We start from the raw sequence: 57,024 nt of genomic DNA, 5'->3' as shown, positions 1-57,024 counted from the left end.
CCTCGGGCTGTACGGGGAGGTCCTCGAGGGACTGCGGGCCGCCGAGGGCGTCGCCTCGATCGGCGTGGACTCCTGGGCCGTCGACTACGGACTGCTCGACCCGGCCGGCAGGCTCCTCGGCAACCCCGTCCACTACCGGGACGGCCGCACCGACGGCGTCATGGACAAGCTGATCGCCGAGGTGGGCGCGCAGACGCTGTACGACGTCGGCGGGCTGCAGTTCCTCCCGTTCAACACGGTGTACCAGCTGCTGTCGGCACCGGTTCCGGAGGCGGCGCGCACGCTGCTGATGATCCCGGACCTGCTGGCGTACTGGCTGACCGGCGAGGTCGGCGCGGAGCAGACCAACGCCTCGACGACCGGGCTGTACGACGTGCGGACGGGCGACTGGGCGTACGCCTTCATCGAGCGGCTCGGGCTGCCGGCGGGGATCTTCCCGCCGCTGCGCCGGCCGGGCGACGTCATCGGCACGCTGCGGCCGGACGTCGCGGCCGAGACCGGGCTGCCGGAGTCACTGCCGGTCACCGCGGTCGGCTCGCACGACACGGCCTCCGCCGTCCTGGCCGTGCCCGCCGAGCACGACCGGTTCGGCTACGTGTCCTGCGGCACCTGGTCCCTCGCCGGCGTCGAGCTCGACGCGCCGGTGCTGACCGAGGAGAGCCGGGTCGCCGGGTTCACCAACGAGGTCGGGGTCGGCGGCACCATCCGCTACCTGCGCAACGTCATGGGGTTGTGGCTGCTGCAGGAGTCGCTGCGGACCTGGCGGGCCGAGGAGTCGCTGCCCGAACTGCTGGCCGCCGCCGCGGACGCCCCACCGTTCGCCGCGCTCGTCGACCCGGGCGACCAGGCGTTCATCCCGCCGGGCGACATGCCCGCGCGGATCGCCGCGTACTGCGCGCGGACCGGCCAGCGGCCTCCGGAGGGACGGGCCGAGATCGTCCGTTGCATCCTGGAGAGCCTCGCCCTCGGGCACCGGGCCGCGATCCGGGACGCGGCGCGCCTGTCCGGGCGGTCCGTCGAGGTCGTGCACGTCGTCGGCGGCGGGGCGCGCAACACGCTGCTGTGCCAGCTGACCGCGGACGCCTGCGGCCTGCCGGTCGTCGCCGGCCCGGTGGAGGCGACCGCGATCGGCAACGCGCTGGCGCAGGCCCGCGCGCACGGGCTGACCGCCGACCCGCGCGAGCTCGTACGCCGGACGCAGGAGCTGACCGTCTACCGGCCGAGCGGTGACGACGCCGCCTGGGACCGCACCGCGCGCCGGATCGGCCTCTCGTAAGTGCGCGGATTTCCGGGTTCGCGACACCGCCGCGAGCCCGGTTCGCCTCACCGCTCCGGGCGGCACATTCCGATCTTCGATGTGATCACGAGGGCCCTTTCCGGCGAATTCCGATCACTTCCCTGATCACGTATCCGCAGGTAGATGCCTAGGTAGATCTTTGCCTGATCCTTTTGCGAAAGCGTGAGATATCCACTTAAAGTCTCCTTCATGCGTTTTGCCGCCCCCATCGCTATTTGCGCTGCTTTCGTGGTTAGCCTCGCTTCTCCCGCCCTCGCGATCACCAATGGATCTGCGGACGGCAACGAGCACCCGTCGGTCGGCGCTCTCCTCGCCGACAAGCCGTACCCCGACGGCACCTGGGCCTACTGCACCGGCACGCTCGTCTCCCCGACGGTCCTCGTGACCGCCGCGCACTGCGGTCACAAGAACCAGCGGACCGCGCGCGTCACCTTCGCCAGCCACTACCAGCAGGGGGAGACCGTCTACTCCGGCCGCTACATCCCGGACGAGCGGTACAACCCCAAGGGCGACCTCCACGACATCGCCGTCGTGGTGTTCGACAAGCCGATCGCCGGCATCAAGCCGGCCAAGCTGCCGCCCGCGGGCCTGCTGTCCCGGATGCGCGTCGACGGATCGCTTCAGGACGCCAAGTTCACCCCGGTCGGATACGGGTCGATCAACCAGAAGAAGGCGGCTTCGCGCAAGACGAAGCTGGTCTACACCGACACGCGCAGCCGGACGTCGATCTCCTTTGACGACCTCACCCGCGTGTGGCTGAAGCTCGACCTGGAGGAGGGCGACGGAGGCACCTGCTACGGCGACTCCGGCGGCCCCAACTTCCTCGGTGACTCCGACCTCCTGGTGGCCACGACCATCAGCGGGGACGACGACTCCTGCAAGGCGACCAACTACGACTACCGCCTGGACGCCGGCCCGGCCCGCGACTTCCTCGCCCGGTACGTCAAGCTGCCATAGATCGGGACAGAAGGTGTGGCCGCCGCCCCGGCGCCGGCCACACCTTCCGTGCTCCGCGGAGGGGAATCGCGCGGGTCACTCCGCGACGATGGCGCGCGTGACGTCTCAACGGTCACGTGGCCAGCAGGGTCGCGCGCTCGGCCGCGAAGAACTCGGCGATCGACGTGGGCCTGCGGCCAGTGAGCCGTTCGGCCGCGTGGGTCATGACGTCGAACCAGCCCTCCCGGCGCGCGATGCCCGCTTCCGTCCACGCCTCGGCGAGTGGTGCGGGCATCCCCAGCGCGGTGAGACGCGTCGGCATCTCCTCGTCCGTCACCGGCTCATGCCGTACGCGGCGTCCGGTCGCCTCGGTCAGCGCCTCCGCGATGTCCGCTTCTCTGACGGCCGCCGGTCCGGTGACCTCGAGGAGCTGCCCCTCACAGCCGCCGTCGGCCAGGACCGCGGCGGCCACGGCAGCGCTGTCGTCCCGGGTGATGTAGCCGACTCGCCCGTCACCGGCGTTGCCGGGCAGCCGCCCGGCCGCCACCGCCCGTTGCGCGATCCCGAGGTACGTCAGCATCTCGGGCCACACGTTGAAGCGCAGTGCGGTGAACGTGAGCCCGGACGAGGCCAGTAGACGTTCGGTGTCTCGATGATCTGGGACGACACCCACCGGGTTCCCCGGTTCGCCCGCGCGCGCCACCGAGGTGTAAATGACGTGTCCCACCCCGGCCTTCGCCGCCGCGTCGATCGCGTTGGCGTGCTTCGGCACCCGGCCCGTGATGGCGTCAAGGCTGATGATCAGCAGCCGTTCGACTCCGTCGAACGCCCGTACGAGCCCCTCGGGGTCGGAGAAGTCGGCGACGCGGGTCTCCGCCCCGACCTCGGGGACCCGGTCCGGCGTACGGGACAGGGCGACCACCCGGGAGGCGTCGACGCGCTCCACGAGGTGCCGCAGAGTGCGGCCGCCCAGGTTTCCGGAGGCTCCGCAGACGGCGAGCATGGCAAGGCTCCTTGGTTCCGATCGATTCCGTACGCTGATCTTGTGTCGGTCGGAACGGCCCCCGAAAGAAGGCACTTTCATGTCCACTGGTGATCTCGCCGTCGCCCTGCCCACACCCGTGACCGTCGAGGAGCACGAAGCGTGCCCGGCGACCGGGGTGCTACGCCGCGTCGGCGAGAAGTGGGGCGTCCTGGTGCTGTCGCTCCTGGCCGCGCGACCGTACGGCTTCAACGAGCTGGACCGGGCGATTCAGGGGCTCAGCCGCCGCGTGCTCACCCGCACCCTGCGCACGCTCGAACGCGACGGCCTGATCAGCCGGACCGTCCACCCGGGCAGGCCGCCGAGGGTGGAGTACGCCCTCACCGACCTCGGACGATCCCTGCGCGAGCCGCTGCTCATGCTGGGCCGGTGGGCCGTCGACCACGATGCCGACATCCGGGCCGCTCAAGCCCGCTTCGACGGTGTCTAGGGGGCGGTGAAGGTGCAGGGCAGGCGCTTGTAGCCGTTGATGAAGCCGGACAGCAGACGGTCGGGCTCGCCGTCGGCGCGGATGTCGGGCAGGCGGGTGAACAGCTCCCGGAGCATGACGGTGATCTCCCGGCGGGCCAGGTTCGCGCCGAGGCAGAAGTGGGGGCCTGGGCCGCCGAAGCCGACGTGCGGGTTGGGGGCCCGGGTGATGTCGAAGACGTCCGGGTGGTCGAACACCGTCTCGTCACGGTTGGCGGAGTTGTAGAACAGCAGCACCTTGTCGCCGGCCTTGTAGGTGTGGCCGTTCATCTCGTGGTCGCGGGTGAGGTTGCGCCGCATGAAGATCACCGGCGTGGAGTAGCGCACGATCTCCTCGACGGCGCCGCCGATCCGGCCCTCGAAGTCCTCCAGCAGCAGGGCCCGCTGGTCGGGGAAGTCGGTGAACAGCTTCAGCGCGTGGCTCAGGGCCGTCCGCGTCGTCTCGTTGCCCGCGACGACGAGCAGCAGGAAGAACGACCCGAGCTCGCGGGTCGTCAGGCGTTCGCCGTCGACGTTGGCGGTCACCAGGGCCGAGGTCAGGTCACCGGTCGGGTTCTTCATGCGCTCGCGCCCGAGGCGGGCTGCGAGCCGGTGCAGGTCGCGGGCAGCCCATATGATCTTGAGCAGCGCGCGGCCGGCGGCGACCCGGCTCATCTCTGGTCCCGGCGTGGCGCCGGTGTACTCCGGGTCGGAGTTGCCGAGGATCACGTTGGTCCGCCGGACCACCTGGGCGTGGTAGTTCTCGGGGATGCCGAGCATGTCGCAGATGACCTCGACCGGCAGGCGGACGGCGACCTTGGAGACGAAGTCGCCCGGACCGGTCTCGACCAGCTCGTCGACGATCCGCGCGGCGCGCCGCCGGATGTCGTCCTCGGTCTTGGCGAGCATCTTCGGCGTGAAGGCGCGGGACACGATGCGGCGGATCTTGGCGTGCCGCGGGTCGTCCAAGTTGATCAGCGAGCCGAAGAACCGCTCCATGTACGCGGGGAAGTCCGGGATGCTGGTCGCGCTCGGCTCACTGCTGAAGACGTCCGGGTGGCGGCTCGCCTCGCCGACGTCCGCGTGCCGGACCAGCGCGTAGAAGCCCTTGCCCGGCCGTACGAACGGGACCGCGACCTCGCTGAAGAACGCCGGATGCTCCCGCGCCCGCAGGGCCGCGAACGTCGCCTCCCGCTCCTCGACGGGCAACGCCCAGAACTCCAGCGCTGACAGAGGGAGCTCCGATGGGGCCGGACCGGACCGGATCGTCATCACGCCACCGCCTTCCGGATCGACCCCCATGCTCAGGTAAGTGAGCGGTTACGGTCAAGGGGTGAGCCGATCCCCCATCACGACGCCATGCTGCACCCGAGGTGCATGTCCAGCACACGCGGGGTGAAATGCCCTTCGATGAGCCGGCCGAACGCGTCGATGTCGCCGCCGCACTCATGCCGGCGTCCGGCACCGCGCGTGGCCACCGCGACCAGGGTGTGGGCCGGGATCACCTCGATCAGACGGGGAGAACGGCCGTGGCCGAACGAGAACCACTTCCGGGCCCCCGACCGCGTGTCGCGGACGAAAGCGGTGCCCGTGCGCAGACCGCCATCCAGGATCGCCGACTCCAGGACGCCGTCGGTCGGCCGGAACACCATCCGTCCGGCGAGCAACGACGTCTCCCCCGCCGTCGTGTCGAGGGACCGCACGGCCCCGGACGTCAGGGCGAAGCCCTCGGCCCGGTCCGGGACGCCCTCCCCGAGCGCGTAGCCGAGCGTACGGCCGTCGGAGCCCCACGTCAGGTCGCCGACGACGGAAGGGGCGCCGAGCGACCAAGTGCGCCGCTCCCGGGTGACGACGTTCAACACCGTCACGGAGGCCCGGGGTACGACCGTGTCGGCGCACGACGCCGTCGTGAAAGCGATCTTCGAGTCGTCCGGGCCGACCGCCAGGCCCGCCACGGCCGCGTGGATCGGGCCGCCGGGGATCGGCTGCGGAACCTCCGGGCGCCCCTGTTCGGTGAGGCGCAGGCGGTACAACCGCGAGACGCAAGACTTGGGGTCGAAGGCGACCAGGACGAACGTACGATCCGCGACGGCGGCCACGACCGCCGTCGCCCGGCCGACGCCCGGCGACGGGGCCGGCACCGCGTCGAACGCCCGGATGGTCTTTCCCTTGAGCACCTGGGCCCAGTCCTGGCCGCCCGTCGCCACCGACACGACGTACTTCGGAAGGGAGAGGCCGGAAGGCGTGGGCGCCGCGGCGTCGGAGGAGACCGTGGCCGCCATCGCCGCCACGACCGCGCCCGAGACGAGCCACACGCGCGCCATACGCCCGAATCGCCGTGCGGCCCGGCCCATCCGCCATCCCCCCTCAAGATCGCGAAGGGGGTCAGCCTACAGGCGGGACGTCAGTCGTGAATTGCGCCGTCAGGCCGGCCGCCTCCTGGGAGGTCAGCGGCGCCACCTCGACGCACGCCTCATCGTCGACGGCAGTGCTGACTGAGCTCTTGCGCCACTGCATCGCCATTCGGTGGCCTCCAATCGCCGTTCGATCAGGACGCGCGAGGCATCCTCGGAGGCTGCCTTCTGCCCGATTCGGTCGAAGTCCAGTTTGAACTGTTCGACCTCGCCGCACATCTCGATCAGCCGACCGCCTCGCCGTGCTCCAGCGTAGGCAATATCGCGAGATTCGACACTGATGATGCGGAACGGGCCATCTTTGCCGATATGCGCACCTGTCGAGCGCGGGATGATGCGGATGGAGATGTGCGGCCGTTGCATCAGGTCGAGCAGGTGGCGGAGCTGTGCCTGCATGACCTCGACGCCGCCGATGCAGTCGTCCAGGACGTTCTCGTCCAGCAGTGCCCAGACGTAGGGCGGATCCGGCCTTTCCAGGATCGCGGCCTGCCGTTCCATCCTGGCCCTGAGGGTCGCGTCGACGTCCTCGACATTGCTACTGGCCAGCAGCAGAGCTCGCGCGTAGTCCTCGGTCTGGAACGGCCCTGGAATGATCTGACCTTGGTAGATCCGGATTATCTGGGCGATGGTCTCGTACGCGGTGACCGATTGGGCCCAGTCGGGGTTGTGGCCATTTTGGGCATACCAGAGCAGCAGTTCGAAGAGGCCGCCGGTCCGGAAGTGGCGATCGATGATCTTTGCTTGCCTCTCGTCGATCTTTCTTCGTCCCGCTTCGACGTTGGAGACCGTCGACGGTGCGGCGCTGGCGATCTTTCCCCACTGCGTCAGCGAGAGGCCGTTCTTCTCGCGTTCCCACCTGAGCAGGTAGGCCAGCATGTGCCAGACAGAGGTCTTCGGGTTAAGCGGAGCTCGGGCGACCGGCATTGGCCCTCCCTACGTATCCGGCGCGAGCGGCTACTACGGAGGGTAGATACGTCGAATACTCAGTGCGGTCGATTCCCGAAAACTGCCCCATACAGGCATCGCTCTAGACGGCTCCAGACATCAGGAAGAGGCTCTGTCGCCTCGACCCTCCTCGCCTACGGCCCGACCCGCGCCCAGACCACCTTTCCGCAGGCCGTCGTCGACCGGTACCAGCCGAGCCGCTGGTCGGACAGCTCCCACGCGAGCGCGAGGCCGCGGCCGGACTCGCCGTACTCGGTCGGCGGCAGGATCCTGGGGAGGTTGTCGGGGTCGGGGTCCCAAACGGCCAACTCCAGAAGATGCCGGCCTGATTGGCTGGAGACCCACACGTGAATTTCCTTGCCCTCGTAGAGCCGTACCGCGTTGGTGACCAGCTCCGTGAGGACGAGCCGTCCGGTGAATCTGACGTTCTCGGAAAGGCGCCACGTGTCAACGGCTTGATCAACCAGATTACGGACGAGATAGACGTTCTCCGCGTAAGCGAACATCTTAAGATCGAACCTGCGGGGAATCTCGTACGCTCGGGAGAAGTCCATGCTGGTCACGCCCTTCGGATCGGCCTGCCGAAAGACTGATCCGATGCGCCGACTCTCACTACGATTCCGCGGGCTCTGAAAAGTACGGGCGTTCCTATGGCGAGTCGGACGAGATCGATGCGAGCGCGCCGTCGCCGAATAGACCGACCGGCGACCTGCGGCGCCGATGGACTAGTGACGATATGTCCCGGCAGCGGATCGGCCGGTCGTAGGACGATCCGCAGCGAGGCTTTCAACGACGGAGTCGACCGTGCCGGCCGGCGACGCAGGGTCGTTCCAAGATCGCCTTTGAGGTCCTGTGCCTGACCGGCCGTCGCATCACTGAAGCCATTCGCTGGGTCGCCCGCGCTATGTACCGACTGTTCCGAGTCCTCGACACCCAAGATGGTCAACAGTCCCGGAACTGCCCCGACGTGAGATTGCCGTGCACAGGTGGAAGTGTCAGACCGGCACGAGGGCGCGTAGCTGTGCGGCGTGTCCGGCGTGGCCGGGTGGCGGGGTGGCCGGGTGATAAGAATAGGTAGGTGTCGAAAGAGGTCCAGGTCAGCGCTCCGCGCACGCGCAACCGTTGGGGGGAAGGTGAGCGGCTGCGCGGGGAGATCCTCGCCGCGGCCAGCCGGTTGCTGTCCGAGCTCGACGGGGAGGACGGGCTGACCATCCGTGGCGTCGCCCGCGCCGCCGGTATCGCGCCGGCCAGCATCTACCAGCACTTCACCGATCGTGCCGCGCTCGTCGCGGGCCTCACCGACCACGAGTTCGCCCGGCTGCACACCGCGATGGAGGCAGCCGAGGATCGCGTGGACTCTGGCGACGTGGTGGGCCGCGTGCGGGCGATGCTCCATGCCTCCTGCCGGTTCGCGATGGACAACCCAGGGCACTACCGGCTGATGACGGCCAACGGGCCTCCCCGGACCGCACCCGGCGTTCGGCAGGCCGGGCCACTGGTCGACGTGATCGACCTGCTCGTCGCCGGCTTCACGCGCTGCGCCGAGGCTGGGGTCGCGCTCCGGGTGCCCGCGGAGCGAGCTGCCGTGATCGCGTTCGTCGGCGCGCACGGTCGTGTGGCCCTCTTCCAGAACTCCGCCAAGCACACCAATGCAGACTCGGTGCTGTCGTTCGTCGACGAGTTCGTTTCGCTCGTCTTCGCCTGAACCACGGCGCCTGCTCCCGATCGGGAGGGTGGACAAGTTGTCCCAAGATTACTAACGTTTGTTCGGTAAGTTTCTGAACAACTGTTCGGCGACTTTCTGTAGTCGGCCTGCGATGCCGGAGGTTCAGCCCGACGTGCCCCAGTACCCGATGGTCCGAGGCCGTTGCCCGTTCGACCCGCCACCCGAGCTCGATCGCAGGCTGCGAGAGGAGCCGGTGTCCAAGGTGCGGATCTGGGACGGCGCCGAGCCGTGGCTGTTCACACGGTATGCGGACGTCCGCGCGCTGCTGGCCGATCCGCGCGTCAGCTCCGACTCGACCCGGGACGGGTATCCGGCGCAGTCGCCGGGGATCAAGGCCCATCCCAGCCGGGCGAAGTCGTTCATCACCATGGACAACCCGACCGACGCTGCGGCTCGCGGTTCCGCTGAACGGGATCAAGTTCAAGCAAGACATGACCGTCTACCGGTGCACGAACTCCCCGTGACGTGGTGAACCCGGAAAGGATCGACATGTTTCATCTTGATCACCTCTGCCTGGGCGTCCGCGAGTTGGGCGACGGCGTCCACCGGGTGCAGGAGGAAACCGGACTCGCCCACTACGACGGTGGCGTCTTCGCCGGCGGCATCGCGAACACGATCTTCCCGCTCGGCGGGGACGTCTACCTGGAGGTCGAGGCGGTGACGGCCCCCGCAGCCGAGCAGGATGCGAGGCTCGCCTGGTTCGACCGGGCCGTCGCGGACGGCGACCGGTGGATGTTCTGGAGCCTGCGCGCCGACACCCTTGAGGAGCTGGCCGCGGTCGCGCAGCGGCTCGGCGGCGAGGTGGCGCGGCTTCCGGGGCGTGTCCAGCCCGACGGCACCCAGCGCATCATCACCACCGCGCCCGGCCCCGGCCGCGCGCTCGACACGTGCTGGCGCCGGGGGCTACCGAACTGGTTCTACCGGGAGGACCCGGCCACCAACCCGGATCGTGGGGCGGCGGAGCACGGTGAGCGCGGGGTGGCCGTGACCCGGCTGGAGATCGGCGCTGACGCCGGGGAACTGCGGGAGCACATCGGTGCCGAGACCTTCGACCGGCTGCCGCTGGCGATCGTGCCCGGTCGGCCGGGCGTGCGCGCGGTCACCGTGCGCACCGCGTCCGGGCGCGAGGTGACGCTGCGCAGGGACCCGGCCGACCTGTAGACCCGTCGGGGACCACCCCACCGAGGGCTTCTGGCGCTTCCAGCAACCTCAACGGCGCCCGTCGAGCAGGAAACCAGCGCCGGAATAGCCTCGCCCGTTCGCCTCAACGGGTGGCTGTGACCCCTAGGCTGCTGTGTCGTGCAGGAGACGCGCCTCGACACCGCCCGGATCCGGGCGGCTCGCCAGATGATCGACCCGGTTTTTCTCGACACTCCGCTGTACCGCTGTGAGGCGCTGGAGCCCGAACTCGGGTGCGCGGTGAGCATCAAACTCGAAACGGCGAACCCGGTCCGCAGCTTCAAGGCCCGCGGAACCGAGCTGGTCGCGAGCCTGCTCGCCGACAACGGCTCGCGAGCCGTGGTGTGCGCCAGCGCAGGCAACCTCGGCCAAGCCCTCGCCTGGTCCGGTCGCGGCCGTGGGCTGGACGTCACCGTCGTGGCATCCCGCTTCGCGCCCGCGGCCAAGCTCGATCGCATCCGCGCGTTGGACGCCAGGTTGGAGCTGGTGGACGGCGACTTCGACATGGCTCGCGAGCGGGCGGCGGCCATCGCGCGCCGCGATGGCATCCGGCTGGTCGAAGACAGCCTGGACATCGAGACCTGCGAGGGCGCGGCGACCATCGGCCTGGAACTGGTGGACACCGAGCCGTCGTTCGACGCCGTCCTGATCGCTCTGGGCGGCGGGGCGCTGGCCACCGGTGTGGGTCACGTGGTCAAGGCCTTGGCGCCCGACGTCGATGTGATCGGCGTCCAGCCGCTGGGCGCACCGGCGATGACACACTCCTGGCACCAGCGGCGCGTCGTCACCACCGACTCGACCAACACGATCGCCGACGGCGTCGCCGGCCGGCGTCCCATCCCGGCCGTCCTGGACGACCTCCTCCTGGTCGCCGACGACGCCGTCCTGGTCCAAGAGGCGTCGATCATCGCCGGTATGCGGATGCTCCTCGACCACGCCGGCCTCGTCGTCGAACCGTCGGCCGCGCTCGGCATCGCGGCGATCCTCGAAGACCCCGACCGCTTCGCCGGCCGACACGTGGTCACCATCGTGTGCGGCAGCAACGTCGACATGGACGCCTATCACCGCTGGGTCGGCGCGGCTCCCAGCAGGGGTGCTGCACGCAGCAGTTCTACCGATAGCGACTGACAGCGCGCATCGCCGGTACGGTCCTGCGCGCAGGAGTGCTCTGGTCGTCAGGTGTCGAAGCGGCGGCGAGCGGTCTCGATGTGGCCAAGGTATCGGTGGGTCCAGACGCACATTCCATCGACCGTCGCCCGGAGGGCTCGCCCGGGCTCGGTGAGGGTGTACTCGACCCGCGGCGGCACGGTGGGGTGCACCGTCCGCTCGACCAGCCCGTTGCGCTCCAGCATGCGCAGGTTCTGGGTGAGCATCTTGTGGCTGATTCCCTCGACCTCGTTCCGCAACTCGCTGAAGCGCAGGGTGCCTTCACCGAGCATCTCGATGATCAGGAACGCCCACTTGTTGGCGACGTCCGAGAAGATCTCCCGCGCTAGGGAGTCAGCGCGCCTCAGGTCGGCGTCGTCGGCCGAGGCGCCCTTGAGCTGTGTGGTCACCATCAGGTTCCCCAGTCACTGAAAAGTGCGTTCTTCCATGTCAGCGTCCACTCTCCTACGGTTCCTGAGTAACCACAAGAGACCACCGATGTCTTGATCGGATGGACGCGGGCCCACGGGCCCTCATGACAGGAGGCAGGCAGCATGGCCATCACTCTGGTGAACCCCGACGGATTGCCCAAGATCGATGTCTACCGGCAGGTGTCGATCGCATCCGGCTCCAGGTTGGTCTTCATCGCCGGACAGGTCGCCTGGGACGCCGAGGGGGTCACGGTCGGCGAAGGCGACCTCACCTCCCAGGTCGAGCAGTGCTACCTCAACATCGCCACCGCCCTCGCCGAGGTCGGCGGATCCTTCGACGACGTTGCGAAACTGACCTTCTATGTCGTCGACTGGACCCCCGACAAGATGCCCGCCCTCCTGGAGGGGATCTCCCGGGCGGCCGCGCGGCTGGAGGTCACCCCGGTGCCGCCGGCCACACTTCTGGGTGTTGCGGCACTCGACGCTCCCGACCATCTCGTCGAGATCGAAGCCACCGCGATCCTCGACTGAACTGGCGCCTCTCGCCCACTGAGCGCTCGCACTTCATTCACCGGGGCGCGGTCACAGCGTGACCACGATCTTGCCGTGGACGTGACGTCCGGACTGCAGCGTGACGGCGTCGCGGATCTGCTCGATCGGAAAGGTCGCGGCGATGGGCACGGTGAGCTTGCCGGCGAGGATCGCATCGGTGATCCGTTCCATGGCGTCCGGCCCTGCGTCGATGCCGCCGGTGGCGCGCACGCCGCCGGGAGGGTTGGGGCCCACGGCGATCGTGGAGATCCGCTCGGGCGGTACTCCGAGCGCCAGCGCGGTCTCGGCCGTCTCCGCGCCGAACAGGTCCGTCGCCGCGGTCACTCCGTCGGAAGCCAGTGGCCGTACCCGGTCCGCCAGCCCGGGGCCGTACGCCACGGGCTCGGCACCGAGCTGCCGCAGGAACTCGAAGGTGCCCTCCGAGGCTGTGCCGATCACGGTGGCGCCGGCGAGCTTCGCCAGCTGTACGGCGAACACGCCTACGCCGCCGGCGGCGCCGCCGATCAGGACGGTGTCGCCGGACCGCAGGTCGATCGCTGCCAGAGCGGCGGCGGCGGTGAGGCCAGCCACCGGTAGCGTGCTCGCCACCTCGTCGCTGATGCCATCCGGCGTATGGAAGAGCGCCTCGGACGCCTCGGCGGGCGTCTTGACCACCACGAAGTCGGCGACGGCTCTCCCCAGCGCGCCGCCGTGGACGCGGTCGCCCACGGCGAAACCCGTGGCGCCGTCGCCGACCTCGTCGACAACGCCGGCGAAGTCGTATCCGAAGCCGGACGGCACGGTGATGCCGAACTGCGCCGCCGCCTCGGGCCGCGAGGAGATGATCCAGTCCATCGGATTCAGCCCGGCGGCCGTCACGCGGACGCGAACCTCACCCGGGCCGGCGTGCGGCTCCGGAACCTCTCGCAACTCGAGTACGTCGGGGCCTCCGAACGTCTCATAGATGACGGCTCGGCTCATGGGGGACCTCCAGCAGGCAAGGTGATGGGACTTGGTGCCATCACCATAACAGAGTGACGGGACCAAGTGCCGTACACTCTTCCCATGGCTCGCTGGCAACCGAACGCATCAGAGCGGCTGGCCCTGGCCGCCCTCGAACTGTTCGCGGAGCGGGGCTACGAGAACACGACGGTGATCGACATCGCGCAGCGCGCGGGGCTGACGAAGAGCACCTTCTTCCGGCACTTCCAGGACAAGCGGGAAGTGCTCTTCGGCCACGACGCGATGAACAGACTGCTCGTCGAGGCGATCGCCGCAGCGCCGGCGACCGCCACCCCGCTCGAAGCGGTGGCTCACGCCATGGACGCGGTCGGGAGGGAGGCCTTCACGCCCGCTCGCCGCGAATTCAGCGCTCTCAGGCATGCAGTGATCGCCGCCAGCCCGGAGCTGCGAGAGCGCGAAGCGCTGAAGGGCCTCGCGCTCACCGCGGCAATGACCGACGCGCTCAAGCGGCGCGGCGTTCCCGACCTGGCGTCGTGCGTGGCCGCGGAGCTGGGCGCGCTCGCCATGAAGATCGCCTATGAGCGCTGGAGCGACCCGGCCGGCGGCGACGACTTCAGCGAAGTCGCACGGCGAGCACTCGGCGAAGTGCGAGCAGCCAGCACCTTGTGCTGACGCGAACGCGAGCGGCGACCGGGGCGGGACCTGACATAACGCCTGAATGTCGCGGGGCACCCGGGGGCGGCGCTCGGAAGCGGCCACGCCCTCCTCGACGCCTGGGGTGCGTGAGGAGGGCGGGCCGTCACCTGGAGAGCTCTGCTCGGGCCGCTCAGCCGACGGGCTGTGGCTGCGGCACCGCGACGGTGTCGATCAGCGGTGCCGCGCCGTCGTCGTTCGAGAAGCGCAGGACGTTGCCGCCGCTCCCCGGCTTGAGACGCACGCGGGCGACCGCGATGTTGGTCGTGTTGGTCCCGGTGGTGGGGAAGGCCAGCTTGATGGGCGCGTCGTCGTTAACCGTCAGGTACGCGTACCGGTTGCCCGGGTCGGGGTCCACGTAGGCGATCTTGATCGTGTAGTCCCCGTACCTGGGCGCGACGACGTGGTCGATCCGCAGCACGCCCGCGGGAGGCGGAGCGTTCCCGCTCGGCAGGTCGATGGCGTCGACGACCACCGTCGCGGCGGTGGAGGCCGCGTTCTTCTGGCCGGTGACCACGATCTTCAGGGTGTGATCGCCGTCGGCGAGCCCGGACTTGGCGTACAGGGCCTGCTGGAAGCTCTTGCCGCCGGCGACGTAGGTGTCCACCGTGGCGACCTTCGCGTCGTCGAGGTAGACGTCGGCGATGCCGCCGTTGGTGTTCTTCGGGCCGATCCAACGCACCGCCGTGCCCTTGAACCCGACCGTGACGCTGTCGCCGGCCTGGACGCTGAAGGACTCGTTGTTGCCGTAGTCGCCGTCGGTCCACCCCTGGTTGGCGGCGTGGGTCCACGCGCCGCTGTAGTGCAGCGCCGGATCGACGTCGTCGTAGGTGTAGGAGGTCTGGCCGCCGCCGACGCCGATTCCGCCCACCGCCGTACCGCCCGTGCAGGCCGAGCAGGTGACCACCTGGGCTCCGTTGGAGACGGTGCCGTCGGCGGCGGCGTCATAGACGGTGTCCGTACGCTGGGGCTCCCAGGTGCCGTCGGCGACGTCGAGGCGCCAGGAGGACTGCCAGTTCAGCGACGCCTTCCCGCCGCCGATCGACATCGGCAGCCAGATCGGCGCCGAGTCGTGCAGATGGCTGGCGTACCAGCGGTCGCCCATGAAGACGTAACTGGTGCCGTGCCGCCCCTTGACCGGCAGGACGAAGCTGGTCTGCGAGTTGAAGGTCTTGCTGCCGGCCGGCGCGAACGGCTTCCAGTCGGACCACGGGCCGCTCGGCGAGGCGGCCGTGGCGTAGTCGTTGTCGTTGGTGTTCCACCCGGTCAGCTTCGACCCGAACAGGTAGTAGGTGCCGTCGACCTTCACCATGGCCGGCGACTCCCGGTCGGGCAGCACGGCCGCCGGTGACTCCACCGACAGGTAGTCGGCGGACAGCTTGTCGACGCGCAGGCCGTTGTTGCGGTCCTCCGACAGCAGGTAGGCGGTGCCGTCGTCGTCCTGGAACAGGCCGAGGTCCCGGCTGAGCTGGCCGAGCGGGCGGGAACTCCCCCGATAGTCGTACGGCCCGCACGGCGTGGCGCTCGTCGCGACCCCGGCCCGGGCGTCGCCGTAGTTGGGCGAGTCGATGTGCATGTACATCACGTACTGATGCGTGGTCGCGTTGTAGATGACCTTCGGCCGCTCGACCACGCGGTTCGGGCCCAGATCGCCGCTCGCCTGCCGGGACAGCGCGTCGGCGTGCCGGGTCCAGGACACCAGGTCGGTGGAGGAGTAACAGGCCACGGCGGTGAACGCGCTGCCCGCCACCTTGTCCTCGCCGAACGCGTAGTAGGTGTGGCCGACCTTGAGGATGCCGGCGCCGTGCAGCTGCGCCAGTTCGCCGTTCTGGTCGTTCCAGGCGGCGCCCGGCACGATGGCGACCGTGCCCGGCGCCGCCGGCCGGCCGGGCGGGTCGTCGCCGTTCTCGGCGGACGCGCCGGCCGCGCCGGCCAGCGTGGTCGTCATGGCGAGCAGCACCGCCACGACGCGGGGGATGAGTCCGCGCACGTTGAACTCCTTCGAGATGGGACGGGATGGCGGTCCGGGCCTGGGGCGCCCGGACCGGTGTCGCCTACGGCGAGGGGGCGGTCAGCGGCGTTCGAAGCGGATGGCCTGCCCGCCCGATGGCGCGAGGTCGAGCCGCAGCGTGTCGCCGGCTCGGACGGTGCGCTCCGACAGCACCACCGGCGTGCCGTGGGGAGCGCTCCCAGGCGCGCCGTCGGCGTACACGTGCGCCTGCCATTCGCCGTGCTCCAGGAAGTCGGTGCCGACCTCGATGGTGCGGGCCTGTTCGTTCGTCATGGCGCCCAGGAACCAGGTGCCGCCGTTCCGGCGGGCGACGACGACGTGCTCGCCGATCTCACCGCTGAGGGCCCGGCTCTCCTGCCAGGTGGTGGGGACCGCGTCGAACCACGACAGCTCCGGATACCCGGTGGCGAACTGGCTCGGCTTGGCGTACCAGTAGATCCACTCCAGCGCGCTGTAGTAGACGGCCGCCATGGCCAGCTGGTGGGCGTTGGTCGTCTGGTCGCGCGACTGGGCGTAGCAGATCGTGTAGTCCATCGGGCCGGCCACGTTCCGGGTGAACGGCAGCGTCACGTTGTGGGTGGCGGTCGGGAAGTGCTCGTTGCCGCGGACGCCTTCCATCGTGATGTAGTTGGGCAGCGTGCGCTCCAGGCCGGCCGGCCGCAGGTCGTCGTGGGTGTTGACCAGCAGCTTGTGCTCGCCGAACGTCCGGATGGAGTTGAGGATCCAGTCGTTCTGCTCCTGCGTGCCCTCGAGGAGGAACCCGAACTTCACGCCGGCCACGCCCCACTGTTGGTAGAGCGGCGCGATCTGGTCGAGTTGGCGCTCGGCCGCGATGCGGTTGACGTAGAGGATCACGCCGATGCCGTGGCTGCGGCCGTACTCGATGATCTGCCCGAGGTCCAGTGCGGGTATGGGCTTGGTCGCGTCCGAGCTCGGGCTGTTCTCCGGGCCGTACCAGCCGGCGTCGAACTCGACGTACTGCAGGCCTCGTGCCGCGGCGAAGTCCACGCCGGCCAGCCCTTCGGCCGTGGTGAGGTTGCAGCGGAACGCCTTGCCGGGTTTGATCCAGGACGTGTCGGCCAGCACGCTGGGCCGCGCGAGGGTGGTCACCAGGTCGCCGCGGTCGACCAGGTCGGCGGCGCTGCCGCCCACGATGAGGGTCCGCCACGGGGTGGCGAACGGCGTGGCGACCGAGAACGACGACTGGATCGGCCCGCCGCCGCGCTGCGCGGAGGTGGCCAGGTACGACACGACGGTGTCGGCGTCGTCCGGCACCGAGGCGAGCAGCAGCCGCGGGTAGTGTTCGCGCGCCGACTCGGCGATGCACGCGGTGCCGCCGTCGGCCAGTCGCACGGTGACGGGGATGTCGGCGAGGGAACCGTTGTCACCGGCTCCGTTGCTCGAGACCGGGATCGCGCCCGGGGACACCGCGCTGTAGTCCGACTCGTCGCGGCTCGCCCACAGCACGGCTCCGGTGGGGAAGCGGAAGCGGGTCTGTTCGGCGGCGATGGTGACGGCGTCTCCAGGAGCGTTCCGCAGGAGGTAGCGCAGCGCGACGCCGTCGTCGTAGGCGCGCAGGATGACGCTGAACGCCGTGTTCGTCGCCGGATCGACCAGGTCGACCTGGAGTTCGGCGCATTCCTCGGTGAGCCGTTCCCGCCGCCCGTACGCCGGCGTCCAGTGCCCGTGGATCCGGTCGCGGCGGAATCCGGTGAGCGTCGCGCCGGGCCCGAGCACGGCGCCCGAGTCCAGCCGCAGCCCGAGCGTCGACGGCAGCAGCACGGGCCGCCTGTGCAGGTTCACCGCCCAGGTCAGGCCGGCCGGTCCCCACGCCAGCCGGGCGTGTAGTCGCCCACCCGGTGAGATCACGGACCACGACCGTCCGGGGGGATCCGTTTCCTCGGCCGTGGCCGTCCTCGCCGTCGCGATCCCGGCGGCGCCGGCTCCCGTGGCGATCGCGCCGGCCAGCAGCGCGCGTCTCGTGAGTCCGACGCCGGGCATGGTCGAGCCCGTATCTGAGTCCGCCCTCATGACGCCAACTCCCTGGTCACGCCTGCCGCTCCCGGAGGCACCCGGTTCAGATGGCGATAATTAATGCCCAAATACACGCAAACTGTCAATAAGGAAGGCGTATGAACATATTTCGCACATTTTCCAACATAGAAAACGTTTGCTGTCTCAACGATCGGCTTCCTGGATCGCTCGGCCGGCCTCTCGCTCGAGTTCCGCGAGCACGGCGCCGTCGGCCCGCCGCCCGGCGACACCGAGCGCGGCGAAGCCGGTCAGGCCGGCGGTGATGAGGACCACGAGCCAGGCGCGGTGGAAACCGGCCATGCCGGTCGTCCGGTCCGCGCCGAGCACAGCGACGAGCACGGCCACGCCAAGGGCGGAGCCCAGCTGGCGCGCCATGGACAGCACCGCGGATCCCGACGCCAGATCGGCACGCGGGACCGTGTCGGCGCAGGCGAACAACGACGGCTGGATGAGCGCGTTCGCCAGACCCCAGAGCAGCATGCCGGGCAGGACCACACCCCGGTAGGCGGGGGCCGCCTCGGCGGTGAGCAGCGGCCAGGCCCCGGCCATCGCGAACAGGAGCGCGCCCGCCAGGATGGTGTTCCGCTTCCCGAAACGCGCCGACAGCCGGCCGGAGAAGGGCGACACGACGCCGGCCGCGAGCGGTCCGGGTGCGATGCCGAGCGCGGCCCGGACGACCGAGAAGTGCCACTGCTCGGTCAGCAGCAGAGTGGTGCCGAGGAGCATCGCGGCGAAGCCCACGTAGTACGTGACCAGTCCGGCGGCGCCGGCGCTGAACGCCCGTACGGAGAACAGCCGTGGCTTCACCACGGGATCGGGATGGCGAAGGATGTGCGCGACGAACGCCGCTGCCAGAACGAGCCCCGTCGTCAGCATCGTCCAGGTCCACGCCGCGGGCCAATCCTGGATCTCGGTCAGCGCCGTGCAGACGAGGCCGATGGCCCCGAGGGCCAGGAGCATTCCCCACGGGTCGACGTGCCGGCCGGTTCCCCGACCGCCGCTACGGGGCAGGACGACGACGCCTGCCGCCAGGGTGGCGAGGACGAGGGGAACGTTGATGAGGAAGATCCAGCGCCAGTCCCACTCGACGAGCAGCCCGCCGAGCACCGGACCGCCGCCGGCCGCCGCCGCTCCCACGGCGGCCCATATCCCCACCGCCGTGCCCCGCCGGTGCTCGGGGAACGCCGACAGCGCGAGCCCGAGCGAGGTGGGCATGAGCACGGCGGCACCGGTCGCCTGCAGCGCCCGGAAGGCGATCAGGGTCGGCAGTGTCGGGGCCAGCGCGCAGCCGAGCGACGCGATGCCGAAGAGGATCAGACCGGCCAGGAAACCCGCGCGGCGGCCGACGATGTCGGCCGCGCGCCCGGCCGGGACGAGCAGAGCCGTGACCACGATGGCGTAGGCGTCCAGGATCCAGGAGACCTCCGGCAGCGTCGCCGGGGAGAAGTCGCACCGCAGTACCGGAAGCGCGATGTTCGCCACCCACAGGTCCAGGATCGTGAGGAACTGGGCCGCGCACACGACCGCCAGTACGGCGCCCGCCCGCCGCCGGATGTTCGCGGATTCGGTCATACATCACAGGCTCCCGATGACCGGGCCGTCAGGGCCAGTGGCAAGAATGACGATAACCGCTAAAATAGTGACATGGCCGCTAGAACCGTGGCGTTGGCCGTCACCGAGGATGTGCCGATCTTCGAGGCCGCCATCCCGTGTGAGGTGTTCGGGCGCGCCCGCCCCGATCTGGCCGACCCCTGGCTCTACGACTTCCGGATATGCGCCGCCGAGCCGGGCCGCACCACGCTCGGGGCCGGCTTCGTGGCGGGCACGACGCACGGCCTGGATCGGCTGGCCGACGCCGATACCGTGATCGTGCCGGCCTGCGCCGACGTCCATGACGCCCAGCCTCCCGACCTGGTGGAGGCGGTCCGTGCGGCCCACCGGTCCGGAGCGCGTGTCGTGTCGCTCTGCTCGGGCGCGTTCGTTCTCGCCGCCGCCGGGCTGCTCGACGGCCGGCGCGCCACCGTCCACTGGATGTACGCCGACCTTCTGGCGAAGCGATTCCCGAAGGTCACCGTCGATCCCGGCGTCCTCTACGTCGACGACGGCGACGTGCTGACCAGCGCCGGCACCGCCGCGGGCATCGACCTCTGCCTGCACCTGGTCCGTCTGGACTTCGGCGCCCGGATCGCCAACCTGCTCGCCCGGCGGCTCGTGGTGCCCCCGCATCGCGCGGGCGGCCAGGCCCAATATGTGGAGACCCCCCTGGCCCGGCAGGACGACGACGGCCTGGCCCCGTTGCTCCACTGGGCCGCCGAGCACCTCGACAAGCCCCTCACCATCGCCGACCTGGCACGCCGGCAGCACGTCACCCCCCGTACGCTCATCCGCCGCTTCCACGCGGCGACGGGGACATCACCGCTGCGGTGGCTGCTGGCCCAGCGTGTGCAGAGGGCACGTGAACTGCTCGAGTCCACGTCCGAGCCCTTGAGCCGCGTCGCCGAGCGCAGCGGCCTGGGCGCGGAGGCGAATCTGCGCCACCACTTCACCCGCCTGGTCGGAGTGTCCCCAGGCCAGTACCGGCGCACGTTCAACCGGAGGTCTCCCTCTCCGCGCGCCGGTGACTGACGGGTGTCCGTACCCGGGCGGACGGCCCCGGTTCGAATCGACCGCGCAGAGAGGCTCAGGTCCCGTTCGGCAGCTTGACCACGGTGAGGAGGACGGCCGAGTCCTCGAGCGCCTCGAGGCTGTGCCGGGCGTCGGGCACGGCGATCAGGTCACCCGTCCGGCCCTCCCAGTGGTCGCCCCCGGCGACGAGCCGTACCCGGCCGCGCAGCACGTGCACCGTCGCCTCCCCCGGGCTCGCGTGCTCGTCCATCGTCGAACCGGCCGTGAGCGCGACGACGGTCTGCCTCAGCGCGTGCTCATGGCCTCCGTACACGGTCGTGGCGCTCCGGCCGGCCGCCCCTGCGCCGGCACGTTCGAGCTGTTCCCGGCTCACCGCGTCCAATGAGAGTTTCCGCATGTCCTCCATCTACCGCGGTGGCGGCGAAAGATTCATCGGCTTTCGGACACGCCGCTCCCGGTCCGCAGCCCGTCGAGGAAGAGGCCCACGTAGTAGTCGCCCAGGGCCACGGCGTCGAGCGGCCCGTCGGGGTGCCACCACGTGCTGATCTGGTGGACCGCGCCGAAGAAGAAGTTGACGGCCAGGTCCGCCGGGACCCCGGCCTGGAACGTCCCCTCCCGCTGGCCTTCCTCGACCAGCGCGCGGACGCATTCGTGGTAGCGGCGCCGCTCCGCGCGCACCGCCTTCTGCTTCTCGGCCGGCAGCAGGTGCATGGAGCGGAAGAAGACGGTCACCTCGTCCAGGTGGGCGAGGCTCGTCTCGATCACGTCGACGGCGGCGGCGCGCAGCCGCTCCTCGGCCGGCCCCCGAGTGCTCGCGAACCGCTGCAACCGCTCCGTCTGCAGCGCCAGCAGCCGGTGGTAGATCTCGTACAGGAGGTCGTCCTTGGCGGCGAAATAGTGGTACATCGCCCCCTTGGTCACCCCGGCGGCCGCGACGATCTCCTGCACGGAGGTGCCTTCGTAGCCGTTCTCGGCGAACAGCCGGGTGGCCACCGCCAGCAGCCGCTCCGGCAGCGGGCGGTCGTCGCCGGAGGCCATCATCTCCCCCGGTAGGGGGCCAGCTCGCGGCGGGCGATCGACCGCTTGTGAACCTCGTCGGGACCGTCCGCCAGGTGCAGGGTGCGCACTCCGGCCCACAGGTCCGCGAGCGGGTAGTCCTGCGAGACGCCGGCGCCGCCGTGCGCCTGGATCGCCCGGTCGATCACCCAGCTCGCCATCTCCGGCACCGTCGCCTTGATCGCCGAGATCTCCACGCGGGCACCCTTGTTGCCGACGGTGTCCATCAGCCAGGCGGTCTTGAGGACCAGCAGGCGGGCCTGCTCGATCCGGATGCGCGCCTCGGCGATCCAGTCCTGCACGACGCCCTGGTCGGCGATCGGACCGCCGAAGGCGGTCCGGGACACGACCCGCTCGCACATGAGCTCCAGCGCCCGCTCGGCCATGCCGATGGCGCGCATGCAGTGGTGGATCCGCCCAGGGCCCAGTCGCTCCTGCGCGATGCGGAATCCCTCGCCCTCGCCTAGCAGGACGCCGGCCACGGGGACGCGGACGTCCTCGAAGTCGATCTCGGCGTGGCCGCCGTGGGTGCCGTCGTCGTACCCGAAGACGGTCAGGCCGCGCTTGATCGTGACGCCGGGCGTGTCCTTCGGCACGAGCACCATGCTCTGCCGGCGGTACGGCGGGGCGTCCGGGTCGGTCACGCCCATCACGATGAGGATCTCGCAGGCCGGGCTCATGGCGCCCGACGACCACCACTTGCGGCCGTTCAGGACGTACGTGTCGCCGTCCCGCTCGATGCGCAGGGAGATGTTGGTGGCGTCGGAGGACGCGACGGCCGGCTCGGTCATGCAGAACGCCGAGCGGATCGCGCCGTCCAGCAGCGGCTCCAGCCAGCGTTCCTTCTGCTCCGGCGTGCCGAACAGGGAGAGGATCTCCATGTTCCCGGTGTCGGGGGCCGCGCAGTTGAGGGCGACCGGGGCGATGTGCGGGGACCGGCCGGTGATCTCGGCGAGCGGGGCGTACTGCAGGTTGGTCAGCCCGGCGCCGTGCTCCTTGTGCGGCAGGAAGAGGTTCCACAGGCCGCGTTCGCGCGCCTCGGCCTTGAGGCCCTCGATGACCGGCGGCGTGGTCCAGGTGCCGGCGCGCTCGGCGGCCTGCGCGGCGAAGACGGGCTCGGCGGGATGGACGTGGGAGTCCATGAAGTCGAGCAGCCGATCACGGTACTCGATGGTCGTCTGGTCGAATCCGAAGTCCATGTGCCGTCCCTTCGCGAGCCTGTCGCCGCGCCCGGCCGCCGTACGGGCAGGGCCATACCGACTGGTCGGTATGACGACCGTAAGCAGTACGGCCGGGCCGCGTCAACGCTCGTTCCGCCCTGCCGTGCGTTCATGCCCGTTCGCGGAGCGAACTCTCACGGATCTTCAGCTCCGCGGACAGCACGATGTGGCGGACGGGGAAGGTCTCGCCGACGATCCGGCGCAACAGCAGCTCGGTGGCCTGCCGCCCGATCTCGTACGTCGGCTGGCTGACGACGGTGAGCCGGGAGCGCATGTCGAGCGCCGGGGTCATGTCGTCGAAGCCCACGAGCGCGATGTCGTCGGGGCAGCGCACCCCGGCCTGGTCGAGCGCGTTGACCGCGCCGATGGTCATGAGGTTGTTGGCGACGAACAGGCCGTCCGGGGCGTCCTTCAGCGCCAGCAGGCGCTCGGTGGCCTCCCGGCCACCGTCGATGCGGAAGTCACCGCCGACGATGAGCTCCCGCTCGACCGGGAGCCCCGCCTCCTTGAGCGCCGTCTTGTACCCGGCGAGCCGGCCCTCTCCGGTCGTCGTCCCGGGCCGGCCGGCGACGAAGCCGATCCGGCGGCAGCCCTGCTCGATCAGATGCCGGGTCGCCTCGATGGCCGCTCGCCGGTTGTCGACCACGACCCGGTCGACGGCGGCCGTCCGGAGCCGGCGGTCGATCGTCACCACGGGGATGCCGCGCTCGACGAGTACGTCGATCCGAGTGTCGGTCACCGAGGCCGGCGAGAGGAGGACGCCGGCCATCCGCTCGGCGGCGGCCACCTCGAGGTAGCGCTGCTCCTTGCGCAGATCCTCGTCGGCGTTGGCCAGCACGACCGAGTAGCCGGCCTCGTTGGCCCGGTCCTCGACCGCTCGGACCATCCCGGTGAAGAACGGGTTCGTGATGTCGGAGATGATCAGCCCGAGCACCGTGGTCGCCCGGGTGCGGAGGCTGCGCGCCTGGCTGTTCGGCCGGTAGTCCAGCGCCTTCACCGCCGCCAGCACGCGGTCCTTCAGCTCCGGCGCGACGGTCTCCGATGTATTCAGTACACGCGACACGGTCGCAGGTGAGACCTTCGCCGCCCGAGCGACGTCGCGAATCGTCACGTGACCCATTGATCAGCCCCTACTCCGTGTCCCGGTTCATTGTCCACGACCGCTCGGCGGGGGGTTGACAGACCCAGCACGAGGTTCTACGTTCCGAGAAATCGATTTCAGAAATCGATTTCTCGCACTCTACAGCACCCGGTCGTGAACCGACCCCCCACACGGTCAGAACGATTTTCGGAGGTCAAGACGTGGCGCGAATCGGTCTACTCAGCATGTCCGACGGGCGTGACTTCGTCGCCCGCGACATCGCCGACCATGTCGGCGAGTCCACACGTGTCCTCGCCGAGGTCCTGCGCGCGGAGGGTCACGAGGTCGTCGTCGCGCGGGAGACGATCTGGACCAACGAGCTCGCCACGGCCGAGGCGCGGTGGGTCGCCGCCCACCAGCCCGATCTGACGATCTTCAACTACTCGGTCTGGGCGTTCCCGCACTTCACGATGCTCGCCGCGGACGCCACCCCGGGCCCGCTGCTGCTCGTCGGCAACATCGACCCGCAGTACCCCGGCATGGTCGGCATGCTGGCCGGCGGCGGCGCCCTCGACCAGGTCGGCCGCGTGCACGCCCGGGTGTGGGGCGACCCCGCCGACATCAAGGACCGCATCCTCACGCAGGTCCGCGCCGCCACCGCCGTGCGCCGGCTGCGGGGCTCGACGTTCGGCCGGATCGGCGGCCGCCCGATGGGCATGTACACGGCGGTCGGCAACACCGACCAGTGGATGCGGCAGTTCGGCGTGGACGTCGAGGAGATCGACCAGTGGGAGATCGTCCGGCGCGCCGAGAAGGCCGACGCCGCCCGGGTCGCCGCCGGCCGGGCCTGGCTGGAGAAGCACGGCAACGTCCACTACGACGGTGACCGGCTGACCCCCGAGCTCCTCGAACGCCAGATCCGCTCCTACTACGCGATGCGCGAGCTGATCGAGGAGTGGAACCTCGACTTCTCCGGCATCAAGGGCCAGCCGGAGCTGACCACCCACTTCACGACCATGGACGTCACCGAGGCGTTCCTCAACGACCCGTACGACTGGGAGGGCGCGAAGGAGACGCACGTCACCGCCACCGAGGCCGACATGGACGGCGCGCTGACGATGCAGATCCTGAAGCTGCTCTCCGGCGATCCGGTGCTGTTCGCCGACGTCCGGCACTACCACGCCGCCAAGGACGTCTGGGACCTGTGCAACTCCGGCCAGCACGCGACCTGGTACGCCGCGCGTTCCGCCGACCCGGCGGAGAACCTGGCGCGCACCCACTTCCACCCCGAGGTCTTCTACTTCCCGGCCGGCGGCGCGTCCGTGCACCACCTCGCCGCGCCCGGTGAGGCGACCTTCGCGCGGCTGACCCGCCACGACGGGCGGTACCGGATGCACGTCATGCGCGGCGCGTTCGAGCAGTACGACGAGGCGACGAACGAGGCGATGATGCGGCAGTCGACCTACGAGTGGCCGCACGCGTTCGCCCGGCTGCGCGTCGGCGCCGACGAGTTCCTGTCCCGTTTCGGGGCCAACCACATCCACGCCGTGCCCGGTGAGTACGTCGCCGAGCTGCGTGCGGTGTGCGAGCTCCTCGACGTCGACTTCGACGGCTTCGGAGACGTGTCATGAGACGGCCCTCGATCCTCCTGCCGGCCACCGGCGCGCTGGTCGCCGGCCTGCTGGTCGGCGTCACCGGCCCCGCCGGCGCCGCCCCGTCGCCGGCCTCGGCCGACGCCAAGGGGCCGGTCGGCTGGGACGTCTACCGGCACCTGGACCGGCTCCCCGAACTCACCAGCGGGGTGCGTACCCAGCAGTTCTCCAGCTTCGACCGGACCGGCGGCAACGACGACGGCTTCGACGGCCGGTACTCCTGCCTGCGCACCGCCGCCGACGGCTGCGTGATCGCCGAGCACTCCGGGCCCGGTGAGGTGGACGCGATCTGGTTCACCCGCGACAACGGCGACGTGCGGGCCACCGGTGACATCACCATCACGCTGGACGGGCGCGACGTCGTGCACGCGCCCCTGCAGGACCTGGTGGACGGCAAACTCGGCGCGCCGTTCGTCCACCCGCTGGTCGCCAACGCCGACCAGAGTTCGGGCGGCGTCTACGTCGAGGTGCCGATGGCGTTCCGCCGGTCGATGCGGATCACCACCCAGCACAACCCGATCTTCTACCACGTCACGTACCGCACGTTCGCCGACGACCGCGGAGTGAGCACCTTCGACCCGTCCGACAAGGCGGCGGACGTGATCGCGACCCTGCGGGCCGCCGGGACCCGGGATCCGAAGCCGGCGTCGCCCCATGCCGTCACGGAGCGCACGCCACTGAACCTCGCCCCCGGGGCCACGGCGCGCCTGGCGCGCACGACCGGTTCGGGTGAGCTGACCGGGCTGCGGCTGACACTTCCGCAGGCCGAGCAGGTGATCCCCAAGATGGTGCGGGACGACGGCCGTGCCTTCGGCCGGAACGGCTCCAGCACCTTCACGGTCGCCGTGGACCCGGCCAACGACGGTGTCCGGCTCACCCGCCGCTACGACCCGGAGATCGGGCATCAGGTCGCCACGGTGTCGGTCGACGGACAGGAGGTCGGCCGGTGGGGCCCGACCGAGCCTCGTGGTGCCGGGCAGTGGGCCGAGGAGTCGGTCGAGCTGCCGGCGAGCGTCACCGCCGGAAAGTCCCGGCTCACCATCACCAACACGTTCGTCTCCTCCGACCTGGACTACAACGAGTTCACCTACTGGGCCGACGGCCACGTCAGCGGCGGCCTGAAGCGCACCGACACCGTCGACGTCGGCAACGCCTCCGACGAGGCCGCGCACCACTACGCCATCGCCGGTCAGACCTGGCACGGCGACCGCACATTCGCCTACCCGTTCGACGCCGATCAGGCGGCCAAAGCGCGCACCGCCCGGCAGCTGCTGCAGGGCCTGCGGCTGCGGATCACCTTCGACGGCCGGCGGACGGTCGACTCTCCTCTCGGGGAGTTCTTCGGCTCCGGCTTCGCGGTCGCACCGGTTCGCTCCCTGTTCACCGGCATCGATCCGGCCGGGCACGCCTACGCCGCCTGGTGGCCGATGCCCTACCGGAAGGGCGCGACCGTCGAGTTGTACAACGGCTCGCCGCTCGCCGTCACCGCGGGTGAGGCCAGCGTGAGCTCGGCCCATCGGGCCGTGACCGGGGACGGCTACTTCGGCGCCCAGTCGCGCTCGGGCGCCACCGAGCAGGGCGCGGACTGGCCGTACCTTCAGGCGACCGGGCAGGGCAGGTTCGTCGGGGTCAGCGCGAGCATGCAGGGCCCGGCGAACCGCGGCTTCCTCGAAGGCGACGAGCGCGTCTACACCGACGGCGCGCGCAGCCCGCAGATCCACGGCACCGGAACGGAGGATTTCTACCAGAGCGGCTGGTACTTCAACCGCGACACCTACACCGAGCCGTTCAACGGCGACCCGGCCCACCTGACCGCCACGACCGGCTGCGCGGCGGATTCCGACTGCACCGGCGCGTACCGGCTGATGATCGGGGACGCGGTGCCGTTCGGTTCCGCGATCACCTTCGGCATCGAGCACGGGCCGGTCGACGACGTCGCGGCGAACTACTCCACCACCGCGTTCTGGTACGGCGCCACGACGCCGTCGACCCGGAACACCGACACGCTCACCCTGGGCGATCCGGCCAGTGAGAAGGCGCACGGTTACACCTCCGCCGACCCCGGCCCGGTGGCGAACCTGAGTTCGACGTTCGAGGGGACCGGTACGGCGCTCACCGCGGCCACCCGGGCCACGACGGCACCCGTGACCTTCCGGCTCGCGGTCGACCCGGCGAACCGGGGCGTCGTCCTGCGGCGCACCGGTGATCAGAGCACCGCGTACCAGCGTGCCCGGGTCAGCGTCGACGGCCACCCGCTCCAGGACTGGCTGCAGCCGCTCGGCAACACCACTCACCGCTGGCTCGACGACGCCTACCAGCTGCCGGCGAGCGTCACCGCCGGAAGGCGTGTCATCACGGTGACCCTCACCCCGGCCGGCACGGCGTGGTCCGCGGCCTCCTACGGCGCCTGGAGCATCCGATGAGCGACGACGTCGTGCTGCGGATGCGCGGCATCGCCAAGAGCTTTCCCGGCGTGCGGGCGCTGTCCGGCGTCGACCTGTCGGTGCGCGCCGGCGAGGTGGCGGCGCTGCTCGGCGAGAACGGCGCCGGCAAGTCGACGCTGATGAACATCCTCGCCGGCGTGCACGCCGACTACGAAGGCGTCATCGAGGTGGGCGGCGAGCCGGTGACGATCCACTCCCCCAAGGACGCGCAGCGGCACGGCATCGGGATGATCCATCAGGAGCTGAACCTGGTCCCGGAGCTGTCCATCGCGGACAACATCTTCCTCGGCCGCGAACCCCGCACGCCCTGGGGCACCCGTGACCGCAAGGCCCTCCACGCCCGGACCGCCGAGTTGCTCGAGGGACTGGGCCTGCGGCTGAGCCCGCGGCGGCCGGTCGGCCGGTGCCGCATCGCCGAGCAGCAGCTCATCGAGGTGGCCAAGGCCCTCAGCCTGAACGTGCGGATCCTCGTCATGGACGAACCCACCTCCGCGCTGGCGGACGCCGAGGTACACCGGCTGTTCCAGGTGATCCGCGACCTCACCGGCCGAGGCGTCGGCGTCATCTATATCTCGCACCGGCTCGAGGAACTGGAGGAGATCGCCGACTCGGTGACCGTGCTGCGCGACGGCACGTACGTCGGGCGCCGTGCCATGGCGGAGACGACCCGGCCCGAACTGATCCAGATGATGGTGGGCCGCCCGCTCGGTGACCTGTTCCCGCGCGACCCCGCCGAACCTCATGACGGCGACTCGGCGAGCGACCCCGGTCCTGGCGGGCGCCACGACGGCGTCCGGCTCAGGGTCGAGGGGCTCGGCCTCTCCCCCGACGGCGGCCGTACGGCCCTGCACGACGTCGGCCTGGCCGTACGCCCGGGAGAGATCGTCGGGCTGGCGGGGCTGATGGGGGCGGGCCGTAGCGAGATCCTCGAGGCGCTGTTCGGCGCGTACGGAAGGGTCCGGGGACGGATCGAGCTGGACGGCCGGCCCTACCGGCCCCGCTCGCCCCAGTACGCCATCCGGCGCGGCCTGGCGCTGATCGCCGAGGACCGCAAGGCGCAGAGCCTCGTCCTGACCAACACGGTGGCGTTCAACACGAGCCTCGCGGCGCTCGGCAGGTTCTCCCGGCTGTTCGTGAACCGGCGGCGCGAACGCGCGGCCGTGGCCGAGAAGATCCGCGAGCTCCGGGTCAAGACGCCGGGCCCGAACGCGATCGTGAACAACCTCTCCGGCGGCAACCAGCAGAAGGTGGTGCTCGCCAAGTGCCTCCTGACCGAGCCGAAGGTGCTGCTGCTGGACGAGCCGACGCGCGGCATCGACGTCGGGGCGAAGGCGGAGATCCATGCCCTGATGAGCCGGCTCGCCGCCACGGGGACCGCGCTCCTGGTGGTCTCCTCCGAGCTCCCGGAGCTGCTCGCCATGTGCGACCGGATCCTCGTGCTCTGCGAGGGACGGATCACCGGGGAATTCCACCGCGACCCGGCCGACGGGCCGAAGGCGACGCAGGAGGACATCCTCGCCGCCGCCATGGCGCGTCAGGCCGTGCTCGCCGGAGTGACCAATGACTGAGACGACGGACAAGGGGGCTCGCGCGATGAGCGAGGACGGCGCGGCCGGGACCGCGCTCGGAGGAGCCCGGCCGGACCTGAGGACACGACTCGGCCGGCTCCTGCCGATGCTCGGCTCGCTGCAGGGCTACATCGGGCTCGTGCTGGTGATCGCACTCGGGCTCGCCACGAAGGGCGAGGTCTTCTGGAACCAGACGAACCTCACCAACTCGGTCGGGGCGTTCGCCTCACGGGGCATCCTCGCGGTCGGGGTGACCCTCGTGATCCTGACCGGCGGCATCGACCTGTCGGTGGGCTCGATCCTCGGCATGGGCTCGATGGTCTCGGCGATGATGCTCGTCCATCACAACCTGACGCCGTGGGAGATCGTGCCCATCTGCATGCTGGTGGGCGCGTTCTTCGGGCTGTGCAACGGCATCGGCTCGACGTGGTTCCGCATTCAGTCGTTCGTGATGACCCTCGCGATGCTGTCGGTGGTCCGCGGCCTCGACCGCCAGTACAGCGACAACGTCAGCGTCGGCACCCAGGTGGTGAACGACCAGGGCCACCTCACCCCGCACGCGGCGGCGTTCCAGGGCCTCGGCACACCGGGGCACAACGTGCTGACCGGCGTCCTCGGGCAGGGGATCTACTATCCGGTGCTCGCGCTGGTCGTCGTCTGCGTCATCTTCCAGCTGATCCTCTCCAGGACGCGCTTCGGGCGTCACGTGTACGCGGTTGGCGGCAACGCGACCGCCGCCCGCCTGTCGGGCGTCAACGTCACGGCCGTGACGATCACGGTGTTCGTGCTGTCCGGCATGCTGGCCGGCTTCGCGGGCCCGATCGACGCCGCGTACAGCGCCTCGGCCGACCCCCTGGCCGGCCAGTCCTATGAGCTGGACGCCATCGCGGCGGCCGTCATCGGCGGCACGAGCCTGGCGGGCGGCAGGGGCACGATCGCCGGCACGTTCGTGGGCGCCCTGATCCTCACGCTGCTGGACAACGTCCTGGGGCTCAACGCGGTCAGCGACAACTGGCAGCTCGTGATCAAGGGCCTGATCGTCGTCGTGGCGGTCGTGCTGCAGCGGCCCGGCTTCTTCACCGCTCTCATCACCCCGATCAGGCGCCTGGTCGGTTCCTCATCCCGAGGTTCCTCGCCCCAAGGTTCCTCATCCCGAGAAGGAGACGAACAGTGAGATCAGTTCTTCGTTACGCCGCCGCGGCCGCGGCGCTGGCGGTGATCGGCGCGGGCTGCGCGTCGAAGGCCCCGTCGAGCGGCGGCACCGCCTCCGGCGGGAAGAAGGAATTCGTCATCGGCTACGCGCAGTCCAACAACGCCGAGCCGTACCGCGCCCAGCTGAACCTGCAGCTGAAGTACTTCGTGAAGCAGCACCCCGGGCTGAAGCTGCTGCCGATCTCCGACGCCCACCAGTCGAGCGCGACGCAGGTCAGCCAGGTGCAGAGCTTCATCCAGCAGAAGGTGGACGTGCTCATCGTCTCGCCGAACGAGCCCGCGCCGCTGACCGCGGCCGTGCAGCAGGCGTGCCAGGCGAAGATCCCCGTCATCATCCTGGACCGCAGCGTCAACACCGACTGCTACACGTCCTTCATCGGCGGCGACAACTACGAGATCGGCAAGAAGGCCGGCGAGGAGGCGGCCAGGGAACTGCCGAACGGCGGCAACGTCGTGGAGCTTCGCGGCATCCTGTCCGACCAGCCGCAGATCGACCGTGACAAGGGCTTCCGCGACGCCATCGCGGCGAACCCCAAGATCAAGATCATCGCGGGCCGTGAGGCCAAGTGGCTCAAGGACGACGCCGTGCCGGTCATGCAGCAGTGGCTCTCGAGGTACCCCAAGATCGACCTGGTGTACGGGCACAACGACCCGATGGCGCTCGGCGCGTACCTCGCCGCCAAGGCCCAGCACCGCGAGGGCCAGATCAAGTTCATCGGCATCGACGGCCTGGCGATCCCGGACGGCGGAATCCGGGCCGTCCAGCTGGGCGAGCTGTCCAGCACGTTCGTCTACCCGACCGCCGCGAAGGAGGCCGCTGAGACCGCCGACGCCATCGCCCACGGCAGGCCGGTCCCCAAGAAGCAGGTCCTGCACACGACGCAGGTGACGAAGGACAACGCGGCGGATCTGTACAAGCAGTACGACATGTCCGGCAAGGCCGGCGGCTGACGGAGGACGGCACGGACGACGCGGCCGGTCGTACGGCCGGCCGCACCAGGGCTCGCCGGTTCAGGGAACCGACGGGCCCCGCCGATTCACGTGAAGGGGAACGGGATGGAGCTTCTGCTCGGAGTGGACGTCGGCACGTCGAGCACCAAAGGGGTGCTCACCACTCCCGACGGGACGGTCGTCGCGACCGCGGTCCGCGAGCACACCGTGTCGAGCCCGCAGCCAGGCTGGGCCGAGCACGACGCCCACGACGTGTGGTGGTCCGGGTTCCGGGAGGTCACCCGGGAGCTCCTCGCCTCACACGACGCGGCGCGGGTGGAGGCGGTGGGCGTCAGCGGGATCGGGCCGTGCGCGCTGCCGGCCTCCGCTGCAGGCGGCCCGCTACGGCCCGCGATCCTGTACGGCGTCGACACGCGCGCCGTCGCCGAGATCGACGAGCTCACCCGCCGGTACGGCGCCGAGGCGATCGTCGAACGCGGCGGATCCCCGCTGACAACCCAGGCCGTCGGCCCGAAACTGGCCTGGCTCCGGCGGCACGAGCCCGACGTGTGGGAGCGGACGCGCCGGCTTTTCATGGCGAGCTCCTTTCTCGTACACGAGCTCACCGGCGAGTACGTCCTCGACCACCACTCCGCGAGCCAGTGCACACCGCTGTACGACAGCCGGGAGCACGCCTGGATCGACGGCTGGGCGGCGGAGATCGCGCCCGGCCTGGAGCTGCCGCCGCTCCGCTGGCCCGGGGAGATCGCGGGCACCGTCACCGCGTCGGCGGCGGAGCGGACCGGCCTGCGGCCGGGCACGCCGGTCGTCACGGGGACCATCGACGCCTGGGCCGAAGCGGTCAGCGTCGGAGTGACCGACCCCGGCGATGTCATGGTGATGTACGGCACGACGATGTTCCTCATCGAGGTCCTGGCGCAGCGGCGCGCCTGGCCGGCGCTGTGGGGAACGGTCGGCGTCACACCGGGCACCTATGACCTGGCGGCCGGGATGGCCACGTCCGGAGCGGTCACCGGCTGGCTGCGGGACCTGACCGGAGGTTCGTACGCCGAGCTGACGGAGGAGGCGCGCGCGGCCGGCGCCGGAGCGGGCGGCCTGCTGATGCTGCCGTACTTCGCCGGCGAGCGGACGCCGCTGTTCGATCCGGACGCGCGCGGGCTCATCCTGGGCCTGACCCTGCGTCATCAGCGCGGGCACCTGTACCGCGCGGCCCTGGAGGCCACGGCCTTCGGCGTGCGTCACAACCTGGAGACGATGCGGTCGGCCGGCGGCGCGGCCAAGCGCCTGGTGGCGGTGGGCGGCGGCACTCAGGGCGGACTGTGGACGCAGATCGTCTCGGACGTGCTCGGCCGGCCGCAGATCCTGCCGTCCGTGACGATCGGCGCGTGCTACGGCGACGCCCTGCTGGCCGGGCGGGCCGTGGGCCTGTCCGCCGGCGAGTGGAACCCACCCGCCGGCGTCGTCACCCCCGACCCGGCGGCCGGGGAGACGTACGACGAGTTGTACGGCCTGTACCGCGACCTCTACCCGGCGACGCGCGGCGCGGCCCACGTCCTGGCCGCGCTGTCGCGCCGCATGGCGTGAGCGGCGTGCTCACCGGTGGAGGCCGTGCCCGCTAGTAAACGGCCGTGCTCACTGGTGGAGGCCGTGCCCGGTCTCCTCGTCGCCGCGGTCCACGTCGAGCCCGACGATCGAGGCGCACCGGCAGCAGACCCATTCGGCGACGACCGACTCGGAGTCCATGTCACGCGTACGGTAGGGCTTAGCGATCTTTCTGCGGCGCATTCCGTGGCCACACGTCGAATGCACCAAAAGACCACAATTCGGACAGGGCCACACATCGTCGCCTGGACGTTCGCAACCGGGACAAACGGGGCCATCATGATCGACATGAACGGCGATCGACGCAAGTTCGGAACGCCAGTCACGTTCGAGATCAAGGTATTCGTCGGCAGGCCAAGAATGATCAGCCAGCCAGGCGAGGTATTCCTCGTCGCCGGGGGGCAGGACAGCGGTCATCGACTCGGGGTACCCGTCCTCCGGCTCAGGGGCGGGCGCCACGGACCGGCGACGACCCCGGACGGCGAGTATCAGGGACACGAGGGCGAGCAGGGTGATCCATAGGAAGATGTTCACATTCCCACATCCGCGGAGGCACTCAAGGCAGCGATCACGCGGCAGGGCGGCAATGCGAGGGGAAGCACTGCGGTACCCAAGGGTGGCGTCCTTTCATGAGTCGCTGTCGGGGGGGCGCAAGCGATCATGCATGCGGGCCATAAAACGGTAGAACAGTACCGAATCCAGCTCGGCCATGGAAATCGATCAAACAATTTCTGATCGTTACCGAGACGATGTTCAAATAATGAATCTTCCGTCTCGTTCCCTGGTCCCTGCGGCGTCGGTGCGGCGCGCCGTCACCTCGCCGGGGCTCGCCGGCCGGCGAGCCGCAGCGCGTGCTCGACGATCGAGACCAGCACCAGCTTGGCCGACTCGCGGCGCCGTACGTCGCACAGGATGATCGGCACCTCGGAGTCGACGTCGAGGGCCGCGCGGACCCGGTGCACGTCGTACCGTGGCGCGCTGTCGAAGCAGTTGACGGCCACGACGAACGGCGTCCCGCGCTGCTCGAAGTAGTCGATCGCCGCGAAGCTGTCGGCGAGCCGCCGGGTGTCGGCGACGACCACCGCGCCGGCCGCGCCCTTGGCGAGCTCGTCCCACATGAACCAGAAGCGCTGCTGCCCGGGGGTGCCGAACAGGTACAGCGCCACGTTGTTCCGGAACGTGATGCGCCCGAAGTCCATGGCGACCGTCGTGGTCTCCTTGCCGGCGACCCCGAAGGTGTCGTCGACGCCGACCCCCGCGCTCGTGAGGACCTCTTCGGTGCGCAGCGGCCGGATCTCGCTGACCGTGCCGACCAGTGTCGTCTTGCCCGCTCCGAACCCTCCGGCGATGAGGAGCTTGATAGCCACCGGTGACTCCGGCGTGCCGACGGCCGGTTCAAAGTGTGTATAGCTCATTGAGCACTGCCCTGAGTATCCGTTCGTCGTGCGCGTACACGTGCGCCTGCGGAGGCCGCACGCTGATCAAGCCCCAGTAGTGAAGATCTCCCAGCAGGACACGGACGACGCCGAGGGGCAGTCCGAGGTCGGAGGCGAGATCGGCGACCGTCACCGGCCGCCGACACAGGCCGAGCAGCCGCAGGTGCTCCGGATCCAGCCACCGCCGGTCCTCCCGCGCCGGCGCCCGGCCGACGATGACGGCGAGCATGTCCAGCGTCTCCCCGTACTCCCGGGTCCGGCCCCGGCTCACCGCATAGGGTCGGACGATCGGGCCCGCCGCGTCGTCGAACCACCGGCGCTTGGGCGCGGTCAACGGGGATCACGCTCCCCCCGGCATTCCGTCCGGTCTACCGGCCGTCGACCGCGCGCCGGTGGCCAGGTGACGCCGCACCCGCTTGACCAGCCGCGCCATCTCGTACGCGATCAGTCCGATGTTCGCGTCGCCTTCGCTGACGACCGCCAGGCACGTGCCGTCTCCCGCCGTGACCACGAACAGGAACGCCTTCTCCAGCTCGATGACCGTCTGGCGGATGCCTCCGCCCTCGACGCGCTCGCTGACCGTACGCGCGAGCCCGTGGAGTCCGGCCGCCAGCGCGGCGAACCGCTCGGCCTCCGCCGAGTCCATCCCGCGGGACATTCCCATGGGCAGCCCGTCCCCGGTGAGGATCATCGCCTGCCGCACGCGCGCGACGCGTCCCACCAGATCGTCGAGCAGCCAGTTCAGCTCACCCGTCGTATCCAGCATTCGCCCACTCCCCACTCGCCGGTCATTCGTCCAGGTCCGGAGCCTCCCGGCCGCGCTGCCATCCCTGCTGCAGGGATGACATCAGCGACCGGGTCTCCTCCGGCGGACGGGTCGTGGCGGCGCCGCCGGCCGGCGGCGCGGACCAGGTCGACTCGTCGCGCAGCTGGGGCGCCAGGTTGGTCTGGCGGACGCGCTTCGGCAGTTCGGGCGCGTCGTCATCGGTCCAGCCCTCGTGCGGCGGCTGGACGTCCTCACCCGCCCAGCCGGACGCGGCGAAGTCCGGGGACTCCCAGGCGCCCCCACCGGACCACACGGGGCCGTCGGCCCAGTGGTCGATCGCCGGGGCGGCGAGCTCAAGCGGCGCGGTCAGCGAGGGCGGCGGTTCGACGGGCGGCTCGACCTGCACGACGGAATGCCAGGCCGCGTCGATGGGCGACTCGTCGGCCCAGGTCTGCTCGTAGTCGCCGCCGTCGTCACCGGCCACCAGCTCCGGCGGGATCAGCACGACCGCCCGGACGCCCTGGTAAGGGGACCGGCCGAGGGTGACGCGGATCCCGTGCCGCTCGGCGAGCCGGCCGATGATGAACAGGCCGAGCCGGTCGCTGTCGAGCAGGTCGAACTCCGGAGGGTTCGACAGGCGCCCGTTGGCCTCGGCGAGCTCCTCGTCGTTCAGGCCGATGCCCCGGTCCTCGATCTCGACGGCGTAGCCGTGGGCGACGAGCTCACCCCGGACCTGCACCTGCGTGGTGGGCGGGGAGAACGCCGTGGCGTTCTCCAGCAGCTCGGCCAGCAGGTGCGTCACGTCGGCGACGATGGCGCCGTCGAGCGCGGCCGGCGTGGCGGCCTCGACGTCGACCCGGGTGTAGTCCTCGACCTCGGCGACCGCCGCCCGCAGGATGTCGCGGATCCCCACGGGGTTGTGCCAGCCGCGGGCGGGCGCTGCTCCCGACAGGATCGCCAGGCCCTCGGCGTGGCGCCGCATCCGGGTGGTGAGGTGGTCGAGGGCGAACAGGTCGTCGAGGACGTCCGGGTCGCGCGCCTGCTTCTCCATCGTGTCGAGCATGGCGAGCTGGCGGTGGAGCAGCGACTGGTTCCGCCACGCGAGGTTGAGGAAGACCTGGTTGATTCCCTTCCGCAGGCGCGCCTCGCCGACGGCCGCCTCGACGGCGGTCCGCTGCAGGGTGCTCAGGGCGTCCGCGACCCGGGAGACCTCCTTGCTGCTGCCGACCTCCACCGGCGGGCTCTCCGCGGCGACGTCCACCTCCTCGCCGCCGCGCAGCCGCTTGATGACCTGCGGCATGCGTTCCTCGGCGAGGTTCAGGGCCGCGCGCTGCAGGCCGGACATCTCCCGCGTGAGCGCGCGGCCGAACAGCACGGACACCAGGATCGAGATCGCCATGGCGAAGAGACCGATGCCCGCGGCGAGGTAGAGCAAGAGGACGATCCGGTCACCGATCGGCTTGGCCTCGTTGGTCAGCGCGGTACCGGCGTCGATGGTCGCCTTCGCCCACGAGGTCATCAGCGGAGTCACCGTTGGCTGCCAACCCGCCGCCGTCTGCGCCGGCAGCCGCCCGCCGCGCGAGTCGATGATCGCCTGCTCCAGCGCGCGGAACGTCGTGAAGGACGAGGAGTCGGCGACCTCGTCCCACGGCGTGCGCAGCGAGGGCTTCAGCTCCGCACGCGCCGCGTCGAAGAGGTAGCGCTCGTTGTACGCGCTCTGCGTGAACATGGCGTACGCGGGAGCGGTGAGCTTGTGCCTGCCGACGAGCGCCGAGGTCACGATGGCGTCCTCGCGCATCACCAGCTCGCGCGCCATGGTCGAGGAGACCAGCGCCGTGCCCTGCTGGTAGATCTCGGAGTCGTTGATGACGATCATGGTGCTGAACACCCGGATCACGGACTCGATCAGGGTGTCGTAGTCACCGATCATCCGCAGGCTGTCCAGCGACCCGGAGTCGACCTGACCGCGCAGGCCGGACAGCCCGTCGAGCTGCGTCCACAGGTCGCTCAGCCGCTGTTCGGTCGTGGGGCTGATGGAGCGCCGGGCGCTGTCCGACAGCACCGACTTGCGGAGGGCCGCCTGCGCGGCGTCGGCGGCGGCCCGGCCCTCGGTGACCTCGTTCCGTCCCTGCCGGCCATGGGTGCTCAGCAGGACGGCGGAGGCCACGCGCTCACGCTGCAGCATCGCCGACAGGGCGGCGCCGGGCAGCGCGACCTTGTTGTACGCGGTCGACGCCTCGTACTTGTTCAGGGCGTCACGCGACGTGAGGAACGCGGCGAACGCCCACAGCCCGGCCAGACAGACGAGGGGCACGAGGACCATCACCAGCAGCCTCGTCCGCAGGGACCACCTGCCGGAACGCTTAGGGGAACGCATGAAGGGCCTCACCGGTCTCCGCGGGCATTACATGAATCAGATTCAAGATCCCTAACCGGCTCAAATGGCACCACAGATGCCGCGTTCGTGGCAATAGCCCCCCTGGGCCATCCCGGTACCCACTCATTCGTCACGGTGCGTGATTAATGAGACGAATGACCGTTTCTGTGACGCAAGGAAAATTCGCGGCAACCTTCTCAGACCCCCAGGCGACTGGAAGGGCGGAGCGTGGCCGCCATGGTCGCCGCCCGGCCCGGCGACCACGCTCCGTCGCCGCTCGCCCCCTCGGGGCGGGCGGTCTTTTGGGCGATATTCCGGAATCCGGCCGACACGGCCGCTAGGGTCCCTCAAGATCAAAAACGCTGCCTCGGGGGCATCCGCTGAGGAGGAAACGCATGAAACGCGCGTTGCGCCGCGACGGCATCGTCGCGCTCGCGGCCCTGGCCGCACTCGCGACGTCCTGTTCGCCCGGTCATCCGGCCGGCGCGACCGCCGGGCACGAACGGGCCGCCGACGCGGCCGGAGGGGTCGCGGCCGCCGGGAGCCCGCTCACGTCGACCAAGGGCTTCTACGTCGACCCGGGTTCCAACCCCGCCACCTGGGTCAAGAACCACCGCGGAGACTCACGGGCGAAGCGCATCAACGCCTCCATCGCCACCAAGCCGATGGCTCGCTGGTTCGGTAACTGGAGCGGCGACATCACCAAGGCAGTCTCCGGCTACACGGCGGCGGCCAAGGCCAAGAAGAAGCTGCCGATCCTCGTCGCCTACAACATCCCGGGCCGGGACTGTGGCGGGGCGTCCTCGGGCGGCGCCGGGAGCGCCGCGGCGTACCGGACGTGGATCGCGAAGTTCGCCGCGGGCATCGGCGGCCGGCCCGCCGTCGTCGTCATCGAACCGGACGCCGTGGCACAGGTGGACTGCCTGCCGAACGACGGCGAGCGCAAGACGCGCCTGTCGCTGCTGAGCTACGCGGCCGCCCAGTTCAAGGCCAAGGCACCCAACACCTGGGCCTATCTCGACGCCGGAAACGCCAAGTGGATCCCCGCCGCCACGATGGCGCAGCGGCTGCGGTCCGCGGGTGTCGGCAGCGTCCGCGGCTTCGCCGTCAACGTCTCCAACTACTACACGACCGCCCAGTCGGCCTCGTACGCGAAGGCCGTCAACGCGGCGCTCAAGTCGAAGTACGGCTACACGCGCCACTTCGTCGTCGACACCAGCCGGAACGGCAAGGGTTCCAAGAACGGCGAGTGGTGCAACCCGGCGGGCCGCAAGCTCGGTACGCCGTCCCGCACCGGCGGCGGCGCGGAGATGCTGTTGTGGGTCAAGGTCCCCGGCGACTCCGACGGGCCCTGCGGGGTCGGCAAGGGCATCCCTGCCGGCCAGTTCAGCCCGGACCTCGCCATGCACCTCATCAACGGCGGCTGACCGACTGTTAGGGCTCCGGCGACCGGCCGCGGCGCGTGCCCGCCACCGGTCGCCGGCCCGCGCCGGGCCCGTCGGTCGCCCGCCCCGCGCCCGCCCCGCGCCCGCCCCGCGCCCGGCCCGTGCCAGGTCCGCGCCCGGCCCGGTCGGTCGCCGCCCCACGCCCGCCCCACGCCCGCCGCGCGCCCGCCCCGCGCCAGGTCCGATCGGTCCACTGGCCCGTTCCCGGCCCGCTCGTGGCCGGGTGTCCGCGCAGCGGCCCGGTACGGACCCGATCGGAAGCGAGGACGCTGACGCGATCCCGGAAAGTGGCGACACCGGCCCGATCGGAGGCGAGGACGCCGACGCGGTCCCGGGGAGTGGCGATACCGGCCCGATCGCGGCCGGGAGCGGCCAGCGCGGGAAGAGGGCATCAGCCCGATCACGGGACATGACGGCAATCCGTGAGGAAGACTTCACGCAGAGCCGAACCGACCGGGTCATCCCGGTCGCGTCCGCTCTCTCGTCGATGTCATCAGCCCGCGCCGGTCGCGGGCGCGAGCCTGTCAGGAGACCGTCCATGACCACCCGCCCCCCGCAGCCGTCCGGCCGGAGCCTCATCGGGCGTGGCTCCGTCCTCGTCGCCGTCACCGTCTTAGGTGTCGTGCTGCCGGGGTCGTCCTCCGCTCTCGCCGCCCCGGGCGACGGCTACCTCCGGCTCGCGCACCTGTCGCCGGACACACCCGCCGTCGATGTCTACCTGTACGCCGCGGGACGGACCACGCCGCGGCTGGTCCTGAAACACGTGGGCTACGGCGATCTCTCGCCGTACCAGCGGCTCAGCGGCGGCGCCTACACCGTCGCGATGCGGCCCGCCGACGCGGCGGCGTCCAGCCCGCCGGTCCTGTCGGCCCGCGTCCGCGTCCGCGCGCGGGAGGCCTACACCGTCGCCGGCCTCGGCCCGTACAAGGGAATCACGCTCAGGGTCCTGGACGACGCGCTCGCCGTACCGCCCGGACGTTCGGCGCTGCGCGTCATCGAGGCGTCGCTCAAGCGGCCGACGGTGACCGTCACCGCCGATGACCGGCCGCTCGCCGACGGCCTCCGGTTCCCCACCGTCACCGGGTACCGCCCGATGCGGGCGGGCACGACGACCGTTCGCGTCGCGAGCGCGTCCGGGGCTCCGCTGACGGCACGGCTGTCGCTGCGCCCCGGTTCCATCCACACGCTCGTGGTGCTCGACGGGCCGTCGGCGCCCCGGCTACTCGACCTGCGCGACGCCACCGCGCCGCGCCGGACGCCGCGCGGCAGTGTCGAAACGGGCCTCGGCGGCCTCGCCGGACTCGCCGGTCCGGTCGCACCGCCGCCGTGGGCGACCTCCGCCCGGCTGCTCCCGCTACCCGACGGCCCGCCGGGCGAAGCCCCAGCGCCCGCCGCCCCGCCGACCGGAGTCCCGCCGACCGACGGCCCGCCGACCGAAACCTCGGCGCCCGCCGCCCCGCCGACCGGAATCCCGTCGTCCGGAATCCCGTCGCCGGGAGTCCTGCCGCCCGCCGCGCCGCGGGCCGGGACTCCGCCGACCGCCGTCCGGCCGGCCGCCGGGGAACCGCCCGCAGCCCTCTCGCCCGCCGCCCCGCCGAACGGCAGCCGGTCGGGCGCGTACGCCGAGCCGGTCATGTTGCGGATCCCCGCCCTCGGCGTACGGACCATCCTGGAGCGGTTGCCGACGGACCGGGACGGCCGCCTCCAGCCGCCTCGGGACCCCGCGCGCGCCGGATGGTTCGGTGATGGCATCCGTCCGGGCGCCCCCGGGCCCGCCGTGATCGCGGGACACGTCGACTCCCGCACCGGCCCGGCCGTCTTCACCGGCCTGGGGTCCCTGCGGCCGGGCGACCGGATCCAGGTCACCGACGCGAAGGGCCGGGTCGTGGCCTTCACGGTCGACCGTGTGCGGTCGTACCCGAAGACGGAGTTCCCGACGAAGGACGTCTACGGGGCCACCCCCGACCCGCAGTTGCGCCTCATCACCTGCGGCGGAGCGTTCGACCCGGCGTCGGGACACTACCGGCGCGACGTGGTCGTGTACGCGAGTCTCGCCCCGTGACGCCTGACCGCCGGCCGTCGCCGCTGCGGCGGCCGGCGGCCCGCCGGGGAAGACCGGCCCAAAGCCCCTATCTCCCGGGCCTCGGCGACGGTTATCGTCCTTCCATGCCGGAAGGCCGAGGGCGGCTGATCGCCGGGCAGTACCGTCTCATCGAGCAGGTCGGCCGTGGCGGCTTCGCGGTGGTGTGGCGGGCGCGCGACGAGCGCCTGGACCGCGACGTCGCCGCCAAACGGCTGTTCCTCCCCTCGTACTTCACCGAGGAGCAGCGCGCGGAGCAGCGCCGGCGCACACTCCAGGAGGCCCGCTCGGCGGCCCGGCTCGACCACCCCGGCGTCGTCACCGTCCACGACGTCGTCGAGGACGGGGACGATCCGTGGATCATCATGGAGTTCGTCGACGGGCGGTCGCTCGGGGAGCTCATCCGGGAGGACGGCCCGCTCCCCCCGGAGCGGGTCGCCGACATAGGGCTGCAGTTAGTCGACGCCCTGATCGCCGCGCATCGGGCCGGCGTCCTGCATCGCGACGTCAAGCCCGGCAACGTCCTCGTCGCCGAGCAACGGGTGGTGCTCGGGGACTTCGGGCTGGCGACCGTGGAGGGCGACCCCGGACTCACCCAGTCCGGCATCGTCATGGGCGCCCCCGCCTACCTGGCGCCCGAACGGGCCCGCGGCGAGCCCGCCGTCCCCGCGTCCGACCTGTGGTCGCTCGGCGCCACGCTCTTCTACGCCGTGGAGGGGCGTCGGCCGTTCACCGGGCCGAACACCAACGCGGTGCTGCACTCGATCGTCACCGAGGAGCCGGCGCCCGCGCCGCACGCGGGCCCGCTCGCCCCGGTCCTGGACGGCCTGCTCCGCAAGGACATCGCCGACCGCATCGGCGCGGATGCGGCGGCGGAGCTCCTGGCCGCGATCGCCGACCCCGCGTGGCCCCTCCTCGGCCGGGCGTACACCGATGGGCCGCGCCCGCGCGCCCTGCCGACGCCGACCCGGGAGGCCGCGGGTCGCCGTGCGCATGTCGGCAGGGGCCGTCGCCGATCCTGGGCGGCCCTCCCCGAGGCGACCCGTCCACAGCGCGCCGTGCACGGGCCTCCCCGACCAACCGACCCCGACCGACCTCCCGGCCGACCTCCCGGGCAGCGGACGTGGCACGGACGCCACCTCACGCTGCTGGTGGCCGCCCCGGTGGCCGTCCTGGCGCTCACCCTGCTGACCGTGCCCGACCAGCAGCACGACGTCGCGCGGCGTTCCCGGCCGCCGCGGCGGCCGGCGAGCACGGCTCCGCGTCTCGACGCCGCACTGACCGCGGGCCCGGGCGAGATCTACACCGTGGCCTTCAGCCCGGACGGGCGCACCCTCGCCACCGGCGGCGCGGATCACTCCGTACGGCTGTGGAACCTGCCCGACCGACGGCAGGTGGCGACCCTCGCCGGCCACGCGTACGACGTGTTCGCCGCGGCCTTCAGCGCGGACGGGCGCACCCTGGCCACCGCGGGGTACGACGGCAAGGTGCTCCTGTGGAACACCGCCGAGCGCACGCGCGTCGCGACCTTGGACACGCACGGCAACAGCGTCAGCGCGCTGACCTTCAGCTCGGACGGCGGGCTCCTCGCGAGCGCGGGCGACGCCGTCCGTCTCTGGAGCGTCCCGGACCACCGCTCGGCCGGCACGCTGCCCACCCGGGACGAGGGCATGTTCACCGCCGCCTTCGCCCCGCACGGGAGCACCCTGGCCACGGCCGGCACCTGGGCCATCCGGCTGTGGGACACCGCGCGGCCCGGTCACCCCGTCATCATGACCCGGCTGACGTCACTCGTCGTCGGGATGGCGTTCAGCCCCGACGGCCGGATACTCGCGGCCGGCGGCTATGACGGCCGCGTCCGGCTGTGGGACGTCGTGACCCACCGGCTCGTCGCGTCCCTGCCCAGCCTCCCCGGCCGCGTCAACGGCGTGGCGTTCAGCCCCGACGGCCGCATCCTCGCCTGCGCCGGAGGCGACGCCGTCCTGCTGTGGAACGCCCTGACCGGGAGGCCCGTCACCACGCTGACCCCGCAGGCGGGCATCGTCGACGCCGTCGCCTTCTCCCCCGACGGCAGGACACTCGCGACGGGCGGCGACGACGCGACCGTACGCCTCTGGGACCTCGGCTAGGGCCTGTCACGAACGGGGGCTTCGAGACAGGCCCTGGACAGCGGCACCGGGCCGCCGCTCGACGCGGGCGGCCCGGTGCCGGTCGGGATCAGTGGGCCGAGAACGACCAGACGGTCGCCGTCCGGTACGTCTGTCCGGGGCGCAGCACCGCGGACGGGAAGTTCGTGTGGTTCGGCGAGTCGGGGAAGTGCTGGGTCTCCAGCGCGAGGCCGTCTCCCTGCCGGTACTGCCGGCCGCTCGTGCCGTACAGCGTGCCGTCGAGGAAGTTGCCCGAGTAGAACTGGATGCCCGGCTGGTCGGTGTACAGCTTCAGCACCCGGCCGCTGGTCGGTTCGCTGACCTCGGCGGCGAGGCGGAAGCCCGAGCCGTTGAGGACCCAGTTGTGGTCGTAGCCCTGGCCGTAGGCGAGCTGCTGGAAGTTGTTCCGGATGCGCGCGCCGATGGGCGTCGGCTTGGTGAAGTCCATCGGCGTGCCGGCGACCGGGTCGAGCTTCCCGGTCGGGATGAGAGTCGAGTCGACCGGCGTGTAGCGGCTCGCGTTGAGCATCAGCCGGTGGTCGTAGATGCCGCCGGACCCTTCACCCGCCAGGTTGAAGTACGAGTGGTTGGTCAGGTTGACGATCGTGGCCTTGTCGGTGGTGGCCCGGTAGTCGATGCGCAGGTTGTGCCCGCTGAGGGTGTACGTCGTGCTGGCCTTGAGCGTGCCCGGGTAGTTCATCTCCCCGTCCGGGCTGGTGTAGTCGAGCCGCAGCGAGACGGAGTCCTTGCCCTTGCCCTGCGTGGCGGTCCAGACCTTGGTGTCGAAGCCCTTCGGGCCGCCGTGCAGGCTGTTGCCGTTGTTGTTCAGCGGCAGGTGGTAGGTCTTGCCGTCCAGCGTGAAGGTGCCCTTGGCGATGCGGTTGGCGTACCGCCCGATGAGCGCTCCGAAGTACGGCCCCGGGTTGTTCTTGGCGACGTAGTCGTCGAGCTTGGGGAAGCCGAGGACGACGTTGGTGCGGTGTCCGTGCCGGTCGGGGGCGTCGACCCGCTGGACGATCCCGCCGTACGTGATGATCTTGACGCTGATGGCGTTGCTGCTCAGGGTGTAGCGCCAGACCTTCGTGCCGTCGGAGAGAGTGCCGAACAGGTCCTTGGAGATGGTCGGCTTCGACGCCGCTTCGACGTTCGCCGCCGGGAGGACGCCGGTCACCAGCGCGGCCAGCGCGGCCATGCCGATGAGGCGGGATTTCGTTGGGCGGAGGGGCACGAGTGCTCCTTTCTTCGGCCCTGGGGCCGGAATGCGCATCCGCCGCCCGCCCCCGATCAGGCGGTCTTCGATGTGCTGTTGTCACGGAGGCTGCGAGAAGGCCGTCGGCCTGTCCCGCGCGCAGACCCGTCCCACCCTGTTCGAGATTTCGAACAATGTTCGAGGCCTGCGGGCAGACGCTAAATTCCGCCGCGATGCGCTGTCAAGAACGCAACACTAAGCTGTTCGGCATTTCGTACCGAGTCCGAAAGGTGGCCGGAATGGGACGTGCGGTACCAGCGGTGACTCGCGCCCTGGACATCCTCGAGCTGTTCCTCGAACGCCCCACCCTGTCCGCGCCGGAGATCACCGAGCGCCTCGGACTCCCCCGCACGACGGTCCACGAGCTGGTCACCACGCTTGCCGAACGCGCGTACCTCATCCCCGTGTCCGGCCAGCCGACGCGCTACCGGCTCGGCATGCGGCTGTTCCAGCTCGGCAGCGTCTTCGCCGACCAGCTGGATCTGGCCCACGAGGCCCGGGAGGCCGCCCAGCGGGTCGCCGCCGAATGCGACGAGACGGTCCACGTCGCGGTCCTCGACGACACCGACGTCGTCTACATCGCCAAGGTCGACAGCACCCACCCCGTCCGGATGGTCTCCGCCGTGGGACGCCGCCTGCCCGCGCACTGCACCGGCGTCGGCAAGATGCTGCTGTCCGGACTGACGCCCGAGCGCCTCGACGCCGCCTGTCCGCTCGACGGGGACCTGGCCGGCATGACCGTCCGCAGCATCACCTCGCCCGTACGGCTGCGGACGCACCTGGAGGAGATCCGGCGGGTCGGGCTCTCCTACGACGAGTGCGAGTCGAACGACGCGGTGTTCTGCGTCGCCGCCCCCGTCTACGACCACACGGGCGACATGGTCGCCGGAATGAGCATCTCGGTGCCGAGCATCCGCTGGGACGACCGGCGGCGCGAGGAGTGGAGCGGCCTGGTCCGCGGTGGCGCGGCGGCGCTCTCGCAGCGGCTCGGTCACCGCCCGCCGAGCCAGGACTCCACCGCGACGACCTGACGGCCGGGGACGGCGTCGCCGACCTCCGCGTTTCCGCAGAGGTCCCCGGGAGTCGCTGCCGGCCGACATGCCAGATCTTGACGGCGTTCGGACGACCTGCGAACATGCGGATGTTTACGTAAACATTCGTTCTGTCGCCGGTCGAGCGGGGGACCGTTCCCGGTGCGAGGAGTGCAGGTGGTCAACAACCCATCGCCCCGGTGGCTGCGGTGGCCCGCCGACGGCGCCCGTCCCGGGCTCGCGTTCGGCGCCGACTACAACCCCGAGCAGTGGCCCCGGGAGGTCTGGCGGGAGGACGCGCGGGCGATGAACGCCGCCGGCGTGACCGTCGTCGCGCTGGCGATCTTCTCGTGGGCCCGCCTCCAGCCAGCCGAGGATCGGTGGGACTTCGCCTGGCTCGACGAGGTCATGGACCTGCTGCACGAGCACGGCATCGCGGTGAACCTGGCCACCGCCACGGCCTCACCGCCGCCGTGGCTGACCACCGCCCACCCCGAGATCCTCCCGGTCGACCAGGAGGGACGCACTCGGTGGTCGGGTGCACGACAGCACTGGCGGCCGACATCCCCGGTCTTCCGCGAGCACGCGCTCGTGCTCGTCCGGGCGATGGCCGAACGGTACGAGGATCACCCGGCCCTGGCCGCCTGGCACGTGTCGAACGAGCTGGGCTGCCACAACATCTACGACTACTCCGACGACGCGGCGCGGGCCTTCCGCGCGTGGCTGCGGCAGCGGTACGGAACCGTCGACGCGCTGAACGCCGCCTGGTCGACGAGCTTCTGGTCGCAGCACTACAGCGCCTGGGAAGAGGTCCTCCCGCCCCGCCTGGCGGCTCCCTCGTCCTTTCCCAACCCGGCCCAGCAGCTGGATTTCAAGCGGTTCTCCTCCGACGCGCTGAAGGAGTACCTGCGGGCGGAACGGGACATCCTGCGCGAGCTCACGCCCGATGTCCCGGTGACGACGAACTTCATGGTCATGAGCGGCATCACCGGCATGAACTACGCCGACTGGGCCGCCGAGATCGACTTCGTGTCGAACGACCACTACGTGATACCCGGCCCGCAGGGGCAGGACGAGCTGTCGTTCTCGGCGAACCTCACCGGCAACCTGACGCCTGGCCGCCCCTGGTACCTGATGGAGCACTCCACCAGCGCGGTGAACTGGCAGCCGGTCAACCGCCCCAAGCCGGACGGCGCGATGGCGCGCGACTCCCTGACGCACGTCGCCCATGGCGCGGACGCGGTCTGCTTCTTCCAGTGGCGGCAGTCCGCGGGCGGCGCGGAGAAGTACCACTCGGCGATGCTGCCGCACGCCGGGGAGGACAGCGCGGTGTTCCGCGCCGTCCGCGACCTGGGCGCCGCGCTGCGGGACCTCGCCCCGGTGGCGGGCGCCCCGCGCAAGCCGGCGCGCGCGGCGATCCTGTTCGACTGGCAGTCCTGGTGGACCGCCGAGCTGGACTCCCACCCGTCGTCGCTCCTGCGCTACCACCAGGAGGCGCTGGACTGGTACTCCGCGTTCCTGGCCGAAGGGGTACGCGCCGACGTCGTCCCGGTCGAGCACGCGCTCGACGGCTACGACCTCGTGGTGGCGCCGATCCTCCACGTGGTGCCCACGGCCCTGGCGGAGCGGCTGCGCGCGTACGTCACCGGCGGCGGGCACCTGGTGACCACCTACTTCTCCGGCATCGTGGACGAGAACGACCGGGTGTGGCTGGGCGGCTATCCGGGTGCGCTGCGCGCTCTGCTGGGAATCCGGATCGAGGAGTTCGGGCCGCTGCCAGCCGACCAGAGCGTCGATCTCGACAACGGGTCCGTCGGCACACTGTGGACCGACCGCATCGACCTCACCGACCCCGCCGTCGAGGTCCTGGCCACGTACAAGTCCGGTGAGCAGGCAGGCCGGCCCGCCATCACGCTCCGGCGTACGGGGGCGGGCACGGCGGCGTACGTCTCGACCAGGCTCGGTCCCGAGGGCCTGCGGCCGGTGCTCGCCGAGCTCCTGCGCGTCAGCGGCGTGGACGGCGAACTGCCCGAGCAGGCCCGGGGACGAGTCGAACTGGCGGTGCGCGCCACCGGCGACGCCGAGTTCTGGTTCCTCATCAACCACACCGGAGAGCCCGTCGAACTCGGCGGAATCGACGGCCAGGTCCTGTACGGCGGAGCGGACGATCGGGTGCTGGGCCCCCACGGCGTCCGCGTCCTGCGCCGTCCCCGATGAGACCCGCCCCCGTACCCGCCGACGATCCGGCGGGTACGGGGGCGCACCACGGTCGGTGGCTCACCTAAATCTCCGAAGGATGCCCCGGCCTTCGACCTGGGTGTGAAGGACTTCGCGGTCACCTCCGACGGAGAAAGCATCGCCAACCCCCGGCACCTGGAGCGCAAGGCCCGCAACCTCGCCCGGTATCAGCGGCGGATGGCCCGCTGCCAGCGCGGGAGCATGAACCGCCGCAAGGCCAAGGCCAAGGTCGCCCGCGCCCACCGCAAGGTCCGCAACGCCCGGAAGGACTTCCTGCACCGCACCAGCACCAACCTGATCCGCAGGGCCGACACCATCGTGATCGAAGACCTCGCGGTCACCAACATGGTGAAGAACCACAAGCTGGCGCGGGTGATCTCCGATGCGGGGTGGGGGGAGTTCCGCAGGCAGTTGGAGTACAAGGCCGAACGTGCCGGGCGGCGCCTGGTGGTGATCGACCGCTGGTATCCCTCGTCCAAGACCTGCTCGGTTTGCGGGCACCTGCTCGCGGAGTTGAGTCTTTCCACCCGGCACTGGACGTGCCCCACCTGCTGCGCCCGGCATGACCGGGACATCAACGCGGCCAAGAACATCCTTGCGGCTGGTCAAGCCGTAGCCAGGCCAACCCCTGGCGATGCCTGCGGAGCTGGTGTCAGACGGCAAGGGCCCTCCCTTCCGCAGTCGGCGCTGAAACAGGAAACCCACGCCGCGAGGCGCCCGGCCTAAAGGCCGGGTCGGCCACAAAGCCGACGGGACTCCCCCTCCTTCAGGAGGGGGAGGAAGTCAATTCATGGTGAAGCCCTGCTGCTGCCCGTACTTGATCGACGCGGCCTGCCACGCCTGGAGGCCCTGCTGCAGGGTGGTACCGCTGATGTAGGCCTTGCCGGCGGTGTCGTTGAAGATGCTGTTGGCGTAGGTCTGGAACGGCAGGTAGGACCAGCCGGGGACGACGTTCTTCGCGGACTGCGCCAGAATCTCGTTGATCTTCTGGCCGCCGAAGTAGGCCGGGGTGGCGTTCAGGAAGTCCGGGGACTGGAGCGTGGCGGTGGTGGCGGGGAAGGCTCCGGCGTCCACCCGCAGCTTCACCCCGTCGTCGACATTCGCGAACTTCAGGAAGCCGTAGGCCAGTTTCTGCTGCTTACTGGCGGCGGTGACGGCCAGCGAGCTGCCGCCGTTCTCGGCGGTGGCCGTTCCGCCGGCCTGCCACTGCGGCATGGGGGCGACCCGCCACTTGCCCTTCCCGGCCTTCACGCCGGTCTCGAAGTTCGCCGGCATCCAGGCCCCCGTGGTCAGGCTGGCGATGGTGCCGTCACCGAGGCCCTTGAACCAGGCGTCGCTCCACCCCTCCACCGGCGCGACCAGCTTCTTGCTGACGAGTTGCTGCCAGGTCGTGGTGAACTTCTGCGAGCCGGCGTCGGAGAAGTTGACGCTGACGTTGGTGCCGTCGACCTTGTACGGCTTGCCGCCCGCCTGCCAGATCATGCTGGTGGTGAACCCGGCGTCACCGACGTCGTTGGTGATGTACGCCTTGGGATCGGCGGCGTGCAGTTTCTCGGCCGCCTGCACGTACTCGTCCCACGTCGTCGGCACGTTGATCTTGTACTTGTCGAAGACCTCCTTGTTGTAGAACAGCGCCATCGGCCCGGAGTCCATCGGCAGGCCGTAGATGCCCTTGCCCTGATGCACGGAGCTCCACGGTCCGGGCGAGAAGGTCCCGCTCAGCTTGTCGGCGCCGAAGCCGGTCAGGTCCTGCAGAGACTTGCCGAGCGCGAACTGCGGCACCGCGAAGTACTCGATCTGCGCGACGTCCGGAATACCCTTCCCGGCGCTGATGGCGTTCTGCAGCGCGGTGTACTGGTCCTTGCTGGTCCCGGCGTTGACCAGGTTGACCTTCACCTTGGGGTACTTGGTCTGGAACGCGGTGACGACCTGCTTGAGCGTCGGCTCCCACGCCCACACCGTGATGGAGCCGCCGGCGTTCAGTGCGGCCTGGACGTCGGCGTCGGAGACGGCGGCCGACTTGCCGGACGAATCGGATTTGGAATCACTTCCGGAGGAGCCGCAGCCGGACGCGCCGAGCGCCAGACTGGCGGCCATCGCGATTCCGGACAGGAGCAAACGACGGCGACCGTATGTCATGAAGGGGTCCTTTCGGTGAGGGCGAGGAGGGGGATCATGGCGGTCGGTCAGCCCTTGACGCTGCCCGCGGCAAGACCGGACTGCCAGTACCGCTGGAGCAGCAGGAACGCGGCGATCAGCGGCAAGATCATGAGCAGCGACCCCGTGATGACGAGGTTGAAGACGGCCTGCGCGCCCGCGGTGTGGGCCTGCGCGTTCCACCGGTCCAGGCCGAGGGTGAGCGGATACCAGTCGGGGTTCTTGAGCATGACCAGCGGCAGGAAGTAGTTGTTCCAGGTCGCGACCACGGTGAACAGCAGGACGGTGACGATCCCCGGGCGCAGCAGCGGCAGGCCGACGGAGAAGAACGTGCGGAACTCGCCGGCACCGTCCACCCGTGCCGACTCCAGCAGCTCACGCGGGATCGCCTCGGTGGCGAACGTCCACATCAGGTACAGGCCGAACGGCGAGACCAGCGACGGGATGATGATCGACCACGGCGTGTCGGTCAGGCCCAGCTTGGCGAACATCAGGAACGTCGGCACCGCCAGCGCGGTGCTGGGCACCGCGACCGCGCCGAGCACGAGGACGAACACCAGGCGCTTGCCGGGGAAGGTGAACTTGGCCAGACCGTAGCCGCCCAGCGTGGCCAGAAGGGTCGAGCCTCCGGCGCCGACCACCACGTACAGCAGGGTGTTGAGCACCCACCGCGTGAAGATCCCTCCGTCGTACGTGAAGGTCTCCCGGATGTTGCTCCACAGCGCGAAGTCGCCGGAGAACCACAGGCCGAACGAATGGAACAGGCCCTCCTGGCTCTTGGTGGCGTTGATCACCAGCCAGATGAGCGGGACCAGGCTGTAGAGCGCCGCGATCGAGGTCAGCGCGGTGAGCAGGGGGCTGCGCCGGTCGCGGAGCGAGGTCCTCCGCCGGACGATCAGCGGCCGTCGCCGAGGACCGCCGTGCCGGGCGGGGGTCCGCGGGGCAGGTGGAGTCGTGGTTCCGGTGGTGGCCATCGGTCAGACCGCCTTCCGCATGCCGCGCACCTGCACCAGATAGGCGATGATCACGGTGATCACGCCCATCACGATGGCCACGGTCGCCGAGTAGTTCTGCTGCTGTCCCGCGAACGACAGCGTGTAGGCGTAGTAGTTGGGGGTGTAGGAACTCGTGATCACGTTCGGTGCCAGGTGTTTGAGGATCGCCGGCTCGTTGAACAGCTGGAAGCTGCCGATGATCGAGAAGATCGTGGCGATGAGCAGCGCGCCCCGCAGTGCGGGGATCTTGATGGCCCACACGATCCGCAGCTGACCCGCCCCGTCGATCTCGGCCGCCTCGTAGAGCGAGGCCGGTACGACCTTGAGCGCCGAGTAGAAGATCAGCATGTTGTAGCCCACGAACTCCCAGGTGACGATGTTGCCGATCGACGCCAGGAGCAGGTGCGCGGACAGTGGGTTCGGCAGGGAGAGGCCGAAGGCGTTGTTCAGGTCGTTGATCAACCCGAACTCGGAGCCGTACATGAAGCTCCACATCAGCGTGGCGACCACGGCGGGCACGGCGTAGGGCAGGAACACCGAGACCCGGAAGAACGCCTTCCCGTACAGGCGTCCGCTGTCGACCGCCAGCGCGACGAGCAGGGCGATGAACAACATGATCGGCACCTGCACGGCCAGGAAGATCGCCACCCGGCCGAACGAGGACCAGAACTGCGGGTCCGACAGCGCGGTCCGGTAGTTGTCGATCCCGACGAACGTCGTCCCCCCGATCAGCTTCGTCTGGAAGAGGCTCAGGTAGATCGAGTAAGCGATCGGAGCCAGGAAGACCAGAGTGAACATGGCCATGAACGGCCCGACGAACTGCCATCCGCGCCAGGAGCGACGGCCGCCGGGTCGCCGGACCCGGGGCGTCACCACCGCTCGCGCCTCCGCCATGGTGAACCTCCTGCGCCGGGGCCCCGCCCACCGTTAAATGTTTGCGTTAACATTCACGATCACCTGCGACGATAGCCGGTGATCATGGAGGTGAGAGGTAACGGCGAAGATACGATGTTTACGTAAACTTATCGCGGTATCGTGGCAGCCGTCACAGCGGTCGTCAAGGGTCCGAGAGGGCCGTCCCGACCCCGCACCCTTGGCTTCGGCGGTGCCGAAGCGGTCCAGAAGGAGCGGCCGACGATGATTTCATCGGCTTCAGGCGACGGTGAGCCCCGGCAGGAAGACCCTCCGGTGGTGCCCGCCGGCGGGCGACGCAAGCAGCGCGTGTCCATGGCCGACGTGGCACGCCTCGCGGGCGTCTCCTCCCAGACGGTCTCCCGGGTCTCCAACGGCCACCCGAGCGTCGTCGGATCGACGCGGGACCAGGTCCTGGCGGCCATGCGCGAGCTGGGTTACCGGCCCAACAGCGCGGCGCGGGCGCTGCGGTACGGCGAGTTCCGCACGATCGGCGTGATCCTCTTCGACCTCAGCTCGACCGGCAACTCGCGGACCCTGGAGGCCATCGCCGCACACGCGGCCGCAGAAGGATACGCGATCACGTTGATCCCGGTCGCGGCCCGGACCCAGGATCACGTCATGGGAGCCTTCACCCGGCTGGGCGAGCTCGCCGTCGACGCGGTGATCGTCATCATGGAGGCTCACCTGCTCGACACCGTGTCGTTCACCCTCCCCCCGGGCGTCCACGTCGTCATGGTCGACTCCGACGCCGGCGACAGGTACAGCGTGGTGGACACCGACCAGGCCGACGGCGCCCGCCAGGCGGTCGAGCACCTGCTGAGCCTCGGGCACCGCACGGTATGGCACGTCGCCGGCCCGGCGGAGTCGTTCGCCGCCGAGCGCCGCGCCGCGGCCTGGCGCAAGGCATTGGAGGCCGCCGGGAGGGAGGCGCCCCCCGTACGGCACGGCGACTGGTCCACGGATTCGGGATACCGCGCCGGGCTCGAACTCGCCGAGGAGCCGGCCTGCACCGCGGTGTTCGCGGCCAACGACCAGATGGCCCTCGGCCTGCTGCGCGCCTTCGGTGAGAAGGGACGGCGCGTCCCCGCCGACGTCAGCGTGGTGGGCTTCGACGACGTTCCGGGCACCGCCGACTGGTTCGTCCCGCCGCTGACCACGGTCCATCAGGACTTCGCCGAGGTCGGCCGCCGCTGCGTCCAGGGCGTTCTCGACCAGATCCGGGGTGGCCGGCATTCGGCTCCGGGCACCACACTCGTCCCCACCCGGCTGATCGTCCGCCAGAGCACCGCACCGCCTCCCGCGGACCGCGCCTGACGGGTCATTGACCAGCCTGCGCCTGTGCTAGCCTTGGCGATGTTCACGGGACGTGGCGCAGTTTGGTAGCGCACTTGACTGGGGGTCAAGGGGTCGTGGGTTCAAATCCCGCCGTCCCGACACAGCTCAGGGGCCGGTTTCGATCTTATCGAGACCGGTCCCTTTTGGTGCTGAGTACCTAACTGAGTGACTAAGCGGCTGGATCGGACCCCGGAAATATGCGATCCATAGCCGTCGCGCCATCCTCGATCACTGGCCTGATCTGAAGTCGGTACACCGCCTCTGTGACCGCCGTCCCGCTGTGCCCGCACAGGCGCGCGATGTCCTCGATGGCCATTCCGTCATCGGACAGCAGCGACACGAAGCTGTGCCGCATCTCGCGAGGCGTCCACTCCCCCGCTGGCAGTCCTGCCTTGGCGAGGATGCGCCGGAACCCTCTGCGGACGTTGTGCGAGTCCAGTGGCGTCCCGACGCGCGACGCGAACACTAGCCCGTGCTCCTGCCACGCCTTGCCAGCGGCCTTCCTCGTGACGTCCTGCGCGTCGCGGTGAGCGCGTAGCGCCTCCACACATCGCGCCGGTAGGGCCAGCGTCCGCCGTGACCTACGGGTCTTGGTGTCTCCGCCAGAGCGCACCGACCGCCAGACCATCACGGACGGCGGTACGGGCGGTTCCGCGTCCTGCTTGCCGTCCAGATCGACATGCGACCATGTGAGCGCGCGAAGTTCCTCGGTGCGCGCCCCAACGAGCAATGAGAGCACAACGTAGGCATACAGCGCGGCCCCTCCGCAGCGTTGAGCACGGATTCGGCCTGTGCGAGCGTGAGCGCCTTCGAGGGTCGTCCCTGACGGCCGGTCGGGACCTCGCACAGCGCTACCACGTTTCGCTTGACCCTGTCGCGTGCTTGGGCGTTCCGTACGGCCCGGTGAAGAACCGAATGGATCAATCGGAGAGACCGCGTGCTGAGTTCGGGTGCCTTCTCTGCTAGCCACTTGTCCACGTCTTCGGCGGACAGTTCGCGAAGCTTCCGCGCTCCCAACCCGGGGATGATGTGCTTCTCTGCCAACGTCCGATAGTTCGCGACCGTCTCGGCATCGCGACCGTTCAGGCCGTAGGTGATTCTGCGGTCGTGGGTGTCGGGGCTGGATGATCTGTTCGCCCGGGTGGCGGGCCGGTTCCCTCGGGTGGAGCCGCGGCTTCAGGCGCGGGCGTATGTGACGGGGTAGCTGGCGCCGGTGGAGCGCAAGAACAGCTGGCAGTTGGCGGAGGCGGCGGGGGATGCGGCGCCGGACCGGATGCAGCGGTTGCTGGGTAACGCCCGCTGGGATCCGCGGGGTATGCGGGATGACCTGCGTGAGTATGTGTTCGCCGAGCTCGGGGACGACTCCGGGGTGCTGATCGTGGACGAGACCGGGTTCATCAAGAAGGGCACCGGGTCGGCCGGGGTGCAGCGGCAGTATTCCGGCACTGCGGGGCGGGTGGAGAACTGCCAGCTGGGTGTCTTCCTGGCCTACGCGTCCACGCGCGGACGGGCGCTGATCGACGCTGAGCTGTATCTGCCGAAGCCGTGGCTGACCGACCGCCAGCGGTGCGCCCGTGCCGGCATCCCGGACCAGACCAAGTTCGCGACCAAGCCCGCGCTGGCGCAGGCGATGCTGACCAGAGCGCTGCAGGACGGTGGCGTTCCGGCTCGGTGGGTCACGGCGGACGAGGCGTACGGCCAGGACCACAAGTTCCGCCGCTACCTGGAGAAACGCCGGATCGGATACGTGGTGGCCGTCCCCAGGAGCCAGTCGCTGGGGCCTGGCATCGGCTACGGCAACGGCGGATCACGCGCTGATGCGGTGACCGCCGACGCGCCGGCCGAGGCGTGGAAGAAGCTCTCAGCCGGTGAGGGAGCCAAGGGCCCGCGCCTGTACGAGTGGGCCATGGCGACCCTGGCACCGCACCCCGGCGACGACCTCGGCGGTCCCGGCAGCTTCCAGCGGTGGCTGCTGGTCCGCCGCAGCCTGGCCCCAGGCGACCAGGGCGAGCTGGAACTGGCCTTCTACCTGTGCTTCGGCCCTGCGGGCACCACCATGGCCGAACTGGTCCGTGCCGCAGGCGCCCGCTGGGCGATCGAGGAATGCTTCCAAGCCGCCAAGAACGAAGTAGGCCTGGACCAATACCAGGTCAGACGCTACGACGGCTGGCACCGCCACATCACCCTCGCGATGCTCGCCCACGCCTACCTCGCCGTCACCGCCGCCCACGCCCCAAAAGCAGCCGCGGCCTGGTCCGGCTCACCCCAGCCGAGATCCGCCGTCTCCTGGCACACCTGACCAGCGCCGCGACCCGCCCACTCGACCACGCCCTCGCCTGGTCAGCCCTCCGCCGTACCCGCCAAACCCGCGCCCGCAGCACCCACTACTGGAAACGCTGGCTCCGCCACCACCACATCCAGACCTAAATCACAAAGCCTGATAGTAGTACTAGTACTACAGTGAGCTTTTCGGTTTAGATCGTGATGTGGTTGTGGTGGAGCCAGCGTTTCCAGTGATGGCTACTGCGGGCGCGGGTTTGGTGGGTGCGGCGTAGGTCGGACCAGGCCAGGGCGTGCTGGAATGCGTGGTCGATGGTGTGGTGGGCGGCGCTGGTCAGGTGTGCCAGGAGACGTCGGATCTCGGCGGGTGTGAGGTTGACCAGGCCGCGCCTGCTTTTGGGGCATGAGCGGCGGTGACGGCGAGGTAGGCGTGAGCGAGCATGGCGAGGGTGATGTGGCGGTGCCAGCCGCCCCAACGGCGGACCTGGTACTGGTCCAGGCCGACCTCGTTCTTGGCGGCCTGGAAGCATTCCTCAATGGCCCAGCGGGCTCCGGCGACACGGATCAACTCGGCGATGGGGGTGCCGGCCGGGCCGTAACACAGGTAGAAGGCCAGTTCTTCGGGCTCGCTGATGCTGCGGCGGACAAGTAGCCACCGCTGCCGGGCGTCCGGGCCGCCGAGCAGGTCGTCAGAGTGGGGCGGCAGGGTGGCCAGGGCCCAGTCATACAGCCTCGGCCCTTTGGCTCCCTCCCCAGCCGAGAGGCGCTTCCATGCCGCGGGCGGGGCGTCGGCGGTGACCGCGTCGGCGCGGGAGCTGGTGGTGCCGTATCCGATGCCCGCACCGACCTGCTGGCTCTTGGGAACCGCCACGACGTAGCCGACGCCGCGTTGCTCCAGGTGGCGGCGGAACTTGTGGTCCTGGCCGTAGGCCTCATCGGCCGTCACCCACTGGGCCGGCGCTCCAGCCTCCAGCGCCCGGTCCAGCATCTGCTGAGCCAGGGCAGGTTTGGTCGCGAAGGCGGCCTGCTCGGGGATGCCCGCCTGGGCGCATCGCTCGCGGTCGGCCAGCCAGCACTTGGGCAGGTACAACTCCGCGTCGATCAACGCCCGGCCCTGCGTGGACGCGTAGGCCAAAAACACCCCCAGCTGGCAGTTCTCCACCCGCCCCGCGGTACCGGAATACTGCCGCTGCACCCCGGCCGACCGGTTGCCCTTCTTGATGAACCCGGTCTCATCCACAATCAGCACACCCGAGACGTCGCCGAGCTCGGCGAACACGTAATCTCGCAGGTCAGCGCGCACCACACGGGGATCCCAGCGAGCCCTGTTCAACAACCGCTGCATCCGATCCGGAGCCGCATCACCT

49 protein-coding genes, 1 tRNA gene and 1 pseudogene (1 of these 51 only partly in view) are annotated in these 57,024 nt (G+C 70.3%); 26 read left to right on the top strand and 25 right to left on the bottom strand.

Going from position 1 to position 57,024, the window contains the following annotated elements; all coding sequences use genetic code 11:
• On the top strand, positions 1-1,276 hold the 3' portion of the coding sequence (locus tag AB0I04_RS28820; protein ID WP_360890990.1) for a rhamnulokinase family protein. Its footprint begins 152 nt before the window's first position; only the last 1,276 of its 1,428 coding nucleotides appear in the window; the start codon falls outside the window, past its left edge; it ends in the stop codon at positions 1,274-1,276.
• A 249-nt stretch (positions 1,277-1,525) separates the two neighbouring features.
• Positions 1,526-2,254, top strand: a complete 729-nt coding sequence (locus tag AB0I04_RS28815; protein ID WP_360890988.1) for a trypsin-like serine protease — start codon at positions 1,526-1,528, stop codon at positions 2,252-2,254.
• Positions 2,255-2,366: 112 nt separating this feature from the next.
• Here the strand turns inward: AB0I04_RS28815 and AB0I04_RS28810 are convergent, their stop codons facing one another.
• Positions 2,367-3,236 (bottom strand): NAD(P)H-binding protein, encoded by an 870-nt coding sequence (locus AB0I04_RS28810; protein ID WP_360890986.1) that lies wholly within the window; start codon positions 3,234-3,236, stop codon positions 2,367-2,369.
• A gap of 79 nt (positions 3,237-3,315) precedes the next feature.
• Between AB0I04_RS28810 and AB0I04_RS28805 the strand changes: the two genes are divergently transcribed.
• Entirely contained in the window at positions 3,316-3,705 is a 390-nt protein-coding gene (locus AB0I04_RS28805) for a helix-turn-helix domain-containing protein (RefSeq protein WP_360890984.1), read from the top strand.
• Here the strand turns inward: AB0I04_RS28805 and AB0I04_RS28800 are convergent.
• The 4 genes from AB0I04_RS28800 to AB0I04_RS28785 form a co-directional block, all read right to left on the bottom strand.
• Positions 3,702-4,994 (bottom strand): cytochrome P450, encoded by a 1,293-nt coding sequence (locus AB0I04_RS28800; protein ID WP_360890982.1) that lies wholly within the window; start codon positions 4,992-4,994, stop codon positions 3,702-3,704. The two genes, AB0I04_RS28805 and AB0I04_RS28800, sit on opposite strands and share 4 nt — an antisense overlap.
• 77 nt (positions 4,995-5,071) lie before the next feature.
• Positions 5,072-6,046 carry a hypothetical protein gene (locus tag AB0I04_RS28795; protein WP_360890980.1) on the bottom strand — a complete coding sequence of 325 codons (975 nt, stop codon included), beginning with the start codon at positions 6,044-6,046 and terminating at the stop codon, positions 5,072-5,074.
• A 123-nt stretch (positions 6,047-6,169) separates the two neighbouring features.
• Positions 6,170-7,060: a helix-turn-helix transcriptional regulator gene (locus AB0I04_RS28790; RefSeq protein ID WP_360890978.1), complete on the bottom strand. Its 891-nt coding sequence runs from the start codon at positions 7,058-7,060 to the stop codon at positions 6,170-6,172.
• Between the two features lie 155 nt (positions 7,061-7,215).
• Entirely contained in the window at positions 7,216-7,587 is a 372-nt protein-coding gene (locus tag AB0I04_RS28785) for an ATP-binding protein (RefSeq protein ID WP_360890975.1), read from the bottom strand.
• Positions 7,588-8,159: 572 nt separating this feature from the next.
• On the opposite strand from AB0I04_RS28785, the gene AB0I04_RS28780 reads away from it, so the two are divergent.
• The 4 genes from AB0I04_RS28780 to AB0I04_RS28765 all read left to right on the top strand — a co-directional run bounded on the left by AB0I04_RS28780 (position 8,160) and on the right by AB0I04_RS28765 (position 11,114).
• Positions 8,160-8,786, top strand: a complete 627-nt coding sequence (locus AB0I04_RS28780) for a TetR/AcrR family transcriptional regulator (protein WP_360890972.1) — start codon at positions 8,160-8,162, stop codon at positions 8,784-8,786.
• 112 nt (positions 8,787-8,898) lie between these two features.
• Complete coding sequence (locus AB0I04_RS28775) at positions 8,899-9,279, top strand: hypothetical protein (protein WP_360890969.1); 381 nt, start codon at positions 8,899-8,901, stop codon at positions 9,277-9,279.
• A gap of 17 nt (positions 9,280-9,296) precedes the next feature.
• Positions 9,297-9,968, top strand: coding sequence for a VOC family protein (locus AB0I04_RS28770; protein ID WP_360890966.1), 672 nt, complete (start codon positions 9,297-9,299; stop codon positions 9,966-9,968).
• 138 nt (positions 9,969-10,106) lie between these two features.
• Positions 10,107-11,114, top strand: a complete 1,008-nt coding sequence (locus AB0I04_RS28765; RefSeq protein ID WP_360890963.1) for a pyridoxal-phosphate dependent enzyme — start codon at positions 10,107-10,109, stop codon at positions 11,112-11,114.
• A gap of 47 nt (positions 11,115-11,161) precedes the next feature.
• Here AB0I04_RS28765 and AB0I04_RS28760 read toward each other — a convergent pair whose 3' ends face one another.
• Positions 11,162-11,545 carry a helix-turn-helix domain-containing protein gene (locus tag AB0I04_RS28760; protein WP_345430953.1) on the bottom strand — a complete coding sequence of 128 codons (384 nt, stop codon included), beginning with the start codon at positions 11,543-11,545 and terminating at the stop codon, positions 11,162-11,164.
• 141 nt (positions 11,546-11,686) lie between these two features.
• On the opposite strand from AB0I04_RS28760, the gene AB0I04_RS28755 reads away from it, so the two are divergent.
• Entirely contained in the window at positions 11,687-12,094 is a 408-nt protein-coding gene (locus AB0I04_RS28755; RefSeq protein ID WP_360890959.1) for a RidA family protein, read from the top strand.
• A 51-nt stretch (positions 12,095-12,145) separates the two neighbouring features.
• Here AB0I04_RS28755 and AB0I04_RS28750 read toward each other — a convergent pair whose 3' ends face one another.
• A complete protein-coding gene (locus tag AB0I04_RS28750) occupies positions 12,146-13,075 on the bottom strand; it encodes an NADP-dependent oxidoreductase (RefSeq protein ID WP_360890956.1) in 930 nt (309 codons plus the stop codon).
• An 84-nt stretch (positions 13,076-13,159) separates the two neighbouring features.
• Between AB0I04_RS28750 and AB0I04_RS28745 the strand changes: the two genes are divergently transcribed.
• A complete protein-coding gene (locus AB0I04_RS28745; RefSeq protein WP_360890953.1) occupies positions 13,160-13,729 on the top strand; it encodes a helix-turn-helix domain-containing protein in 570 nt (189 codons plus the stop codon).
• Positions 13,730-13,883: 154 nt separating this feature from the next.
• Here the strand turns inward: AB0I04_RS28745 and AB0I04_RS28740 are convergent, their stop codons facing one another.
• The 3 genes from AB0I04_RS28740 to AB0I04_RS28730 form a co-directional block, all read right to left on the bottom strand.
• Entirely contained in the window at positions 13,884-15,740 is a 1,857-nt protein-coding gene (locus AB0I04_RS28740) for a family 43 glycosylhydrolase (protein ID WP_360890950.1), read from the bottom strand.
• Positions 15,741-15,821: 81 nt separating this feature from the next.
• Positions 15,822-17,792: a glycoside hydrolase family 97 catalytic domain-containing protein gene (locus tag AB0I04_RS28735; protein ID WP_360890946.1), complete on the bottom strand. Its 1,971-nt coding sequence runs from the start codon at positions 17,790-17,792 to the stop codon at positions 15,822-15,824.
• A 147-nt stretch (positions 17,793-17,939) separates the two neighbouring features.
• A complete protein-coding gene (locus tag AB0I04_RS28730) occupies positions 17,940-19,367 on the bottom strand; it encodes an MFS transporter (protein WP_360890943.1) in 1,428 nt (475 codons plus the stop codon).
• 72 nt (positions 19,368-19,439) lie between these two features.
• Between AB0I04_RS28730 and AB0I04_RS28725 the strand changes: the two genes are divergently transcribed.
• Complete coding sequence (locus tag AB0I04_RS28725) at positions 19,440-20,420, top strand: helix-turn-helix domain-containing protein (RefSeq protein WP_360890941.1); 981 nt, start codon at positions 19,440-19,442, stop codon at positions 20,418-20,420.
• Between the two features lie 55 nt (positions 20,421-20,475).
• Here the strand turns inward: AB0I04_RS28725 and AB0I04_RS28720 are convergent, their stop codons facing one another.
• From AB0I04_RS28720 to AB0I04_RS28705, 4 genes are all read right to left on the bottom strand, one after another.
• The gene (locus AB0I04_RS28720) at positions 20,476-20,817 is read right to left on the bottom strand and encodes a cupin domain-containing protein (RefSeq protein ID WP_360890938.1); all 342 of its coding nucleotides are present in this window, start codon (positions 20,815-20,817) and stop codon (positions 20,476-20,478) included.
• A gap of 32 nt (positions 20,818-20,849) precedes the next feature.
• Entirely contained in the window at positions 20,850-21,461 is a 612-nt protein-coding gene (locus tag AB0I04_RS28715) for a TetR/AcrR family transcriptional regulator (protein ID WP_360890935.1), read from the bottom strand.
• Positions 21,458-22,675 carry an acyl-CoA dehydrogenase family protein gene (locus AB0I04_RS28710; RefSeq protein ID WP_360890932.1) on the bottom strand — a complete coding sequence of 406 codons (1,218 nt, stop codon included), beginning with the start codon at positions 22,673-22,675 and terminating at the stop codon, positions 21,458-21,460. Before AB0I04_RS28710 ends, AB0I04_RS28715 begins: the two co-directional genes overlap by 4 nt.
• A gap of 130 nt (positions 22,676-22,805) precedes the next feature.
• Positions 22,806-23,816 (bottom strand): LacI family DNA-binding transcriptional regulator, encoded by a 1,011-nt coding sequence (locus AB0I04_RS28705; protein WP_360890929.1) that lies wholly within the window; start codon positions 23,814-23,816, stop codon positions 22,806-22,808.
• Positions 23,817-23,998: 182 nt separating this feature from the next.
• Here AB0I04_RS28705 and AB0I04_RS28700 point away from each other — a divergent pair, with 182 nt between their 5' ends.
• The 7 genes from AB0I04_RS28700 to AB0I04_RS28670 all read left to right on the top strand — a co-directional run bounded on the left by AB0I04_RS28700 (position 23,999) and on the right by AB0I04_RS28670 (position 33,728).
• Complete coding sequence (locus AB0I04_RS28700; RefSeq protein WP_360890927.1) at positions 23,999-25,408, top strand: L-fucose/L-arabinose isomerase family protein; 1,410 nt, start codon at positions 23,999-24,001, stop codon at positions 25,406-25,408.
• Positions 25,405-27,852: a glycoside hydrolase family 172 protein gene (locus tag AB0I04_RS28695; protein WP_360890924.1), complete on the top strand. Its 2,448-nt coding sequence runs from the start codon at positions 25,405-25,407 to the stop codon at positions 27,850-27,852. The genes AB0I04_RS28700 and AB0I04_RS28695 overlap by 4 nt, the downstream gene beginning before the upstream one ends.
• On the top strand, positions 27,849-29,441 hold the full coding sequence (locus AB0I04_RS28690) for a sugar ABC transporter ATP-binding protein (RefSeq protein WP_360890922.1): 1,593 nt from the start codon (positions 27,849-27,851) through the stop codon (positions 29,439-29,441). Before AB0I04_RS28695 ends, AB0I04_RS28690 begins: the two co-directional genes overlap by 4 nt.
• Complete coding sequence (locus tag AB0I04_RS28685; protein WP_360890919.1) at positions 29,434-30,615, top strand: ABC transporter permease; 1,182 nt, start codon at positions 29,434-29,436, stop codon at positions 30,613-30,615. Before AB0I04_RS28690 ends, AB0I04_RS28685 begins: the two co-directional genes overlap by 8 nt.
• Entirely contained in the window at positions 30,612-31,604 is a 993-nt protein-coding gene (locus AB0I04_RS28680; protein WP_360890915.1) for a substrate-binding domain-containing protein, read from the top strand. The genes AB0I04_RS28685 and AB0I04_RS28680 overlap by 4 nt, the downstream gene beginning before the upstream one ends.
• Before the next feature lie 105 nt (positions 31,605-31,709).
• A complete protein-coding gene (locus AB0I04_RS28675; RefSeq protein ID WP_360890912.1) occupies positions 31,710-33,188 on the top strand; it encodes an FGGY-family carbohydrate kinase in 1,479 nt (492 codons plus the stop codon).
• A 297-nt stretch (positions 33,189-33,485) separates the two neighbouring features.
• Positions 33,486-33,728 (top strand): hypothetical protein, encoded by a 243-nt coding sequence (locus AB0I04_RS28670; protein WP_360890909.1) that lies wholly within the window; start codon positions 33,486-33,488, stop codon positions 33,726-33,728.
• 290 nt (positions 33,729-34,018) lie between these two features.
• On the opposite strand, the gene AB0I04_RS28665 is transcribed toward AB0I04_RS28670, so the two are convergent.
• Genes AB0I04_RS28665 through AB0I04_RS28650 form a run of 4 tightly spaced genes read right to left on the bottom strand, consistent with a single transcriptional unit; the run spans position 34,019 to position 37,785 of the window.
• A complete protein-coding gene (locus AB0I04_RS28665) occupies positions 34,019-34,621 on the bottom strand; it encodes an ATP/GTP-binding protein (RefSeq protein ID WP_360890906.1) in 603 nt (200 codons plus the stop codon).
• The gene (locus tag AB0I04_RS28660) at positions 34,602-34,976 is read right to left on the bottom strand and encodes a DUF742 domain-containing protein (RefSeq protein WP_360890903.1); all 375 of its coding nucleotides are present in this window, start codon (positions 34,974-34,976) and stop codon (positions 34,602-34,604) included. Before AB0I04_RS28660 ends, AB0I04_RS28665 begins: the two co-directional genes overlap by 20 nt.
• Positions 34,977-34,982: 6 nt before the next feature.
• A complete protein-coding gene (locus AB0I04_RS28655) occupies positions 34,983-35,408 on the bottom strand; it encodes a roadblock/LC7 domain-containing protein (protein WP_360890900.1) in 426 nt (141 codons plus the stop codon).
• 22 nt (positions 35,409-35,430) lie between these two features.
• Positions 35,431-37,785, bottom strand: a complete 2,355-nt coding sequence (locus AB0I04_RS28650) for a nitrate- and nitrite sensing domain-containing protein (RefSeq protein WP_360890897.1) — start codon at positions 37,783-37,785, stop codon at positions 35,431-35,433.
• A 395-nt stretch (positions 37,786-38,180) separates the two neighbouring features.
• On the opposite strand from AB0I04_RS28650, the gene AB0I04_RS28645 reads away from it, so the two are divergent.
• From AB0I04_RS28645 to AB0I04_RS28635, 3 genes are all read left to right on the top strand, one after another.
• Positions 38,181-39,212 (top strand): glycoside hydrolase family 6 protein, encoded by a 1,032-nt coding sequence (locus tag AB0I04_RS28645; RefSeq protein WP_360890894.1) that lies wholly within the window; start codon positions 38,181-38,183, stop codon positions 39,210-39,212.
• Between the two features lie 556 nt (positions 39,213-39,768).
• Positions 39,769-41,292 carry a class F sortase gene (locus AB0I04_RS28640; RefSeq protein ID WP_360890892.1) on the top strand — a complete coding sequence of 508 codons (1,524 nt, stop codon included), beginning with the start codon at positions 39,769-39,771 and terminating at the stop codon, positions 41,290-41,292.
• Between the two features lie 104 nt (positions 41,293-41,396).
• Complete coding sequence (locus AB0I04_RS28635) at positions 41,397-43,439, top strand: serine/threonine-protein kinase (RefSeq protein ID WP_360890889.1); 2,043 nt, start codon at positions 41,397-41,399, stop codon at positions 43,437-43,439.
• Positions 43,440-43,527: 88 nt separating this feature from the next.
• Here the strand turns inward: AB0I04_RS28635 and AB0I04_RS28630 are convergent, their stop codons facing one another.
• Positions 43,528-44,685 (bottom strand): aldose epimerase family protein, encoded by a 1,158-nt coding sequence (locus AB0I04_RS28630; RefSeq protein ID WP_360890887.1) that lies wholly within the window; start codon positions 44,683-44,685, stop codon positions 43,528-43,530.
• 260 nt (positions 44,686-44,945) lie between these two features.
• On the opposite strand from AB0I04_RS28630, the gene AB0I04_RS28625 reads away from it, so the two are divergent.
• The 3 genes from AB0I04_RS28625 to AB0I04_RS28615 all read left to right on the top strand — a co-directional run bounded on the left by AB0I04_RS28625 (position 44,946) and on the right by AB0I04_RS28615 (position 48,701).
• Positions 44,946-45,737: an IclR family transcriptional regulator gene (locus AB0I04_RS28625; RefSeq protein WP_360890884.1), complete on the top strand. Its 792-nt coding sequence runs from the start codon at positions 44,946-44,948 to the stop codon at positions 45,735-45,737.
• Positions 45,738-45,914: 177 nt separating this feature from the next.
• Positions 45,915-47,954, top strand: a complete 2,040-nt coding sequence (locus AB0I04_RS28620) for a beta-galactosidase (RefSeq protein WP_360890881.1) — start codon at positions 45,915-45,917, stop codon at positions 47,952-47,954.
• A gap of 24 nt (positions 47,955-47,978) precedes the next feature.
• The gene (locus tag AB0I04_RS28615) at positions 47,979-48,701 is read left to right on the top strand and encodes an RNA-guided endonuclease TnpB family protein (RefSeq protein WP_360891225.1); all 723 of its coding nucleotides are present in this window, start codon (positions 47,979-47,981) and stop codon (positions 48,699-48,701) included.
• A gap of 57 nt (positions 48,702-48,758) precedes the next feature.
• Here the strand turns inward: AB0I04_RS28615 and AB0I04_RS28610 are convergent, their stop codons facing one another.
• From AB0I04_RS28610 to AB0I04_RS28600, 3 genes are read right to left on the bottom strand one after another with little or no spacing between them, the layout of a single operon-like run.
• On the bottom strand, positions 48,759-50,114 hold the full coding sequence (locus AB0I04_RS28610; protein ID WP_360890878.1) for a sugar ABC transporter substrate-binding protein: 1,356 nt from the start codon (positions 50,112-50,114) through the stop codon (positions 48,759-48,761).
• A gap of 47 nt (positions 50,115-50,161) precedes the next feature.
• Positions 50,162-51,106 carry a carbohydrate ABC transporter permease gene (locus AB0I04_RS28605; protein ID WP_360890875.1) on the bottom strand — a complete coding sequence of 315 codons (945 nt, stop codon included), beginning with the start codon at positions 51,104-51,106 and terminating at the stop codon, positions 50,162-50,164.
• 3 nt (positions 51,107-51,109) lie between these two features.
• The gene (locus AB0I04_RS28600) at positions 51,110-52,021 is read right to left on the bottom strand and encodes a sugar ABC transporter permease (RefSeq protein ID WP_360890872.1); all 912 of its coding nucleotides are present in this window, start codon (positions 52,019-52,021) and stop codon (positions 51,110-51,112) included.
• Between the two features lie 243 nt (positions 52,022-52,264).
• Here AB0I04_RS28600 and AB0I04_RS28595 point away from each other — a divergent pair, with 243 nt between their 5' ends.
• Together AB0I04_RS28595 and AB0I04_RS28590 are read left to right on the top strand one after the other, a co-directional pair.
• Positions 52,265-53,356 carry a LacI family DNA-binding transcriptional regulator gene (locus tag AB0I04_RS28595; RefSeq protein WP_360890869.1) on the top strand — a complete coding sequence of 364 codons (1,092 nt, stop codon included), beginning with the start codon at positions 52,265-52,267 and terminating at the stop codon, positions 53,354-53,356.
• Positions 53,357-53,402: 46 nt separating this feature from the next.
• A tRNA-Pro gene (locus AB0I04_RS28590) sits at positions 53,403-53,476 on the top strand.
• Between the two features lie 70 nt (positions 53,477-53,546).
• Here AB0I04_RS28590 and AB0I04_RS28585 read toward each other — a convergent pair.
• Together AB0I04_RS28585 and AB0I04_RS28580 are read right to left on the bottom strand one after the other, a co-directional pair.
• Complete coding sequence (locus tag AB0I04_RS28585) at positions 53,547-54,116, bottom strand: site-specific integrase (RefSeq protein ID WP_360890866.1); 570 nt, start codon at positions 54,114-54,116, stop codon at positions 53,547-53,549.
• Complete coding sequence (locus AB0I04_RS28580; protein ID WP_360891222.1) at positions 54,005-54,394, bottom strand: hypothetical protein; 390 nt, start codon at positions 54,392-54,394, stop codon at positions 54,005-54,007. Before AB0I04_RS28580 ends, AB0I04_RS28585 begins: the two co-directional genes overlap by 112 nt.
• A 76-nt stretch (positions 54,395-54,470) precedes the next feature.
• Here AB0I04_RS28580 and AB0I04_RS28575 point away from each other — a divergent pair.
• Positions 54,471-55,676, top strand: a pseudogene (locus AB0I04_RS28575) (IS701 family transposase).
• Positions 55,677-55,991: 315 nt separating this feature from the next.
• On the opposite strand, the gene AB0I04_RS28570 reads toward AB0I04_RS28575, so the two are convergent.
• A partial coding sequence (locus tag AB0I04_RS28570; RefSeq protein WP_360890863.1) for an IS701 family transposase occupies positions 55,992-57,024 on the bottom strand: 1,033 nt, incomplete at its 5' end.

This window comes from Actinoallomurus sp. NPDC050550, assembly GCF_040655075.1.
Taxonomy (GTDB): Bacteria; Actinomycetota; Actinomycetes; order Streptosporangiales; family Streptosporangiaceae; genus Actinoallomurus.
This window is presented reverse-complemented; position numbering and strand designations above follow the sequence as displayed.

Bases quoted from the DNA above. Each gene is read 5' to 3' on its own strand.
- AB0I04_RS28625 (WP_360890884.1), top strand. From the start codon at position 44,946: ATGGGACGTGCGGTACCAGCGGTGACTCGCGCCCTGGACATCCTCGAG.
- AB0I04_RS28715 (WP_360890935.1), bottom strand. From the start codon at position 21,461: ATGATGGCCTCCGGCGACGACCGCCCGCTGCCGGAGCGGCTGCTGGCG.
- AB0I04_RS28655 (WP_360890900.1), bottom strand. From the start codon at position 35,408: ATGCTGGATACGACGGGTGAGCTGAACTGGCTGCTCGACGATCTGGTG.
- AB0I04_RS28695 (WP_360890924.1), top strand. From the start codon at position 25,405: ATGAGACGGCCCTCGATCCTCCTGCCGGCCACCGGCGCGCTGGTCGCC.
- AB0I04_RS28810 (WP_360890986.1), bottom strand. From the start codon at position 3,236: ATGCTCGCCGTCTGCGGAGCCTCCGGAAACCTGGGCGGCCGCACTCTG.
- AB0I04_RS28610 (WP_360890878.1), bottom strand. From the start codon at position 50,114: ATGACATACGGTCGCCGTCGTTTGCTCCTGTCCGGAATCGCGATGGCC.
- AB0I04_RS28770 (WP_360890966.1), top strand. From the start codon at position 9,297: ATGTTTCATCTTGATCACCTCTGCCTGGGCGTCCGCGAGTTGGGCGAC.
- AB0I04_RS28710 (WP_360890932.1), bottom strand. From the start codon at position 22,675: ATGGACTTCGGATTCGACCAGACGACCATCGAGTACCGTGATCGGCTG.
- AB0I04_RS28675 (WP_360890912.1), top strand. From the start codon at position 31,710: ATGGAGCTTCTGCTCGGAGTGGACGTCGGCACGTCGAGCACCAAAGGG.
- AB0I04_RS28790 (WP_360890978.1), bottom strand. From the start codon at position 7,060: ATGCCGGTCGCCCGAGCTCCGCTTAACCCGAAGACCTCTGTCTGGCAC.
- AB0I04_RS28635 (WP_360890889.1), top strand. From the start codon at position 41,397: ATGCCGGAAGGCCGAGGGCGGCTGATCGCCGGGCAGTACCGTCTCATC.
- AB0I04_RS28795 (WP_360890980.1), bottom strand. From the start codon at position 6,046: ATGGCGCGCGTGTGGCTCGTCTCGGGCGCGGTCGTGGCGGCGATGGCG.
- AB0I04_RS28720 (WP_360890938.1), bottom strand. From the start codon at position 20,817: ATGCGGAAACTCTCATTGGACGCGGTGAGCCGGGAACAGCTCGAACGT.
- AB0I04_RS28755 (WP_360890959.1), top strand. From the start codon at position 11,687: ATGGCCATCACTCTGGTGAACCCCGACGGATTGCCCAAGATCGATGTC.
- AB0I04_RS28600 (WP_360890872.1), bottom strand. From the start codon at position 52,021: ATGGCGGAGGCGCGAGCGGTGGTGACGCCCCGGGTCCGGCGACCCGGC.
- AB0I04_RS28645 (WP_360890894.1), top strand. From the start codon at position 38,181: ATGAAACGCGCGTTGCGCCGCGACGGCATCGTCGCGCTCGCGGCCCTG.
- AB0I04_RS28605 (WP_360890875.1), bottom strand. From the start codon at position 51,106: ATGGCCACCACCGGAACCACGACTCCACCTGCCCCGCGGACCCCCGCC.
- AB0I04_RS28640 (WP_360890892.1), top strand. From the start codon at position 39,769: ATGACCACCCGCCCCCCGCAGCCGTCCGGCCGGAGCCTCATCGGGCGT.
- AB0I04_RS28730 (WP_360890943.1), bottom strand. From the start codon at position 19,367: ATGACCGAATCCGCGAACATCCGGCGGCGGGCGGGCGCCGTACTGGCG.
- AB0I04_RS28665 (WP_360890906.1), bottom strand. From the start codon at position 34,621: ATGAGCTATACACACTTTGAACCGGCCGTCGGCACGCCGGAGTCACCG.
- AB0I04_RS28760 (WP_345430953.1), bottom strand. From the start codon at position 11,545: ATGGTGACCACACAGCTCAAGGGCGCCTCGGCCGACGACGCCGACCTG.
- AB0I04_RS28735 (WP_360890946.1), bottom strand. From the start codon at position 17,792: ATGAGGGCGGACTCAGATACGGGCTCGACCATGCCCGGCGTCGGACTC.
- AB0I04_RS28685 (WP_360890919.1), top strand. From the start codon at position 29,434: ATGACTGAGACGACGGACAAGGGGGCTCGCGCGATGAGCGAGGACGGC.
- AB0I04_RS28690 (WP_360890922.1), top strand. From the start codon at position 27,849: ATGAGCGACGACGTCGTGCTGCGGATGCGCGGCATCGCCAAGAGCTTT.
- AB0I04_RS28745 (WP_360890953.1), top strand. From the start codon at position 13,160: ATGGCTCGCTGGCAACCGAACGCATCAGAGCGGCTGGCCCTGGCCGCC.
- AB0I04_RS28705 (WP_360890929.1), bottom strand. From the start codon at position 23,816: ATGGGTCACGTGACGATTCGCGACGTCGCTCGGGCGGCGAAGGTCTCA.
- AB0I04_RS28800 (WP_360890982.1), bottom strand. From the start codon at position 4,994: ATGACGATCCGGTCCGGTCCGGCCCCATCGGAGCTCCCTCTGTCAGCG.
- AB0I04_RS28775 (WP_360890969.1), top strand. From the start codon at position 8,899: ATGCCGGAGGTTCAGCCCGACGTGCCCCAGTACCCGATGGTCCGAGGC.
- AB0I04_RS28750 (WP_360890956.1), bottom strand. From the start codon at position 13,075: ATGAGCCGAGCCGTCATCTATGAGACGTTCGGAGGCCCCGACGTACTC.
- AB0I04_RS28785 (WP_360890975.1), bottom strand. From the start codon at position 7,587: ATGTTCGCTTACGCGGAGAACGTCTATCTCGTCCGTAATCTGGTTGAT.
- AB0I04_RS28650 (WP_360890897.1), bottom strand. From the start codon at position 37,785: ATGCGTTCCCCTAAGCGTTCCGGCAGGTGGTCCCTGCGGACGAGGCTG.
- AB0I04_RS28805 (WP_360890984.1), top strand. From the start codon at position 3,316: ATGTCCACTGGTGATCTCGCCGTCGCCCTGCCCACACCCGTGACCGTC.
- AB0I04_RS28670 (WP_360890909.1), top strand. From the start codon at position 33,486: ATGATCGACATGAACGGCGATCGACGCAAGTTCGGAACGCCAGTCACG.
- AB0I04_RS28725 (WP_360890941.1), top strand. From the start codon at position 19,440: ATGGCCGCTAGAACCGTGGCGTTGGCCGTCACCGAGGATGTGCCGATC.
- AB0I04_RS28595 (WP_360890869.1), top strand. From the start codon at position 52,265: ATGATTTCATCGGCTTCAGGCGACGGTGAGCCCCGGCAGGAAGACCCT.